The organism is Pseudarthrobacter sp. NPDC058196, assembly GCF_042882685.1.
Taxonomy (GTDB): Bacteria; Actinomycetota; Actinomycetes; order Actinomycetales; family Micrococcaceae; genus Arthrobacter.
In genome coordinates this window covers 230,629-288,299 of sequence record NZ_JBHVVN010000008.1, presented here as the reverse complement: position 1 = coordinate 288,299, position 57,671 = coordinate 230,629, and the positions used below count along the sequence as shown (strand labels likewise).

At 67.8% G+C, this 57,671-nt stretch carries 46 protein-coding genes and 1 tRNA gene (2 of these 47 only partly in view); 22 read left to right on the top strand and 25 right to left on the bottom strand.

What is annotated here, in order from left to right; translation table 11 throughout:
• The 3 genes in view from rsmA to ACFVVC_RS13805 are tightly spaced (at most 33 nt apart) and all read left to right on the top strand, a layout consistent with a single transcriptional unit that may run on beyond the window.
• Positions 1–264, top strand: the final stretch of a protein-coding gene (rsmA, locus tag ACFVVC_RS13815; protein WP_387454111.1) for a 16S rRNA (adenine(1518)-N(6)/adenine(1519)-N(6))-dimethyltransferase RsmA. Its footprint begins 609 nt before the window's first position; only the last 264 of its 873 coding nucleotides appear in the window; its start codon lies beyond the left edge, outside the window; it ends in the stop codon at positions 262–264.
• A complete protein-coding gene (locus ACFVVC_RS13810) occupies positions 261–1,223 on the top strand; it encodes a 4-(cytidine 5'-diphospho)-2-C-methyl-D-erythritol kinase (RefSeq protein ID WP_387454108.1) in 963 nt (320 codons plus the stop codon). The genes rsmA and ACFVVC_RS13810 overlap by 4 nt, the downstream gene beginning before the upstream one ends.
• Positions 1,224–1,256: 33 nt before the next feature.
• Positions 1,257–3,089 (top strand): ATP-binding cassette domain-containing protein, encoded by a 1,833-nt coding sequence (locus ACFVVC_RS13805; RefSeq protein ID WP_387454105.1) that lies wholly within the window; start codon positions 1,257–1,259, stop codon positions 3,087–3,089.
• Positions 3,090–3,117: 28 nt separating this feature from the next.
• Here ACFVVC_RS13805 and ACFVVC_RS13800 read toward each other — a convergent pair whose 3' ends face one another.
• On the bottom strand, positions 3,118–3,744 hold the full coding sequence (locus ACFVVC_RS13800) for a TetR/AcrR family transcriptional regulator (RefSeq protein ID WP_387454102.1): 627 nt from the start codon (positions 3,742–3,744) through the stop codon (positions 3,118–3,120).
• A 134-nt stretch (positions 3,745–3,878) separates the two neighbouring features.
• Between ACFVVC_RS13800 and ACFVVC_RS13795 the strand changes: the two genes are divergently transcribed.
• From ACFVVC_RS13795 to sufU, 9 genes are all read left to right on the top strand, one after another.
• Positions 3,879–3,950, top strand: a tRNA-Gln gene (locus ACFVVC_RS13795).
• A 103-nt stretch (positions 3,951–4,053) separates the two neighbouring features.
• Entirely contained in the window at positions 4,054–5,532 is a 1,479-nt protein-coding gene (glmU, locus tag ACFVVC_RS13790; protein ID WP_387454099.1) for a bifunctional UDP-N-acetylglucosamine diphosphorylase/glucosamine-1-phosphate N-acetyltransferase GlmU, read from the top strand.
• Positions 5,533–5,534: 2 nt separating this feature from the next.
• A complete protein-coding gene (locus ACFVVC_RS13785; protein ID WP_018762958.1) occupies positions 5,535–6,515 on the top strand; it encodes a ribose-phosphate diphosphokinase in 981 nt (326 codons plus the stop codon).
• 276 nt (positions 6,516–6,791) lie between these two features.
• Positions 6,792–7,415, top strand: coding sequence for a 50S ribosomal protein L25/general stress protein Ctc (locus tag ACFVVC_RS13780; RefSeq protein ID WP_387454096.1), 624 nt, complete (start codon positions 6,792–6,794; stop codon positions 7,413–7,415).
• A 103-nt stretch (positions 7,416–7,518) separates the two neighbouring features.
• The gene (gene pth, locus ACFVVC_RS13775) at positions 7,519–8,124 is read left to right on the top strand and encodes an aminoacyl-tRNA hydrolase (protein ID WP_387454093.1); all 606 of its coding nucleotides are present in this window, start codon (positions 7,519–7,521) and stop codon (positions 8,122–8,124) included.
• Positions 8,125–8,233: 109 nt separating this feature from the next.
• Positions 8,234–10,969 (top strand): LuxR C-terminal-related transcriptional regulator, encoded by a 2,736-nt coding sequence (locus ACFVVC_RS13770; protein WP_387454091.1) that lies wholly within the window; start codon positions 8,234–8,236, stop codon positions 10,967–10,969.
• Between the two features lie 52 nt (positions 10,970–11,021).
• Positions 11,022–13,613: a LuxR C-terminal-related transcriptional regulator gene (locus ACFVVC_RS13765; protein ID WP_387454088.1), complete on the top strand. Its 2,592-nt coding sequence runs from the start codon at positions 11,022–11,024 to the stop codon at positions 13,611–13,613.
• Between the two features lie 483 nt (positions 13,614–14,096).
• Entirely contained in the window at positions 14,097–15,422 is a 1,326-nt protein-coding gene (locus ACFVVC_RS13760; RefSeq protein ID WP_387454086.1) for a SufS family cysteine desulfurase, read from the top strand.
• Between the two features lie 23 nt (positions 15,423–15,445).
• Positions 15,446–15,895 (top strand): Fe-S cluster assembly sulfur transfer protein SufU, encoded by a 450-nt coding sequence (gene sufU, locus ACFVVC_RS13755; RefSeq protein WP_387454083.1) that lies wholly within the window; start codon positions 15,446–15,448, stop codon positions 15,893–15,895.
• Between the two features lie 88 nt (positions 15,896–15,983).
• Here the strand turns inward: sufU and ACFVVC_RS13750 are convergent, their stop codons facing one another.
• Genes ACFVVC_RS13750 through ACFVVC_RS13740 form a run of 3 tightly spaced genes read right to left on the bottom strand, consistent with a single transcriptional unit; the run spans position 15,984 to position 18,256 of the window.
• Complete coding sequence (locus ACFVVC_RS13750) at positions 15,984–16,205, bottom strand: SCO4848 family membrane protein (protein ID WP_387454080.1); 222 nt, start codon at positions 16,203–16,205, stop codon at positions 15,984–15,986.
• A gap of 3 nt (positions 16,206–16,208) precedes the next feature.
• Entirely contained in the window at positions 16,209–16,706 is a 498-nt protein-coding gene (locus ACFVVC_RS13745) for a DUF2505 domain-containing protein (protein ID WP_387454077.1), read from the bottom strand.
• A gap of 44 nt (positions 16,707–16,750) precedes the next feature.
• Positions 16,751–18,256, bottom strand: a complete 1,506-nt coding sequence (locus ACFVVC_RS13740) for an SDR family oxidoreductase (protein ID WP_387454074.1) — start codon at positions 18,254–18,256, stop codon at positions 16,751–16,753.
• 215 nt (positions 18,257–18,471) lie between these two features.
• Between ACFVVC_RS13740 and mfd the strand changes: the two genes are divergently transcribed.
• Entirely contained in the window at positions 18,472–22,167 is a 3,696-nt protein-coding gene (mfd, locus tag ACFVVC_RS13735; RefSeq protein WP_387454071.1) for a transcription-repair coupling factor, read from the top strand.
• A gap of 3 nt (positions 22,168–22,170) precedes the next feature.
• Positions 22,171–22,986, top strand: a complete 816-nt coding sequence (locus tag ACFVVC_RS13730; protein WP_387454068.1) for a metal-dependent hydrolase — start codon at positions 22,171–22,173, stop codon at positions 22,984–22,986.
• An 80-nt stretch (positions 22,987–23,066) separates the two neighbouring features.
• Here ACFVVC_RS13730 and ACFVVC_RS13725 read toward each other — a convergent pair whose 3' ends face one another.
• The 6 genes from ACFVVC_RS13725 to nirB form a co-directional block, all read right to left on the bottom strand.
• Positions 23,067–23,330 carry a hypothetical protein gene (locus tag ACFVVC_RS13725; RefSeq protein WP_387454066.1) on the bottom strand — a complete coding sequence of 88 codons (264 nt, stop codon included), beginning with the start codon at positions 23,328–23,330 and terminating at the stop codon, positions 23,067–23,069.
• Between the two features lie 53 nt (positions 23,331–23,383).
• A complete protein-coding gene (gene deoC, locus ACFVVC_RS13720; RefSeq protein ID WP_387454064.1) occupies positions 23,384–24,103 on the bottom strand; it encodes a deoxyribose-phosphate aldolase in 720 nt (239 codons plus the stop codon).
• Between the two features lie 140 nt (positions 24,104–24,243).
• Positions 24,244–25,137, bottom strand: coding sequence for an FAD-dependent oxidoreductase (locus ACFVVC_RS13715; protein WP_387454061.1), 894 nt, complete (start codon positions 25,135–25,137; stop codon positions 24,244–24,246).
• A gap of 201 nt (positions 25,138–25,338) precedes the next feature.
• Positions 25,339–26,487 carry a uroporphyrinogen-III synthase gene (locus ACFVVC_RS13710; protein ID WP_387454059.1) on the bottom strand — a complete coding sequence of 383 codons (1,149 nt, stop codon included), beginning with the start codon at positions 26,485–26,487 and terminating at the stop codon, positions 25,339–25,341.
• 14 nt (positions 26,488–26,501) lie between these two features.
• On the bottom strand, positions 26,502–27,533 hold the full coding sequence (gene cobA, locus ACFVVC_RS13705; RefSeq protein ID WP_387454056.1) for a uroporphyrinogen-III C-methyltransferase: 1,032 nt from the start codon (positions 27,531–27,533) through the stop codon (positions 26,502–26,504).
• Between the two features lie 2 nt (positions 27,534–27,535).
• Positions 27,536–30,178 (bottom strand): nitrite reductase large subunit NirB, encoded by a 2,643-nt coding sequence (gene nirB / locus ACFVVC_RS13700; RefSeq protein WP_387454053.1) that lies wholly within the window; start codon positions 30,176–30,178, stop codon positions 27,536–27,538.
• Between the two features lie 259 nt (positions 30,179–30,437).
• Here nirB and nirD point away from each other — a divergent pair, with 259 nt between their 5' ends.
• Entirely contained in the window at positions 30,438–30,818 is a 381-nt protein-coding gene (gene nirD / locus ACFVVC_RS13695) for a nitrite reductase small subunit NirD (protein WP_387454051.1), read from the top strand.
• Positions 30,819–30,867: 49 nt separating this feature from the next.
• Here the strand turns inward: nirD and ACFVVC_RS13690 are convergent, their stop codons facing one another.
• Entirely contained in the window at positions 30,868–32,616 is a 1,749-nt protein-coding gene (locus ACFVVC_RS13690; protein ID WP_387454049.1) for a phospho-sugar mutase, read from the bottom strand.
• Positions 32,617–32,674: 58 nt separating this feature from the next.
• Positions 32,675–33,493: a purine-nucleoside phosphorylase gene (locus ACFVVC_RS13685; RefSeq protein ID WP_387454047.1), complete on the bottom strand. Its 819-nt coding sequence runs from the start codon at positions 33,491–33,493 to the stop codon at positions 32,675–32,677.
• A 104-nt stretch (positions 33,494–33,597) separates the two neighbouring features.
• Here ACFVVC_RS13685 and ACFVVC_RS13680 point away from each other — a divergent pair, with 104 nt between their 5' ends.
• From ACFVVC_RS13680 to ACFVVC_RS13660, 5 genes are all read left to right on the top strand, one after another.
• Positions 33,598–35,013: an NAD(P)H-quinone dehydrogenase gene (locus ACFVVC_RS13680; RefSeq protein ID WP_387454044.1), complete on the top strand. Its 1,416-nt coding sequence runs from the start codon at positions 33,598–33,600 to the stop codon at positions 35,011–35,013.
• 49 nt (positions 35,014–35,062) lie between these two features.
• Entirely contained in the window at positions 35,063–35,821 is a 759-nt protein-coding gene (locus ACFVVC_RS13675) for a prolipoprotein diacylglyceryl transferase (RefSeq protein ID WP_387454041.1), read from the top strand.
• Positions 35,818–36,174 carry a hypothetical protein gene (locus tag ACFVVC_RS13670; protein WP_387454038.1) on the top strand — a complete coding sequence of 119 codons (357 nt, stop codon included), beginning with the start codon at positions 35,818–35,820 and terminating at the stop codon, positions 36,172–36,174. The genes ACFVVC_RS13675 and ACFVVC_RS13670 overlap by 4 nt, the downstream gene beginning before the upstream one ends.
• A 169-nt stretch (positions 36,175–36,343) precedes the next feature.
• Complete coding sequence (locus ACFVVC_RS13665) at positions 36,344–37,930, top strand: radical SAM protein (RefSeq protein WP_387454036.1); 1,587 nt, start codon at positions 36,344–36,346, stop codon at positions 37,928–37,930.
• A gap of 9 nt (positions 37,931–37,939) precedes the next feature.
• Positions 37,940–38,314: a hypothetical protein gene (locus tag ACFVVC_RS13660; protein WP_387454033.1), complete on the top strand. Its 375-nt coding sequence runs from the start codon at positions 37,940–37,942 to the stop codon at positions 38,312–38,314.
• A 26-nt stretch (positions 38,315–38,340) separates the two neighbouring features.
• On the opposite strand, the gene ACFVVC_RS13655 is transcribed toward ACFVVC_RS13660, so the two are convergent.
• The 3 genes from ACFVVC_RS13655 to ACFVVC_RS13645 are packed head-to-tail and all read right to left on the bottom strand — an operon-like array spanning position 38,341 to position 43,581.
• Positions 38,341–39,900 carry an FAD-dependent oxidoreductase gene (locus ACFVVC_RS13655; protein WP_387454030.1) on the bottom strand — a complete coding sequence of 520 codons (1,560 nt, stop codon included), beginning with the start codon at positions 39,898–39,900 and terminating at the stop codon, positions 38,341–38,343.
• On the bottom strand, positions 39,897–42,104 hold the full coding sequence (locus ACFVVC_RS13650) for a molybdopterin oxidoreductase family protein (RefSeq protein ID WP_387454027.1): 2,208 nt from the start codon (positions 42,102–42,104) through the stop codon (positions 39,897–39,899). Before ACFVVC_RS13650 ends, ACFVVC_RS13655 begins: the two co-directional genes overlap by 4 nt.
• A 1-nt stretch (position 42,105) precedes the next feature.
• Positions 42,106–43,581, bottom strand: coding sequence for an MFS transporter (locus tag ACFVVC_RS13645; protein WP_387454024.1), 1,476 nt, complete (start codon positions 43,579–43,581; stop codon positions 42,106–42,108).
• A gap of 278 nt (positions 43,582–43,859) precedes the next feature.
• Between ACFVVC_RS13645 and ACFVVC_RS13640 the strand changes: the two genes are divergently transcribed.
• A complete protein-coding gene (locus ACFVVC_RS13640) occupies positions 43,860–45,269 on the top strand; it encodes an MFS transporter (protein ID WP_387454021.1) in 1,410 nt (469 codons plus the stop codon).
• 57 nt (positions 45,270–45,326) lie between these two features.
• Here ACFVVC_RS13640 and ACFVVC_RS13635 read toward each other — a convergent pair whose 3' ends face one another.
• From ACFVVC_RS13635 to ACFVVC_RS13610, 6 genes are all read right to left on the bottom strand, one after another.
• On the bottom strand, positions 45,327–46,058 hold the full coding sequence (locus tag ACFVVC_RS13635) for a glutamine amidotransferase (RefSeq protein ID WP_387454018.1): 732 nt from the start codon (positions 46,056–46,058) through the stop codon (positions 45,327–45,329).
• 77 nt (positions 46,059–46,135) lie between these two features.
• On the bottom strand, positions 46,136–46,573 hold the full coding sequence (locus ACFVVC_RS13630) for a nuclear transport factor 2 family protein (RefSeq protein ID WP_109863418.1): 438 nt from the start codon (positions 46,571–46,573) through the stop codon (positions 46,136–46,138).
• 17 nt (positions 46,574–46,590) lie between these two features.
• Positions 46,591–48,402, bottom strand: coding sequence for an acetyl/propionyl/methylcrotonyl-CoA carboxylase subunit alpha (locus ACFVVC_RS13625; RefSeq protein WP_387454015.1), 1,812 nt, complete (start codon positions 48,400–48,402; stop codon positions 46,591–46,593).
• A gap of 128 nt (positions 48,403–48,530) precedes the next feature.
• Complete coding sequence (locus ACFVVC_RS13620) at positions 48,531–49,175, bottom strand: Maf family protein (protein WP_387454012.1); 645 nt, start codon at positions 49,173–49,175, stop codon at positions 48,531–48,533.
• A gap of 9 nt (positions 49,176–49,184) precedes the next feature.
• Complete coding sequence (locus ACFVVC_RS13615) at positions 49,185–51,707, bottom strand: MMPL family transporter (protein ID WP_387454010.1); 2,523 nt, start codon at positions 51,705–51,707, stop codon at positions 49,185–49,187.
• Between the two features lie 17 nt (positions 51,708–51,724).
• Positions 51,725–52,396: a TetR/AcrR family transcriptional regulator gene (locus ACFVVC_RS13610; RefSeq protein ID WP_387454006.1), complete on the bottom strand. Its 672-nt coding sequence runs from the start codon at positions 52,394–52,396 to the stop codon at positions 51,725–51,727.
• A gap of 175 nt (positions 52,397–52,571) precedes the next feature.
• Between ACFVVC_RS13610 and ACFVVC_RS13605 the strand changes: the two genes are divergently transcribed.
• On the top strand, positions 52,572–53,132 hold the full coding sequence (locus ACFVVC_RS13605; protein WP_387454003.1) for a hypothetical protein: 561 nt from the start codon (positions 52,572–52,574) through the stop codon (positions 53,130–53,132).
• 111 nt (positions 53,133–53,243) lie between these two features.
• Here the strand turns inward: ACFVVC_RS13605 and ACFVVC_RS13600 are convergent, their stop codons facing one another.
• From ACFVVC_RS13600 to ACFVVC_RS13585, 4 genes are all read right to left on the bottom strand, one after another.
• Positions 53,244–54,683: a dicarboxylate/amino acid:cation symporter gene (locus ACFVVC_RS13600; RefSeq protein ID WP_387454000.1), complete on the bottom strand. Its 1,440-nt coding sequence runs from the start codon at positions 54,681–54,683 to the stop codon at positions 53,244–53,246.
• Positions 54,684–54,934: 251 nt separating this feature from the next.
• Positions 54,935–56,620, bottom strand: coding sequence for a DUF885 domain-containing protein (locus ACFVVC_RS13595; protein ID WP_387453998.1), 1,686 nt, complete (start codon positions 56,618–56,620; stop codon positions 54,935–54,937).
• 35 nt (positions 56,621–56,655) lie between these two features.
• Positions 56,656–56,898, bottom strand: a complete 243-nt coding sequence (locus tag ACFVVC_RS13590) for an acyl-CoA carboxylase epsilon subunit (RefSeq protein ID WP_387453995.1) — start codon at positions 56,896–56,898, stop codon at positions 56,656–56,658.
• Positions 56,895–57,671 carry the 3' portion of an acyl-CoA carboxylase subunit beta gene (locus tag ACFVVC_RS13585; protein WP_387453992.1) on the bottom strand. It continues 807 nt past the right edge of the window, so 777 of the gene's 1,584 nt are visible here — the last part of the coding sequence; the start codon falls outside the window, past its right edge — the gene reads right to left on this strand; it ends in the stop codon at positions 56,895–56,897. Before ACFVVC_RS13585 ends, ACFVVC_RS13590 begins: the two co-directional genes overlap by 4 nt.

Here is a 57,671-nt window from a genome sequence, read left to right as displayed (position 1 = left end):
AAAATCCATTCCGGCCTGGTGGCCTTCACCCGGCGCGAGCCGCCGGCCACCACTGCCACCCGTGAGCAAGTGTTTGCCGTGGTGGACGCCGCGTTCGCGCAGCGCCGCAAGACGCTGCGGGCCGCCCTCGCCGGATGGGCAGGCGGGGCGCCGGAGGCGGAGCGCTGCCTGGTTGCTGCCGGCGTGGACCCCACTGCCCGCGGCGAGGTCATCGATATCCACGCTTTCGCCAGGATCGCCGAAGCCAGGGAATCGCGGCCGTGAACGCCCCGGCAGGCCGCTTCGCGGCCAGGACGGTCCGGGTCAAAGCGCCCGGCAAGGTCAACGTATCCCTGGCGGTAGGCCCGCTCCGTCCGGACGGCTACCACTCCGTCGCCAGTGTCTACCTCGCCGTATCCCTCTACGAGGAAGTTGCCGCCACCAGCACCGCGACTCCGGGAATCACGCTCAGCCTGAGCGCGGAAAGCACCCTGGACCTCGACGCCGTCGACATTCCACTGGACAGCAACAACCTGGCCTACAAGGCAGCCGCCATCATGGCTGACGTCTCCGAACACGCGACCGGCGTGCACCTGGAGATCACCAAACGCGTCCCGGTCGCCGGCGGCATGGGCGGCGGGTCGGCCGACGCCGCTGCCACGCTCCTGGCCTGCGACGCCCTTTGGAACAGCGGACTGTCCCGCGAAGAACTCGCCCACCTTGCCGCGGAACTTGGTGCGGACGTTCCTTTCTCGCTGCTCGGCGGCACCGCTGTGGGCTTGGGCTTGGGCGACAAACTCTCCCCGGCCCTGGCCAAGGCGCAAACCCACTGGGTGCTGGTGGCGGCCGACTACGGCCTGTCCACCCCGGAGGTGTACCGCACCCTCGACAGGCTGCGGGACGCCGAAGGCGTCCTCGCGGACGAGCCCACCGGCGTCGACCCGCACATCCTGGCGGCCCTGCGCAGCGGGGACGCCGAATCCTTGAGCCGTGTCCTGGTCAACGACCTGCAGCGTGCCTCCATCTCCTTGGCCCCTGCGCTGCGCGATACGCTGGGCATCGGCGAATCCCACGGTGCGATCGCCGGAATCGTGTCCGGTTCCGGCCCCACCGTGGCCTTGCTCGCCGACGATCCCGTGGCGGCCGAAGCACTCGCCGAGGACCTTCGGCACCAGGGCCTGGCAGCCCTCCACGTGCACGGCCCGGTCCCCGGGGCGCGCATCATCTCCGACACGCATCTCTAGACCCCTTCAGTTCGGCAGCAGAAAGCAGTTCCTTTGGCACACCTTCTTGGCGGCGAGAACCTCACAGTCTCCTACGCGACCCGCACCGTCCTGGACGGCATTACCCTGGGCCTTGAGGAAGGCGACCGGATCGGCATGGTGGGCCGGAACGGCGACGGCAAGTCCACCCTCATGCGCCTGCTGGCCCTGCGCTCCACGCCCGACTCAGGCCGCGTCACCAAGCGCGGCGACATCAACGTGGGGTACCTGGACCAAAGCGACGTGCTCGACGGCGACCTGACCGTTGGCGCCGCGATCGTAGGGGAACAGGCGGATTATGAGTGGGCACGCAACCCGCAAATCCGCGAGATCATGGGCGGCCTGGTGTCCGACGTCGACTGGCATGCCAACGTACATGCCCTCTCCGGCGGCCAGAAGCGGCGGGTGGCCCTGGCAAAGCTCCTCATCGAGGACCATGACGTCATCATGCTCGACGAACCCACCAACCACCTCGACGTCGAAGGAGTTGCCTGGCTTGCCCGGCACCTGAAGACCCGCTGGCGGACCAACCAGGGCGCCTTCCTGGTGGTGACCCACGACCGCTGGTTCCTCGACGAAGTCTGCAACAAGACCTGGGAAGTGCACGACGGCATCGTGGACCCCTTCGAAGGTGGATACGCGGCGTACGTCCTGGCCCGTGCCGAGCGTGACCGGATGGCCTCCGTGGTCGAAGGCAAGCGCCAGCAGCTGGTCAAGAAGGAACTGGCCTGGCTTCGCCGCGGCGCCCCGGCCCGGACCTCGAAGCCCAAGTTCAGGATCGAGGCCGCCAACGCCCTGATCGCCGATGTCCCCGAGCCCCGCGACTCCATGGCGTTGAACAAAATGGCCACCGCCCGCCAGGGCAAGGACGTCCTGGACCTGGAAAACATCTCCTTGAACTTCCGGGGCGCCGACGACGGCCGCAAGCTTTTTGACAACATCACCCTCCGCCTGGCCCCGGGCGAGCGGCTGGGCCTGGTGGGCGTCAACGGCGCCGGCAAGACCACCCTGCTGAAGCTGCTCAACGGCGAGATCACACCCGACGCCGGGAAGCTCAAGCGGGGGAAGACCGTGGTCACCGCGGTTCTCACCCAGGAGGTCAAGGAGCTCGACGACGTCGCGGACCTGCGCGTCATTGAGGTCATCGAACGCGAAAAGCGTTCCTTCAACGTGGGCGGCAAGGAATTCACCGCAGGCCAGCTGGTGGAGCAGCTCGGGTTCACCAACCAGAAGCAGTGGACCCCGGTCAAGGACCTCTCCGGCGGCGAGCGGCGCCGGCTGCAGTTGCTGAGGCTGCTGGTGGGGGAGCCCAACGTCCTGATGCTTGACGAGCCCACCAACGACCTTGATACCGACACCCTGGCCGCCGTGGAGGACGTCCTGGACGGCTGGCCCGGCACGCTGGTGGTGGTCAGCCACGACCGCTACCTGCTGGAGCGTGTCACCGACCACCAGATGGCCCTCCTGGGCGACGGCAAGCTCCGCGGCCTGCCCGGCGGCGTGGACCAGTACCTTGAGCTGCGCGAGGCCGCCCTGGCCGGCTCCACTGTGGCCGGCGGCGGCAACCCCGTCACCAGTGCGGGCCAGGGCCCCGCGGCCGCTGCCACCGGCACTGGCCCCTCCGAGGGGGAGAAGCGGGAGGCCCGCAAGGCACTCAACCGGATCGAACGGCAAATCAAGAAGCTGGATCAAGAGGAAAAGAAGCTTCACGACCTGATGCTGAAGACCACCGAGGCCGGCGATTTCGTCAAGCTCGCCGAGCAGAACAAACAGCTCAAGAACCTCACGGACGAAAAGGACGCCCTGGAAATGGAGTGGCTGGAGTCCTCAGAACTCCTCGGCGACTGACAAAGGCGACGCGGGCAGAACCAGGCAGTTACCCCTCCGACTGCAGCTCAGGGTCCTTCTTGAGGCCGGTGAGGCCGTTCCAGGCGAGGTTGACCAGGTGCGCGGCCACCGTTTGCTTGTCGGGCTGGCGGCTGTCCTGCCACCACTGCCCGGTCATGGCCACCATGCCGACCAGCATCTGGGCATACATGGCGCCGTCCTCGCCGCTGAAGCCGCGGCGCGAGAATTCGTCGGAAAGGATGTGTTCCACGCGGGCCGTGACGTGGGAGAGCAGCGTGGAGAAGGCGCCCTCGGGCTGGGACGGGGGAGCATCGCGCATCAGGATCCGGAAGCCCTCGGTGCGCTCCTCGATGTAGGTCAGCAGTGCCAAGGCGGCGCGTTCGACGAGGACGCGGGGTTTGGCTTCCTCGGTGAGGGCGGAATTGATGGCGTCCAGCAGGATGTGGAACTCGCACTCCACCACCTGCGTGTACAACCCTTCCTTGGATCCGAAGTGCTCGTAGATGACCGGCTTGGACACGCCCGCGCTGGCAGCGATCTCCTCAATGGTGGTCCCGTCGAGCCCGCGGACGGCGAAAAGGCCCCGGCCGACGTCGATCAACTGGCTTCGCCGCTGCAGGCCGGTCATCCGCATCCGCGGCAGGTTGTTGCTCACAATCCCATCATGCCCCACGGGCCACGGGCCCGATTCCGCCCGGCCGGCAGGGTAGATCCGGCCGGTGTCGCGCGGTGCCCTGAACCCATGGCAAAATAGGGACTTGTGCCCGGGCCTTGAGTCCTCCGGCACGGTCCGCTCTGGTGTAACGGCAGCACCCCGGCCTTTGGAGCCGTGGAGTATAGGTTCGAATCCTATGGGCGGAACTGCTGTGCGAGGAGCGTTCAGTAGGATGGCACCCGGTGCCGGGCGGACATGGCCGCCGGACACCGCAAAGCGCCAGCACAACCTAGCAAGGAGAGCCCGTACGTGATCCCCGAGAATGCCGGCCCGGCCGCTGTCATCGTTCTGGCAGCAGGCGCCGGTACCCGGATGAAATCGCGTACACCCAAGATTCTCCACGAAATCGGCGGCCTCTCCCTGGTGGGCCACGCCCTCCGTGCGGCCCGCAGCATCAACCCGCAGCGGCTCGCCATCGTGGTGCGCCACGAGCGTGACCTCGTTGCCGGCCATGTGTCGGCACTGGACCCCGACGCCGTGATTGTGGACCAGGACGACGTTCCGGGCACCGGGCGCGCCGTGGAAGCCGCACTCGAGGCGCTCCACGCGGAACAGGACCTGGCCGGCACGGTTGTGGTCACCTACGGCGATGTGCCACTGCTCTCAGGGGAGCTCCTGGACGAACTCGTGGCTACCCACGAGCGTGACGCCAACGCGGTCACTGTCCTCACCGCAGTCCTGGACGACGCCACCGGCTACGGCCGCATCCTTCGGGGCGAGGACGGCTCCGTCACGGGCATTCGCGAGCACAAGGATTCTTCCGAGGCCGAGCGGCTGATCCGCGAGGTCAACTCCGGTATCTACGCCTTCGACGCCGCCGTGCTCCGGGATGCGCTCGGCAAGGTCACCACGGACAACGCCCAGGGCGAGAAATACCTCACCGACGTCCTGTCCCTGGCCCGTGCAGCCGGAGGTCGGGTTGCCGCCGTCGTCACCGCCGACCGCTGGCAGGTGGAAGGCGCGAACGACCGCGTCCAGCTTGCCGCCCTCGGCGCCGAACTGAACCGCCGCACCGTCGAGGCCTGGATGCGCGCAGGCGTCACGGTGGTGGACCCCGCCACGACGTGGATCGACGCGTCCGTCACCCTTGACGAGGACGTCCGGCTGCTGCCCAACACCCAGTTGCACGGCGCCACCACCGTGGCGAGGGACGCCGTCGTCGGCCCCGACACCACCCTGACCGATGTCACGGTCGGCGAGGGCGCAACGGTGGTCCGCACCCACGGCTCCGGATCCGTGATCGGCCCACACGCCGGCGTCGGCCCCTTCACCTACCTGCGGCCGGGCACCGTCCTGGGCGAGCAGGGCAAGATCGGTGCCTTCTACGAAACCAAGAACGTCACGATCGGCCGGGGCTCCAAGCTGTCCCACCTGGGCTACGCGGGCGACGCCGAAATCGGCGAAGACACCAACATCGGCTGTGGAAACATCACGGCAAACTACGACGGCGAGAAGAAGCACCGCACGGTGATCGGCTCGGGCGTGCGTACCGGCTCCAACACCGTCTTTGTTGCCCCGGTCACCGTGGGGGACGGTGCCTACAGTGGCGCCGGCGCGGTGATCCGCAAGGACGTGCCGGCAGGAGCGCTCGCACTGAGCGTCGCCGCGCAGCGCAACGCCGAAGGCTGGGTCCCCGCGAACCGTCCGGGAACCCGCTCCGCCGAACTGGCCCAGGCAGCCACCCAGAACTCCTCCAGTACCCCGGCATCTACAGAAGAGGGCATGTAACAATGAGCGAAATTACGGCGCACGGCGAAAAGAAGCTGGTGCTCGCCACCGGGCGGGCCCATCCGGAGCTGGCCCGGGAAATCGCCAAGGAACTCGGCACTGACCTGCTGCCCGTTGATGCCTACGACTTCGCGAACGGCGAAATCTACGTCCGCGCGGGTGAAAGCGTCCGCGGCACCGATGCCTTCGTGATCCAGGCCCACCCGGCACCGCTGAACAACCACCTGATGGAACAGCTGATCATGATCGATTCGCTGAAGCGGGCCTCCGCCAAGCGCATCACCGTGGTTTCCCCGTTCTACCCCTACGCCCGGCAGGACAAGAAGGGCCGCGGCCGCGAGCCCATCTCCGCCCGCCTGGTGGCAGACCTCTACAAGACTGCCGGCGCGGACCGCATCATGAGCGTTGACCTGCACACCTCCCAGATCCAGGGCTTCTTCGATGGTCCGGTGGACCACTTGATGGCCATTCCGCTGCTTGCCGACTACATCCGCACCCGGGTGGACGCCGAAAACATCACGGTCGTCTCCCCGGACACCGGCCGCGTCCGCGTTGCCGAACAGTGGGCCGAACGCCTCGGCGGCGCGCCGCTGGCCTTCGTGCACAAGAGCCGCGATCTCACTGTTCCCAACCAGGCTGTCTCCAAGACGGTGGTGGGCCAGATCGAGGGCCGCACCTGCGTGCTGATCGATGACATGATCGACACCGGCGGAACCATCTCCGGCGCCGTTACCGTGCTGAAGAACGCCGGGGCCAAGGACGTGATCATCGCGGCCACGCACGCCGTTTTCTCCGAGCCTGCCGCCCGCCGCCTCTCTGAGTCCGGTGCCCGCGAAGTGGTGGTCACCAACACTCTGCCGCTCACCGCGTCCCAGCGCTTCCCGCAGCTGACGGTGCTGTCCATCGCGCCGCTGATCGCCCGCGCCATCCGCGAAGTGTTCGACGACGGTTCGGTCACCAGCCTCTTCGACGGCAAGGCGTAGTACCCGCTGGTTGAGCCTGCCGAAACCCGGGATTGCGGTTTCGGAAGGCTCAACCACGGACGCTTGCTTCGTTTTCAGTAATCGGGCCCGGCGCTGGTAGGCTTGACCCCGATACCTTGGCGAGGGAGAGCAATGTCTCCGTTATCGACTGGGTCTGCTTGTCCCTTGATAAGAGGGACTGCCTTCTTGAAGGGCCGCCTCCCGGCCGCCCGGCGTTGAAGGTCACACCAGACCTCCGCCCTTGCTGAACACCGTTTCGTCTTCAAGGAGATTTCCATGTCTGAGCAGAAGCTCGCAGCAGAACTGCGTACCGAATTCGGCAAGGGCTACGCCCGCCGCGCACGGATGGCCAACCTGATCCCTGCCGTCATCTACGGCCACGGCGCAGAGCCCATCCACGTCACCCTTCCGGCCAAGGCCACCACCCTGGCTGTCCGCACCGCCAACGCCCTGCTGTCCCTGGACATCAACGGTGAAGGCCACCTTGCCCTGGTCAAGGACATCCAGCGCGACCCCGTAAAGCAGATCATCGAGCACATCGACCTCCTGACCGTCCGCAAGGGCGAGAAGGTCACCGTCGACGTTCCCGTGCACGTTGAGGGCGAATCCGCTCCCGGCACCGTCCACAACCTGGAACTGACGGTTGTGTCCCTCGAAGCCGAGGCCACCCACCTGCCCGAGTCCGTCGTCGTCAGCATCGAAGGCCGCGGCGCCGGCGAGCACATCCACGGCTCCGACCTGGTCCTGCCCAAGGGCACCGTCCTGCTGACCGACGCCGAGGCACTCGTCGTCAACATCTCCGAGGCCGTCGAAATCGCCGAGGAAGAGGAAACCGAAGGCGCGTCCGAGGGCGCAGCCGAAGGGGCTTCCGAGGCAGCAGAAGAAGCAGCCGCAGAGTAAGCACTCCGCACTCCCTGACAGTGGCCGGACCCCGCACGGGGCCGGCCACTGTCGTGTCCGCACAGAGCCCTTCCCGCCCCAACCGCCCCCATAGGATTGATCCATGACTGATACCTGGCTGATCGTCGGCCTCGGCAACCCCGGGGCGCAGTACCAAGGCAACAGGCACAACGTTGGCCAGATGGTCCTTGATGAACTCGCCTCGCGGATCGGCGCAGGCTTCAAGGCCCACAAAGCCCGCGCCCAGGTCCTTGAGGGACGCCTGGGAATCGGCGGCCCGCGGGTAGTCCTGGCCAAGCCGATGACGTACATGAACGTCTCCGGCGGCCCCGTGTCTGCCCTCGCCAACTTCTACGGGATCGGCCCCGAGTACGTCGTGGCCGTCCATGACGAGATCGACATCCCCTTCAACACGGTGAAACTCAAGCTCGGCGGCGGCGAAGGCGGCCACAACGGCCTGCGCGATATTTCCAAAGCACTCGCCACCAAGGACTACCTCCGGGTCCGGGTGGGAGTGGGCCGGCCGCCCGGCCGGATGGACACGGCAGACTATGTCCTGCGCGATTTCGGCACCGCGGAACGGAAGGAGCTGCCCTTCCTGATCGATGACGCAGCGGATGCCGTTGAGTCCTTGGTCCGGGAAGGACTTACTGCCGCGCAGCAGAAATTCCACCCCGCCAAGTCCGGATCACGCCAACCCGAATCGTAAAAGTTCCCTTATGCCCTGTTTCCTTGTCAGTGGCAAGGGGTACTCTTCTTCCTATGCGGGGGAGCAATGGGGCTACATCCCGCTATTGCAGGATGTAGGGGACAAGTTCATGTCAATCGAGCCACTCAGCTGGGGACGTGGGTCAACACCTCAGGGTGATGGGCTGGCCACGGGATCCTCCGCTGTGCCGGAGGGCCAGCAATGGTCCGTGCCGGCACGAAGTGCCAACCTTGACGCCGTCCGCACAGCGTTGACCAGCGAACAGTCCTTCGGAGCGGTCATCACCGGCGCCCGCGGAGTGGGGAAATCCTCCCTGGCCAGGGCGGTGGTGGCAGACCTGGGCCCGGACATCTGGTCGCTGCAGTTGCGGAGCGCACCCTCCGGCGCCAACACCCCGTATGGCTGCCTTTCCTTCCTCCTTGCCCGGTTGCCGCAGGCCTACATGGGTTCACCTACGGCCATCCTGCGCGGGATCACCTCCCTGATCCGGAGCGACGCCGCGGGCAGGCCATGCATCATCACGCTGGACACCTCCGGCACCATCGACGACATGAGCGCCGGCGTACTGCTGAACGTCCTGTTGACGGGCACGGCAAGGATCATCGCCGTCGCTCCCAAAGCCAGCGATCTCCCGGCGGATTTCCACTGGCTCCTCACGGACCGCAAGCTCACCGAAGTCCGGCTCAGCAACCTCAACGAACTGCAGACCCGGCAGGTCCTGCTGTCCCTCCTGGGCCACCGCGTCTCATCGTCCCTGGTCACCACCTATCACCAGATGGTGGGCGGCAACCCCCTGCTGCTCAAAGCCCTGGTCACCGAGCAGCAGCTTTCCGGAAACCTGGTGCTGTCCGAATCCGTCTGGACGCTCCGGGACAAAGTGGTGCTCGACGGCGCCGCGAGCCTGGATGACATCGTCAGGTCCCGCTGGACACGGGAAACACCGGAAACCCGCGAAGTCATTGAAATGTTGTCCTGCGCCCGCCGGGTGGAACTGTCCAGGCTTACCGCCATCTACGGCGCCGACGTCGTGGCGGACATGGAGGATGCCGGACTGCTTGAGATCGACGACTCCGAGTACCGCTGGGTGTCACTTCGGGAGAAGTACATCGGCGACGTCGTCAGGACCTGGCTGAGCATTTCCCGGCGCCGGGAGCTCCGCAGCGTGCTGCTGGGCGGCACGGAGCCTGACCCCGCGGCCATGACCGTCGACGAACTGATGTCGTTTGCCGCCTGGACCCATGAATGCGAGGCGGAACTCAGCCCGGCACTGGCGCTTGCGGCCGCCCAGGCTGCCGTCCAGCTCTTCGACCCCCGGTTTGCGTTGACCTATGCGGAGATGCTCCAGCGGACGGATGCCCAATGGGCGTCCGCGCAGCGGCAAAAGGCTGCCGCATACCTGCAGTTGGACATGGCGGTCCAGGCCCTGTCCGCCCTTGAGGACATCACCCAGCCTGAACTGGAGGCCCTCGACCTCGAAGAGTACGCCCAGGTGGTGGCCGCCAAGGCACAGGTCATGCTCTGCCTTCCGGAACGGTCCGGCACGGTGGAGGAGCTCTTCGCCTCCGCCCGCGAACGCCTGGACGCCGTGGGAGACCACTCAGCCTGGCCTGCGCCGGCCGCAGTGGCCGCCAACCGCATCTCACTGAGCGAGTTCGAGTACCAGGCGTACGCGGGCAGGTATACGGCCATGATTCCGGCACTTGAGCGGGCGGTCGATCCCGCCGCCAACCCTGACACCGGGTACCGGCTCCACTGCGCGATCATCCTGATGAGCTCACTGGCCATGACGGGCCGGGAAATGGACGCCCTGGGCCTCGTGCGCCTGATCGGCGGCCAGCTCAGCGATGCCTCGCACATTGTGGGCCTTCGGGAGCGGTATACGCGGGAGGCATACTTCGTCCTGTTGATGGCCGGCCAGTGGCGGCGCTGCATCGACCTCATGGCCCCGTTCAGCGCCGGCCAGCCGTTCCGGCTCCCTTACCGCAGCGCTGCCACGGAAATCGCGGCCGGGATAGCCTTCGCATTTTCCGGTCGCGGCGAGGCCGCCTTGGAGCCCCTGATTTCGGCCGCAGCGCAGCTGGAGCTGCAGCCGGTCCAAGGTGCGCTTCGCACCGCCTACGCGGCAACGGCCTTGGCCTACGCCCAGACCGGAAACGCCGCGCTGTCACGCAAGTACCTGACGAAAGTCCAGCGAATGCCCGGCAGGTCAGGGTTTGCCGTGGAGAGCATCATCGAGTTCTGCACACTGGTGGCCGGACGGTGGCTGGGCGACTCGGACGCCGTGACAAGCCTCAAGCAGGGGGCCCGTGCGAACGTCGAAGCAGGCAGGTACGCCATGGCCGGGATCTACCTGCTCGCGGCAACGGTGAATGGCGGCGATGCCGACTTCCGCTTCCTGGAGGAGATCGCGGGCCACCGGCAAGGCCCCCTGGCCGAGGTTTCCCGGCTGATAGCAGTGGGAAGCCGGACAAAGGATGCGAAGTCGCTCCTCGCCGGCGGCGAACTTGCAGCCACCCTGGAACTCGACGCCGTCGAAGCCAGGTGCATGGCACTGGCGGTGGACTTCGCCCGCCAGGACGGGGATGCCCTTTCGGCCCGGACCGCGCAGGCAAGGCTGGACATCCTGGCCGCTACCGTCGCCAACCTCCCCATCGTTCCCAGCAGCGGGAGCCCGCTGCTGACCAGCCGCGAGCGGCAGATTGCGCGAATGGCCGGCAGGGGTGCCTCGAACCGTGACATCGCCCTGGAAATGGGTGTCTCAGTCCGCACCGTCGAAGGCCACCTTTACCAGGTGTTCACCAAGCTGGGCGTAACTTCAAGGGGTGATCTGACTGGACTCGTCTAATGGCCACAAACCCACATCCGGCCACCGGCTCCTGACCGGACGGCGGGAACCCGTGGACCGGATCTGCGACCTGGTCCGCAATGGCACCAACCATGCGGTCTTCATCATGGCCGGCCCGGGAATTGGAAAATCGGCGGTGACCGACGCCGTTACCGAACGGCTCGCCGGGCACCTGAACGTGGTGCGGGTCCACGCCAGTTCCGCCCTTGCCGGGGTGCCATTCGGGGTCCTGACCCCCTATACCGGGGAACTCACGGCGGAGGAGTCGGTCTCGCCGGTCGCCGTGTTGCGGTCGATGTGGTCCTACTTTGAAAAGCTGAAGACCGGCAACGGCTCGGCAGTCCTGCTGGCGGTGGACGACGCACATCACCTGGATGAGGCCTCGGCGGGGGTTCTGGCGGAGCTGATTTCGGCGGGCTGGGCAACCGTGATGGCGGCCGCCCGCCCCCGGCCAGGCCTTCCGCAGCCGCTGGAGCAGCTCTGGTACGACGGCCTTGCCGAGCGCGTGGACCTTCGGCCCTTGAACCGGGAACAGATAGAGGAGGTCCTGGCCCACGTTCTGGACGGAACCGTTCCAGCTGCCACGGTGGACGCCATCTGGAGTGCTTCGAGCGGAAACCCCCGAATCCTTGATGCCTTGCTGCATGATTCCGCCGAGGCCGGCGTCCTGGCCAAACGTAACGGAATCTGGATGCTGCTCGGTGATCTTCCTGCCGACGGGCCCCGGCTGGCGGCGGTGGTTGCCAAGGACCACCTGCGCCGCGGACCGGAGGAACAGGAAGCCCTGAAGCTTATCGCCCTGGCCGGTCCGGTGGGCCGTAAAGTCATCGAAGACATCAGCGGAGCAGCCGTGGTCCGGTCCCTGCTGGACCAGCAGATGATCGTCGAGACTCCTGGAGTTCCCTCGGAACTGTACCTCTGGAACGCCCTTTTCGCCGGTGCCATCAGGAACACGGTTTCGGTCTCCCGGAGCCTCCAGCTGTTGGAGAAGGTCAAGGCACACCAGGACCCCGGACTGCTGCAGGGGGAAGGCCGGCTCCGTTCGGTGGAGTGGGCGCTGGAGTGTGGCCTCCGTGTCGGCGACGACGAGCTGCTGGCCGCCGCCAAAGTGGCGTTGCTCAAGTACCGCAACCACAGTGCGAGGTCCATCGCGGCCAGGATCCGCAATCCCGCCATGATTCCCTTGGCCCAGGCCGTCCAGGCCCGGGCCCTGTATAACGACGGTTCCTACCAGGAGGCCGCAGCCCTCCTGGACGAATGCTGGCTCCCGCTGGCCGGGGACCCGCAGGGGCCGGCAGCCCTGGTGCTCCGGGTATCGGCACACCAGGCCAATGGCCGGCTGCTGGCGGATGTAGCGGAGGACGTGGAACGGGCCTGCCCGCAATTCGGCCAGGACGGAAGCTGGCAGGCGGAGTTGCTGCGGGTGCTGCGGCTCGGGACCGAGGTCAACTTCCAAGCACTTGGCGACGAAGTCGACAGGATCCGGAAACGTGGCGGAGCGGGCTCCGGGGGAGAGCCGCTCCGTGCACTGGCGGAGGCGCTCCTGGCCCATGCCCTGGCTGCTGCAGGGTGTCCCGTCCAAGGTTTGGATGCTGCCATGATGGCGGCGTCGGAGCTTCCTCCGCTGGAAGGCAGCCTGTTTTTCTTCCCTGAGTTCGTGCTGGGCCGGTTGGTGTCGGACTACCTGGCCATGGGCGAATGGGAATCGGCCGAGCGGGAACTCAACGGCTACGCGGCCGGCCACGGCGCCGGCGCGGCCACCTTTGACGGGAGCCTGAACGTACTCCGCGGCTATTCCCTGCTTCGGCAGGGCCGGATGGAACGGGCCTACCAAGTCCTGCTGCCCGCCGTGGAAGCCTTGAGGCTCAATGATCCGTTACAGCTGTACCGCTTTGGCACGGCGCTGGGCTATTACGTGGCGGCCCGGCTCGGCGATACCGAACAAGCGAAACGGCTGGAACAGGATCACAAGGACGCCTTCGCCGGCGGCCCCGCACACGATCTCCTGGCCGAGGCGTACGTGGCAGCGGCGGCGGAATACACCGCCCGCGACGGCAAGGGGCTGGCTGCGCTGCAAACGCTGATGACGACGACGGAGGCAGCCGCCAGGGCAGGAAACCTCCTCGAAGTCCTGGCCATGTGCTGGGACCTGGGGGACCCCTCGGTGATCCCCATGGTCCAGACGGTTGCCCGTGGCGTGGAAGGCCGCTGGGCGGAGGCGCTGCTGACCCTGGCCACGGCGTGGGAAGACGCCGACGGCGACGCCCTGATGGCAACGGCTGCCTCGCTGGAGGAAGCAGCCTTTGTCAACCTGGCCCGGGAGGCATATGCCCGTGCCAGCACGGTGCTGGAACAGGCCGGCGAACGCCGCCGGTCCCGGCAGGCGGTGGCCCAGCGGGAAAAGTGCGACCACGAACTCGGTGAACGCTTCCGCGAGGGACGCTTCATCGCCGCCGCACCCGCGGTCCACCTCACCCGCCGCGAGCAGGACATCGTCGAACTGGCCGTCCAGGGGCTGACCGACCGGGAGATCGCCCAGCGCCTGATGGTCTCGGTGCGCACCGTGGAAGGCCACCTGTATCGCACCTACGTCAAGCTTGGTGTCCGCAGCCGTGATGAGCTGGAGACGGCACTGCCCAAATAACCCCGGCTGTCCTTCGCCGGCACCTGTCCGCCCACAGCCGCCGGGCCGACGTCGGACGGTCTGTGCCGTGCGTTCCGCGCGCCGCGGAACCAGGCCCCGGGCCCAGCGTTCGCGTCCCTGGAATGCGTCCCTGGCCTCGGCCCGGTAGTGCACCCCCAAGGATTCGAGTACACCCTACTCGTGTACGGGAGGGCGCTACCGGATTTACTTAAGGAGGCAAAGCAAAGCGGCAGGCTGGACACCGCGGAGCAGCCGATCAGGACATTAAAGCCCCTCACACTTCCGGTCCCCACGGACCGGGCACAGACGGGGCCGGCGACGTCAGAGTCTTCTGAGACCGAGACTCTCCCCCCAGCCGTCGCCGGCCCTCTGCTCCCTCGGCTGAAGCCCGGGGCAGCGGTGGCGGCTGCCCCTCCGGGCGGCCGCCACAGCCGTGTTGTGGGACAATTGGGTGTCAGACATTGGCAGCCCAAGGAGTTCGTTTTGGCCGTAGTATCAACGCCAGCCACGCTGGAACGCGCCCTGCCGGCCATGGATAACGCTGAAGTGCTGCGCATCCGCAACGACTTTCCCGTGCTGGACCAGCTGGTCAACGGGCAGCCGCTGGTGTACCTGGACTCCGGCGCCACCTCGCAGAACCCGGTCAGCGTCATCGAAGCCGAGCAGGAGTTCTACGAGCAGCGCAACGCTGCCGTGCACCGCGGCGCACACCACCTTGCGGTGGAGGCCACGGAAGCCTTCGAGGATGCCCGGCAAACCATCGCCGACTTCATCGGTGCCGGCTATGAAGAGACTATCTGGACCTCGAACGCCACCGAGGGGCTGAACCTCATCTCCTACGCCCTGTCCAACGCCGGCATGTGGGCTGCCCAGGGCCGCGGCGACCAGGGCCTGCGGGAACTGGCGCCGGGGCCCGGGGACGAGATTGTGGTGACCGAGATGGAGCACCACGCCAACCTGATTCCGTGGCAGGAACTGGCTTTCCGTACCGGGGCGACGCTCCGCCATATTCCCGTCGATGACCACGGCAGCCTGCGCATGGACGCTGCGGCAAAGGTCATCGGACCCCGGACCAAGCTCCTGGCCTTCACGCATGCCTCCAACGTCCTGGGCATCATCAACCCGGTGCAGGAACTGACGGCCCTGGGCCGTGCCGCCGGCGCCCTGGTGGTCCTGGACGCCTGCCAGTCCGCCCCGCACCTGCCCTTGCACGTCAAGGAACTGGACGTGGACTTCGCGGTGCTCTCCGGCCACAAAATGCTCGCCCCCACGGGCATCGGCGTGCTGTACGGACGCCAGGAACTCCTGGACATCCTGCCGCCGTTCCTGACCGGCGGATCCATGATCACCACCGTCACCATGGAACGGGCAGAGTACCTGCCGGCACCACAACGCTTCGAAGCCGGTACCCAGCGCATCTCCCAGGCCGTGGCGTTGGCCGCCGCAGCCAACTACCTCACCGAAACCGGGCTGGACCGGATCCACGCCTGGGAATCCGAACTCGGCCAGCGCATGGTGGCGGGCCTGGAAGCCATTCCCGGCGTCAGGGTCCTGGGCCCGGCCGCAGGAAAGGAACGGATTGGCCTGGCCGCGTTCGACGTCGAAGGCGTCCACGCCCACGACGTCGGGCAGTTCCTGGACTTCCGCGGGATCGCCGTGCGCGTCGGGCATCACTGCGCCCAGCCGCTGCACCGGCGGCTTGGGCTGACCGCCACCACCCGCGCCAGCGCCTACCTGTACAACACCACCGACGACGTGGACCGCTTCCTTGAAGCCGTGGCCGGCGTCCGGGCCTACTTCCGCGCCTAGCGGAGAACACGAAGGGTTGCACCATGAGCCTCGACCAGCTGTACCAGCAGATCATCCTGGACCATTCCAAGGCCCGCCACGGCAGCGGGCTGGCAGCCACCGACGCCCCGGCGGGCGCGGCAACGGGCCAGTCCCACCAGCTCAACCCGGTATGCGGAGACGAAGTCACCCTCCGGCTGGCGGTGCGGGACGGCAAAGTGGCCCAGGTGGCGTGGGACGGTGCCGGCTGCTCCATTTCCATGGCCTCGGCCTCGGTCCTCTCCGAACTCGCCGAAGGCATGACCGTTGCCGAACTCCACCAAGTGATCGAGAGTTTCCGCGAGGTGCTCCGCTCACGCGGCAAGGTCCAGGCCGACCCCGAAGTGCTGGGGGACGCCGCCGCCTTCGAAGGGGTTGCCCGCTACGCGGCCCGGGTCAAGTGCGCCATGATTTCCTGGGTGGCCGCGGAGGACGCCCTCAACCAAGCGGCATAAGCAGGGAACAGAACAGCCCGGGCCTTCCTCCTGCAGGAGGATGGCCCGGGCTGTGCTCTGCGGGATCTGTGGCTGCCGCGCGGAAGGGTCAGCCCAGCAGCCCCAGGACGCCGATGACTGCGGTGGCGAGTCCCAGCACCATGGAGATGCTGACCAGCACCACATGCACGGTGAGGAACCTGGTGGCCTTTCCGGCACTGTCGCGGGCCCGGGGATCGTTCATGACCCGGCGCAGGAACTGCGGCCAGACCACCAGCGACCAAACGCCGGCGACAATGAGGACCAGCGCAGCGAAGACGGGCAGTGCCATGTGCTAGTGGCTTTCCAGCCAGGCCTGCGCCTGCGTGGCCTGCAGGTTCAGCGCCTTGGCCACCATGGGCTCGGCGGCGTCGGCGATCTTGCCGCCCAGGAACGGAACGGAGGACTTCACCGCGCCCTCAAGCTCCACCCGGGTTCCGCCGGCGTCGGCCACCAGCCGCTGCACGGCCGTGACGTCCACCGGGGCGCCGGCGATCTTCAGCGAGATGTTGCTCTGGCGGGAGCCGTCAGCGGCGGGGGCATCCCAGTTTTCAACCTGGGTCACCTTGAGGTGCTCGCCGACGAACTTGCGGGCAATCTCGGGCAGCCGGGTGGTGGGGAGGGTCCGCACCGACGTGGCGCTGAACGCACCGGCGGTGTCGCCGTCGACGGTGAAGGACTCCAGTTCGCCGCCCACCAGTTGGCTGACGTGGCGCTGGAAATCCTCGTTCACCAGCACAGCGGCGACGCTGTCAACGGAGTGCGGAAGGGTGGTGGTTGCGCTCAGCGCCATGGGTCCTCCTGGGACGTCGGGAAAGGATTTACGCCTCCAACATCCTACGGGGTCGCCTGTGCGCGGTCCGCATCGGCCAGTTTTTGGGCCGCCGCGGTGATGTTCCGCGCCATGGCCGGGAAGATCAGGCTGTGGAACGGGAGGACGGCCAGCCAGTAGAGCCGTCCGCTCAGGCCTTTCGGGAAGAAGATGGCCCGCTGCCGGTACCGGCTGCCTCCGCCGTCGGGCTCCACGGAGAGCTCCAGCCAGGCACGGCCGGGCGCGCGCATTTCTGCCCGCAGCCGGAGCAGCCGGCCGCGGTCGATCTGCTCCACCCGCCACCAGTCCACTACTTCGCCGGCTGCCAGGGTATGCGGGTGGCGGCGGCCACGCAGCAGCCCGGCGCCGCCGGTCAGCTTGTCCAGCCAGCCCCGCACCTGCCAGGCCAAGGGCAGCGAGTACCAGCCGTTGCGGCCGCCGATACCCTCGATAATGGTCCAGACGTGCGCCGGGTCCACGTCTGCGTGGAACGTCCGTTCGTCGATGTACACCTTGTGCCCGGCCCACTCCGGGTCGCTGGGCAGGGGGTCGGAATCCGCGCCGGCATTCGCCCAGGTGGTCTCCACCTGGCCGTCCCGTTCCTTGCCCAGCGCCAGGGCCACCGCGGTGCGGTAGGGGGTGAGGCCGCCGTCGGGCTGTGGAATGAACTGGTCGATGTCGTGCTCGTTGGCCACCGCGTCATGCTGGAGCGACTGGACCAGGGGGACCGCCATGGACCATGGAATGGGGGTTGTCAGGGCCACCCACATGCCAGCCAGCTTGGGCGCCGGAACGGGCAGCGCCAACACCACACGGTAAGGCAGGCCGGCCTCGGCTGAGTACTCCTGCATCATCCTGGCGTAGGTCAGCACCTGCCGGCAGCCGATGTCGAAGGTCCGGTTGATGGGGCCCTCAAGGGACGCCGCGGCCACCAGGTAGTAGAGCACATCACGGACGGCGATGGCCTCGATCCGGTTGCGCACCCAGCTTGGCGCCGGCATGAGCGGCAGGGTCTCGGACAGGTGCCGGATCATCTCGAAGGAGGCGGAGCCGGAACCGATCACCACGCCCGCCTGGTACACGACCGAATCCACCGGACTGTCCAGGAAAACCTTGCCCACGGCCTCGCGTGAGCGCATGTGGGTGGAAAGCTCCACGCCCTTCGGATGCAGGCCGCCCAGGTACACGATCCTGCCGACACCGGCCGCCGCGGCAGCATCCGCCGCCGTACGGGCCATCGCCTTTTCCTTCGCCTCGAAACCGGCGCCTGCGGCCATCGAGTGCACCAGGTAGTAGAAAATGTCGACGCCGGCAAGGGCTTCGCGGAGGGCGGCGCCGTCGTCGAGGCTGCTTTCCACCACGTCCACCTTGGTGCGCCAGGGCACGCCGGCGATCTTGTCGGGGGAGCGGACCAGGACCTTGACCGTGTGGCCCGCTTCCAGCAGCTTTGGCACGAGCCGGCCGCCGATGTAGCCGGTGGCACCTGTGACAAGGACCGTCTTTGGTGTTGGCCGGGCAGTCATTTCGCTCATACTGGCTCCTGTTCGTCCAATGGGGTTCGGAGCGGCGGCCTGTCCGGACGGCTGCTCCGACGCCGAATGCGATGGCAGTGCCAGCCTAGGCCCGCTGTCGCCGCTCTGCCATGTCGGTCCCGCGCGGTAGGCTGGAAGCTCCCCGGGATTCGCAGCGAATTTCGGGTTTTCGCGTTGCCTGCGATTTTTTGAAGAACACCACAGGAGCTTCTGCCATGAGTCTTTCCGGCCAGTCCGCCGCCGGCACGTCCAGCACCGGCAAAACCCGCGCCGGCACCTCCGGCGCGGTCCCCACGCTGGATGGCCTGCGCCGTGCCCTGGAACCGGACCGGACCTTCGGCCGGGTCCGGGCCGAGGCCGCACGGGGCTTCGAGGTCCGCGGGCAGGACTACCAGATCAGCGCTCCTGCCGGCCTCCGGCCCCTGCTGCTCGCGGAGATGGCAGACGGCCTGGCTGCGTCCGCGGACGGCGGCAAACCGGGCGTGGTGCTGGCCGTAACCGCCACCGGCAGGGAAGCCGAGGACCTTTCCGCGGCCCTGCGCGCGTACCTGCCGGCGGACACCGTGGCCGAGTTCCCCAGCTGGGAAACCCTTCCGCACGAGCGGCTCTCGCCGCGCTCCGACACCGTGGGCCGCAGGCTCTCCGTCCTTCGCCGCCTGGCCCACCCGGAAAGTTCGACGACGGCACGGCTGCGCGTCGTCGTCGCGCCCGTCCGCGCCGTGGTCCAGCCGGTGGTGGCCGGCCTGGGCGACCTGGTTCCGGTCACGTTGAGGGTTGGCCAGGAGATCCCGTTTTCCGATGTGGTGAGGAGCCTCGCGGACGCTGCCTACGCCCGCGTGGACATGGTGACGCACCGCGGCGAATTCGCCGTCCGCGGTGGCATCATCGACGTCTTCCCGCCCACCGAGGACCACCCCATCCGGGTTGAGTTCTTCGGGGACGAAGTGGACCAGATGCGTTGGTTCGCCGTTGCCGACCAGCGCTCGCTGTCCGCCCCGGGCATCCACCACCCCACCGAACTGCATGCGCCGCCGTGCCGCGAAATCCTCATCACGCCGTCCGTGATGTCCCGCGCCGCCACGCTGAAGGCCCAGCTGCCGGCCGCGGCGGACATGCTCGAAAAGATCGCCGGCGGCATCGCCGTGGAGGGCATGGAATCCCTGGCCCCGGTGCTGGTGGACGCGATGGTGCCGTTCGTGGACCAGCTGCCCGCGGATTCCATCGCGGTGGTCATCGAACCCGAGAAGGTGCGCACCCGCGCCCACGACCTCGCCGCCACCAACGAGGAGTTCCTTGAGGCGGCCTGGTCCACGGCATCCGACGGCGGGACGGCGCCCCTGGACCTCAGCTCCCAGGCCAGTGCTGCGCTCCATTCGGCGAGCTTCCGGTCCCTGGCCGAAACACGCGGGTCCGCGTTGGCACACGGCGTCTCCTGGTGGTCCATTACCTCCCTGGCGCAGGATGCGGAACTGCTCCCCGAGATCGACGTGCTGAACCTGCATGCCCGCGAACCCCGCGGCTACCAGGGCGACGTGGCGGAAATGATGGAGTTCATCGGCTCGCACGTCCGCGACCAGTGGCGCATCGTGGTGGCCACCGAAGGTCCCGGCCCGGCCCAGCGCCTGGCCGAGCTCTTCCACGACGCGGACATCCCGTGCGCCCGCGTGGACAGCCTGGACCACGAACCCCAGGCGGGCATCATCGAAGTGACCACCGCCGCCGTCGGCCGCGGCTTTGTCCTTGACGGGCTCAAGCTGGGCCTGCTGACGGAGGCCGACCTCCTGGGCCGGACCTCTGCCGGGTCCACCAAGGACATGCGGCGGATGCCCTCCAAGCGGCGCAATGCCGTTGACCCGCTGCAGCTGGTGGCCGGGGACTCCGTGGTCCACGAACAGCACGGAATCGGCCGGTTCGTGGAGCTCATCCAGCGGAAGGTGGCCGGCGGCGGGGACGGCGTGCGCGAGTACCTGGTCCTGGAATACGCGCCGGCCAAGCGCGGGGCGCCCGGCGACCGTTTGTTCGTCCCCACGGACCAGCTGGACCAGGTGACCCGCTACGTGGGCGGGGACACCCCGGTGCTGAGCAAGATGGGCGGCGCCGACTGGGCCAGCACCAAGTCCAAGGCCCGCAAGGCCGTCAAGGAGATCGCCGGTGAACTGATCCGGCTCTATTCGGCCCGGATGGCGTCCCGCGGGCACGCGTTCGCCCCGGACACGCCCTGGCAACGGGAGCTGGAGGAGGCCTTCCCGTACGTGGAGACCCCGGACCAGCTCACCACCATCAACGAGGTCAAGGCTGACATGGAACGGGAGATCCCCATGGACCGCCTGGTCTCCGGCGACGTCGGCTACGGCAAGACCGAGATCGCGGTGCGGGCGGCGTTCAAGGCCGTCCAGGACGGCAAGCAGGTGGCCGTGCTGGTGCCCACCACCCTGCTCGCGCAGCAGCACTATGAGACGTTCACCGAACGGTTCTCCGGCTTCCCGCTGCGGGTCAAGCCGCTGTCCCGCTTCCAGGCCGCCAAGGAGGCCAAGGAGACGGCCGAGGGCGTGAAGAACGGGTCGGTGGACGTGGTGATCGGCACGCACCGGCTGCTCTCCAAGGATTTCGAGTTCAAGGACCTTGGCCTGGTGATCGTGGACGAGGAGCAGCGGTTCGGCGTCGAGCACAAGGAAGCGCTGAAGAAGATGCGCACCAATGTGGACGTCCTGGCCATGAGCGCCACCCCGATTCCGCGCACCCTGGAGATGTCCCTGACAGGCATCCGGGAAACCTCCACCCTGGCCACCCCGCCGGAGGAACGGCACCCGGTGCTGACCTATGTGGGCCCGTACACGGACAAGCAGACCTCCGCCGCGATCCGCCGCGAACTGATGCGCGAAGGACAGGTGTTCTTCGTCCACAACCGGGTCTCCACGATCGAGCGCACCGCCGCCAAGATCCGCGAACTGGTGCCGGAAGCGCGCGTGGAGGTGGCGCACGGCAAAATGTCCGAAAGCCGGCTGGAGCAGATCATCGTGGACTTCTGGGAGAAGCGGTTCGACGTCCTGGTCTGCACCACCATCATCGAAACCGGGCTGGACATCTCCAACGCCAACACCCTGATCGTCGATGGCGCGGACAAGTACGGCCTGTCCCAGCTGCATCAGCTCCGCGGCCGGGTGGGCCGTGGCCGGGAGCGCGCCTACGCCTACTTCCTCTACCCCTCGGAGAAGCCGCTGGGCGAGGTGGCCCTGGAACGGCTCAAGGCCGTGGCAGCGCACAACGAACTCGGGGCCGGCATGCAGCTGGCCATGAAGGACCTGGAAATCCGCGGCGCCGGCAACCTGCTCGGCGGTGAACAGTCAGGACACATCCAGGGCGTGGGCTTCGACCTCTACATCCGCCTGGTGGGCGAGGCCGTGGCGGACTTCCGCGGCGAAGCCGAAGAGAAGGCCGCGGAGATGAAGATCGAACTGCCGGTCAACGCGCACCTGCCGCACGACTACGTCCCCGGCGAACGGCTGCGCCTTGAGGCCTACCGGAAGCTCGCCGCCGCGGTCACCAACGAGGCCATCGACGAGGTCATGGCGGAGCTCGTGGACCGTTACGGCGAACTGCCGCTGCCCGCGCAGAACCTCGTGGCCGTGGCCCGGTTCCGGGTGGGCGCACGGGAGGCCGGCCTGACCGACGTCGCGCTGCAGGGCAACTTCATCAAGTTCTCCCCGGCCACCCTGCCTGAATCCAAGGTGATGCGCCTGAACCGCATGTACCCGGGCGCCCAATCCAAGCCCGCCCTGGACGCCGTCCTCATCCCCAAGCCGAAAACGGCACGGATCGGCGGCCGGGACCTGCAGGACGCCGAGATCCTCGAATGGGCCAACGGCGTGATCCGGAACATCTTCTCCGATGCTCCCCTGACTGTCGGTTAGGGGATGATGGGAGGACACCACGCCGCGTCGGGAGCCGCGGCGTGGGTTGCTGTTGCGTCCACGGGACCGTACACGCTGGGCTGGTATCCACTGGATCCCACCGGCATCCTCATCGGTGGGATGGCGACTGCCGGCACGGCCCTGGTGTGCGACTGGGACCACCGTTCCAGCACGGTGGCCCACTCGCTTCCGCCGCTGTCCAATGCGATCGCGCGCGGCATCGAGAGTGCCAGCGGCGGCCACCGGCAGGGCACGCATTCCATCCTGGGTGCCGCCGTCTTCGTTTTCCTGGCCGGCCTGGCGTCGCAGGTCCATATGGACACCCCATGGGGGCACCTCTCGGTCGGCGCCGGCCTGTTGTGCATGTTCCTGATCAACATCGCGGCCAAGGCGTTGAAGCTCTTTCCCAAGAGCGGCTTCATCTCGAACTGGATCTTTGCCCTGGCGATGGCCGGCTTGGTCACGTTTTTCGCGCCGCAGCAATGGACCTGGCTGCCCACCTCGATGCTGATCGGTGTGGTGGTCCATATTGTCGGCGACCTGGTCACCACCGGGGGAGTGCCGCTGCTGTGGCCGCTGGTCATCAGGCCACCCAGGCTGCTGCGCCGGCTGCCCCTGCTGCGGAACGTCTGGCGGGCCAACGGCGCCCTCTCGCTACCCCTGCTGGGACGGGCAGGGTCCAAGCGGGAGTGGCTGGTGCTGATCCCAGTCGGTGCCTATGCCATGGTGGGCATGTCCATGGCCGGCTGGGCCATCGCCCGGGACCACTGGAGCCCTGTGGCCGCCGCCGCGGGAGCCTGGATCAGGCTCTGGTTCTAGCAGCAGAGGCAGGCACGGGGCTCCCGACAGCAAAGGACCCCGGACACTGTGTCCGGGGTCCTTTGCTGTCTGTCTGAAGGTCAGTGCTCTCCGGCGGAGTCGGAGCGTCCAAGGATGGTCTGCGGGATCCAGAACGCCAGGGCGAACAGGACCAGGCACACCGCCATCGGCCAGGGGTTGTCCAGGGTGAGGAAGGACAGGGAGTAGATGGCGCCCAGGAACAGGGCGAAGCTGACCACGAAAAGGACGGCGCTGGTGGCTGTATTGTTCTCGTTCTGCGGGGTCCGGACCATGTCCTGGTTCGACGTCGTGTCCCGGCTGGACGCGTTGATCTTGCTGGACATGTGTTCCTCCTCGGCCCCGCGGGGCGTGGTCTGTGGCGGCCGTCCGGTCCCGGTCAGTAAGCGGCTGAACCCTGTTCACCCTTGACGATGGCAATCCCGGAGCTGGCGCCGATTCGTGTTGCACCTGCAGCAATCATAGCCTGAGCGTCGGCCAGGGACCGTACGCCGCCGGAGGCCTTGACCCCCACATTCGGGCCCACGGTCTTGCGCATCAGGGCCACATCGTCAACGGTGGCGCCGCCACCGTTGAAGCCGGTGGAGGTCTTGACGAAGTCGGCGCCGGCCTCCACTGCCGCCTGGCACGCCAGGACCTTCTGTTCGTCGGTCAGGAGGGCCGTTTCGATGATGACCTTCAGGATGGCGCCGCCGGCGTGCACGGTCTCGGCAACGGCCGCGATGTCATCGGCCAGGGCGCCCTTGTCGCCTGCCCGGGCGGCGGCGATGTTGATCACCATGTCCACCTCGTCCGCGCCGTCCAGAACCGCGCCGCGGGCCTCAAACGACTTCACGTCCGTGGGGGTCGCCCCCAGGGGAAAGCCGACCACGGAACAGGTGAGGACCCCGGAGCCCTTCAGCGCCGTGGTGACGGTCTTGACCCACACAGGGTTGACGCAGACCGACTTGAACCCGTACTCGGCGGCCTCCGCGCAGACTTTCAGCACCTCGGCTTCCGAGGCTTCGGGCTTGAGCAGCGTGTGGTCGATATAGGAGGCGATGTTCCCGTCACCGGCCGGTTTGGCGGTGCCTGGGTGAACGGTGGCTTCATTGCTCATGATGGTCCTCTCGAGGGGCTTCGTGGGCCCGGCGCGTCAGTGACTCGTTTCGGAAACCATCTTGTCACAGCGCGCCGGGACCGCACCGGGTGCCCGGAGGCGGACGCCACTCATGGCAGCCGCCGGTGCCGCCGGCCTGATCAGGCGGCCACCGGCAACGCCGGCACGGGAGTGGCGGCCGGCGTTGCAGCGGCAACAGCGGTCAGCAACTGGGTGGCGCACGCCCCCGCGGCGGACGCCGCCGCGACCAGCAGGCCCAGCCGCACGCCGTCGAACGCCGCAGCGTCACCGATGGCCCAAATGCCGGGGACCGACGTGCGGAAGTCCCGGCTGATCACGATGCCGCCGCCGGCGGCCGTCCGCACACCGGCCGTGGCGGCGAGGCCGTCACGGGAGACCCGCTCCTCGGCCAGGACCACCAGGTCTCCGGTCATGCTGCTGCCGTCCTCGAAGACGACGGCCGAAGAGGCCAGGCCGGAAGCGGATCCGCCCGGAACAACGGACGGAACGACGGCGGCGGGCCGGGCCGTGGTGCGGATGGGCCGCACTCCCTTGGCCCGGAGGACGGCTTCGGCCTGTCCGGCGGCCGCGCCCGTGCCGACGAGGATACCGACGGGCCTGCGTCCCAGCTCACGGGTAATTTCCTGCACGCCCTCGGCGATACGGGGGGCGTCGTCGATGGTGCAGTAGCTCAGGCACTGGGCGGCGCCGTCCACGGGGCTGGCTACGGGGGCAGAACCGGTGGCGATGACCAGCTGGTCGTAGGCGAACTCCATGCCGTCGGCGGTGGCCACGGTGCGGTTGACGGCGTCGATGTGGCTTGCGGGCTGGCCGAAACGAACGGAAACCTGGGGCAGCATGGCCAGCTCCAGCAGTTCGGCAGGGGTGTCGTCCCGGTTGCTCAGCACGGTAATGCTGCCGGTGAAGCGGGCGCGGTCCAGCTGCGCGACCAAGGCTTGGGCGGCCGGTCCGGCCCCGGCGATGACGATGCGGGTTGCCTCGGAGGTGGACGGGGAGGGTGCCGGAGCGGACATGTGCTGGCCCTTTCGCTGGTGGCCGGTAACCGGCCGGAACTTCGTGATGCAACCCAGCGTAGGGGCCTGCTTTTTCGGTTGTGTTACCCGTCCATTGCTGTTTCGGAGGGTGCTGTTCGCCAGTATTTACCAGCCGGTAACAGAACCCGTGACGCACCTCTCATCCGGGAGCGGGCGGACACATTCGGCCGCTCCCGGACCTTAAACGCGGATCCGGTAGCCCCGCTTGACCACGGTTTCAATGAGCTTGCCGTCCGGCAGCGATGACCGCAGCCGGCTCACGGTCATGTCCAGCGCGTGGACGGAACCACGGAGCTCTAGCAGGTCCGAGAGGGACTCGCGGGAGAGGACCGCGCCCCCGGCACCGAGGAGCGCCCGCAGGAGCAGCAGCGGCGCGGGGGCGAGTTCCACCTGCCGGCCGTCGATGCGAAGGCTGCGGCCCCGGAGCTCAATGTTTCCGGAGCGCGTGTCCAGCCTCCGGACATGGTTCAATGCCAGGTGTTCGCACACCAGGCGGATGAGGGCTCCCATCCGGAACCGTTCCGGGATCAGCGGGGTTACCCCGGCGTCCAGCAGGGGCTGCGCCGTGACGGGCCCCACCACAGCGGTGGTGACATTCAGTTTCAGGCTCTCCACCAGCTGCTTGTACAGGCCCATCTCGTGGGCCGTGCTCCACATCGCGTCAACCGCGGGGGCGCTGGTGAACGTGAGGACATCCAGGTTTCCGTTGCAGGCGGCCTCGATCAGCCGCGGCAGCTTGTCCTCGCCGTCGGGCTTGACCCAGCGGTAGGGCGTCACGGTCAGGACGGTGGCGCCGGACATCCGCAGCCGTTCGATCTGGCGGACGTCGGTGTAGCCGTGCAGCTGCATGGCGACGGTCTTGCCCCGGACGCCTTCGGTGAGCAGCATGTCCACCAGCGTGGCGGTGGTTTCGTCGCTGCTGATCCCGACGTCGGCAAGGCCGGCCGCACGCACGGCACCGCGGGCCTTGGGTCCCCGGACGAACATCCGGCAGCTTCCCAGCGTCTCCAGGAGCTCATCGCCGAGGCCGAAGGAGTCTGCCGCTTCGCACCAGCGGCGCATGCCGTAGGCGGTGGTGGCGATGCAAAGGTCCGGCTTCGCGGCGATGATGGCCCGGGTGTCCTCGATCAGGCGCATGTCCTCCTGGACGGGGGCGATCTTCAGGGCAGGAGCATGCAGCACCTCGGCGCCGCGCCGTTCCAGCGCCTCAATCAGGTCCCGGGATCGCCGGTCCGAGGTGACGCCGATGCGGAACCCCTCCAGCGGCGATTCCGCGGCATCTGTCGGCTCTTCAGCCTGCGTGGGTTCGGCGGGTGCAAGTGCAGTCATGGGGGTCAATCCTTTCATGATCCCAGCAGCGAGGCCGCCAGCCTGTCCAGGTCGGCGGCCGCTCCGGCGTGCTGCCGGTTGGCCTCAGCCACCCTGACCACCTCGCCGATAACCAATACTGCGGGATTGCTGCAGCCGGCAGCGGCGGAGGTGATGGTGCCCAGGTCCGCGATGGTGGTGCGCTGGCCCGGCCGGTAGCCCCGTTCCACCACGGCCATGGGCATGTCCGGGCGCATCCCTGCCCGGCGCAGGCCGGCGGCGAGATGGTGGAGGGTTCCGATGCCCATGAGCACCACGATGGTCCCGCCCAGGCCGGCAAGGTGGTGGTGCTCCTTGTCGGTCAGCGGGGCGTGCCCGGAAACTACGGTGAACATGTGGCTGACGTCGCGGTGGGTGACCGGGATGCCGGCGGCCGCCGGCACCGAGATGGCACTGGTCACGCCCGACACCACGTGGACCTTGACGCCGGCGGCCACGCACGCGGCAACTTCCTCCCCGCCCCGGCCGAAGACGTAAGGGTCCCCGCCCTTGAGGCGCACCACGTTGTTGCCGGCCACGGCGCTTTCGACCATCAGTTTTTCGATGTCCGACTGGCTGACCTTGTGGTGGCCCGGCTTCTTTCCGACGTCCACCAGCTGCGCGGAGGTCAGCAGCGGAAGCTCCTGGTACGGGGCCAGCCGGTCATAAAAGACGACGTCCGCATCCCGAAGCGCGTTGACCGCAGCCACGGTGAGCAGGTCACCGGTGCCCGGTCCGCCGCCCACCAGGGTGACGTGGCCGGCGGGGCCGGCGGCGGGCTCGGCAGCGACCGGGATGCCTGCGTCCCGGCAGCGGTCCAGGAGGGCGCCCCAGCCGGGCTGTCCGTCCTCGACGGCTGCGACCAGGAACAGCCGCTCCGGCACGTGGACGAGCCGCGCCTCGGCGGGGCTTCCAATGCGGTGGACGACGGCGCCCGCGGCTTCGTACCGCCGCACCGCCTGCCGCGCGGCATCGGGGGCGCCGGCCACCAGGACGTTCCGGCCGGTGAGGTCGATACTGAGCTGCATGGCTATGCCTCGTTTCCAGGGGTTTCCGTGGTGGCGGAGCGTACCGGGATGGAAGCGCCGATCAGGACCTTGCCTTTTTCCTCCGCAGTGGCGGGGCGCATCTGGCCGCGCTCGTCCGGGACGAAGGTGATGGAGTCGTCCTTCTGGTCGGGGGCGTTGACGAAGGAGCGGAACCGGCGCAGGCGTTCGGGGTCCTTGAGGGTGTCTGCCCATTCATCCACGTACGTGTCCACGTGCTTGGCCATGGCGGCTTCAAGTTCCTCGGCGATGCCCAGGGTGTCCTTCACCACCACGTCCTCGACGTGCTTGATGCCGCCGTCGAGCTCTTCCTGCCAGCGTGCGGTGCGCTGCAGGCGGTCCGCCGTGCGGATGTAGTACATGAAGTAGCGGTCGATGTACTTGATCAGGGTTTCGTCGTCCAGGTCCTTGGCCAGCAGCTGGGCGTGGGCGGGGGTGGCCCCGCCGTTGCCGCCGACGTACAGGTTCCAGCCGTCGGCGGTGGCGATGACGCCCACGTCCTTGCCACGTGCCTCGGCACACTCACGGGCGCAGCCGGAGACGCCCATTTTCAGTTTGTGCGGGCTGCGCAGGCCGCGGTAGCGAAGCTCCAGCTGGATGGCCATGGCCACCGAGTCCTGGACACCGAACCGGCACCAGGTGGATCCGACGCACGACTTCACCGTGCGCAGGCTCTTGCCGTACGCCTGGCCGGACTCGAAGCCGGCGTCCACCAGTTCCTTCCAGATCTCCGGCAGCTGCTCCAGCCGGGCACCGAACATGTCGATCCGCTGGCCGCCGGTGATCTTGGTGTACAGGCCGTACTTTTCGGCGACGGCGGCGATCACGCCGAGCTTCTTGGGCGTGATCTCCCCGCCGGCGATGCGGGGGACCACCGAGTAGGTGCCATCCTTTTGCATGTTGGCCAGGGCACGGTCGTTGGTGTCCTGCAGCGTGCCGCGGCCGGCGTCCAGCACGTAGGCGCTGTTCTGGCTGGCCAGGATGTTGGCGATTGTGGGCTTGCAGATGTCGCAGCCGGCCCCGGTGCCGTACTTGGCCATGATCTCCTCGAAGGAGGTCAGGCCCAGGACGCGGATGGCGTCGAAGAGTTCCTGGCGGGACAGTTCAATATGTTCGCACAGTGCCTTGGAGACCTCGACGCCGGACTTGGTCAGCTCGGTTTCCAGCAGCTTCTTCAGCATGGGCACGCAGGACCCGCACTGGGTTCCGGCCCGGGTGCAGCCCTTCAGTTCTCCCAGTTCCTGGACGGGAGCATTGCCGTCGCAGGCGCCGCAACCGTTGATGGCGTCCCGGATGGAGCCGGCGGTGACGTTGTTGCAGGAGCACAGGGTGGCGTCGTCGGGGAGCTCGGTTTCGGGAGCTTCGCCGCCGCCTGCCGCGGACAGGAACGCACCGGGCTCTGCCGGAAGTTCGCGGCCCAGGAGCGGGCGCAGGCTCATGTAGGGGGAGGCGTCGCCAACGAAGATGCCGCCCAGGAGGGTTTTGGCGTCGTCGGTGGTGACGATCTTCTGGTAGACGCCGCGGGCGGGGTCCGCATAGACGATTTCTAGGGCGTGTTCGGTGCGGGCGAAGGCGTCACCGAAGCTGGCGACGTCCACGCCGGAGAGCTTCAGCTTGGTGGCGGTGTCGAAGCCGGGGAACGTGGCGTCGCCGCCGTGCAGCCGGTCGGCGACGATCTCGGCCATGGTGTTGGCGGGCGCCACCAGGCCAAGGCACATGCCGCCGAAGTTGGCCACCTCGCCAATGGCCCAGATGCCGGGGACTTCGGTGGCGCAGTAGTCGTTGATGACCACGCCGCCGCGCTGGCCCAGGCTGAAAAGCTGATCTTCGCCGTCGGCGGCGCGGAAGAGCTCGTCACGGGGCCTGACGCCGACCGCGACGATCACCAGGTCGGCGGGGATGATGCGGTCGTCGGCCATCAGCACCCCGGTGACCTGGCCGTCGTCGTCCGTCAAAATCTCCGACGGGAAGACACCGCCGTGGACCTCGAAGCCCTTGGCTTCGATCAGGCGGCCCAAGGCCTGGCCCGCGCCCTCGTCCAGCTGGGTGTTCATGAGCCACGGGGCCCCGTTGATGACCACGGGGGTGGCGCCGAGCTGCTCGGTGCCGGCGGCGGATTCCAGTCCAAGCAGCCCGCCGCCGATGGTGACCGCGTTGATCTTGCGGCCGAGTTTCGCGGTGAGGTCGGCGACTGCCTTGTTGATGGCCCACACGTCCTCCAGCGTCCGGTAGACGTGGGCGTGCCCGGCGCCGGGGATGGGCAGGCGGACGGCGTCCGAGCCTGTGGCCACCACCAGTTCGTCGTATTCGTACGTGTGGCCGGCGGCCGTTTCCACCGTCTTGGCGCCCGCGTTGACCTTCACGACGCGCTCGCCGGTCTTCAAGGTCAAGGAGCCGTGCTCCCACATCGTGGCCGTTCCCAGCGTCAGGTCCACGCCGGTGTCCGTGAGCGCCTTGGAGAGTGCCACCCGGTCGTAGGGGAGGTGGGCTTCCTCGGTGAGGACCGTGACATCCCAGCCGTCGAGGCCGCGGGCATGCATGGCGTCCGCGAAACGGTGGGCCGCAGGGCCGCCGCCGGCGACGACGATGCGGCGCGGAGTCTCGGTGCTTGAAGTCAGTTCGGTCACGGTGGGCCTTTCGCATGGGCCGCAGACGGTGCTCTGCAGCTTGTGCCTCCAGCCTAGGGAGGGGCAGTTTCGCCTCAGTTTCCCTTTTGTTTCGTCAACTTAACTTCTGCATCACGAACGCATTTCCGGCCGCGTGAGGTCTCTTTTACCCGCCGGACACATTCACCGCACCCCATTGAAACACCCGGAACCTAGCGTGGAACACGGCAGCACAAGCGGCCGCTTGCAGGGACAACACGCACAGGGAGAGGAGCCGGACATGACGGCAACACTGGAACTTGGGGCGCTCGCCGCCGAATCAGACACCGCCGGATTCGGGACCGGCTGGCACCGCGTCTGCGCCGTGGACGACCTCGAACCCGCCTGGGGCGAGGCGGCATTGCTGGCCGGACGCCAGGTGGCCCTGTTCCGCACCGGTCCACGTGAAGTCTTCGCCGTGGGGCACCAGGATCCGGCCACCGGCGCCCATGTCATGGCCCGCGGGATCCTGGGTTCCAAGGGCACGCGCCCCACGATCGCCTCGCCGCTGCACAAGGAGGTCTACGACCTCGAGACCGGTGAATGCTTCACCACCCCGGGCCTGCGCCTGGCCGCCTTCAGCACCAGGATCACCGACGGGTTCGTCGAGGTGGAACTCTAAGACTTCCCGCACACAGGAAAGGGGCGCCAAACGGCGCCCCTTTCCGTGGCTAAAGTCCCAGTGCCTCGCTGACATCGTGGAGGACCTCGTCCAGTGAGGCACGCGCCGCCTGGCGCGCCTCGGGAAGTTCGGCAGCGGATCCCACCTGGTGGATCACTTCGAGGTAGCACTTGAGTTTGGGCTCCGTGCCGCTGGGCCGGATGATCACGCGGGTCAAGTCCCTGGTGATGTACAGGAGGCCCTCCGTGGGCGGCAGCTGGCCGCTTCCCTCCGCCAGGTCGGTGAAGACTTCCACCGCGGACTGCCCGAACGATTCCGGCGGTGAAACCCGCAATCGGTTCATCATGGCGTCGAGGAGGCCCAGGTCCGCGACCCGGATGCTCAGCTGGTCGCTGGCGTGCAGGCCGTGCTGGAGGTACAGCTCGTCGAGGGTGTCGAAGACCGTCTTGCCGGCGGCCTTGGCGGTGGCGGCGAGTTCGGCGATCAGGACGGCGGCGGAAATACCGTCCTTGTCCTTTACCAGGTCCGGCGCGACGCAGTAGCCCAGTGCTTCCTCGTAGCCGTAGGTGAGGCCGGGAACCCGGGAGATCCATTTGAACCCGGTCAGGGTTACTTCATGCGCGAAGCCCGCGGCGGCGGCCACGCGCGCCAGCAGGCGGGAGGACACGATCGAGTTGGCAAAGACGCCCCGGTGGTCCGTTTCGGTGCCGGTGCCGGCGTCCGCGAGCCTGGCGGCGATGTGGGCCCCCAGCAGGGCGCCCACTTCGTCTCCGCGGAGCATCCGCCAGGCACCCGTGTCCGGGTCCTTGGCGGCGACGGCAGCCCGGTCGGCGTCGGGATCGTTCGCGATGACGAGGTCGGCGTCGATCCGTTCGGCCGCTTCGACGGCGAGGTCGAGTGCCCCGGGTTCTTCCGGATTGGGGAAGCTGACGGTGGGAAATTCGGGGTCCGGTTCGGCCTGTTCGGCCACCATGGTGACATCCGTGAAACCTGCCGCTCTGAGGACCTCCAGTGCTGTTCCGCCGCCCACGCCGTGCAGCGGGGTCAGGACGATCCGCAGGTCCCGGGCCGGGAAGTGGTCCGGCATGGCCAGGGCCGCGATCGCCTGCTGGTAGTCCGCGGCCAGCGAGCCGTCCAGCACGGTCCACCCGCCGTCCGCAAGTTCGATCGAGTCAACGGTGCCCACGGCGCTGATCCGCGCGGCGATCCGGGCGTCGTAGGGAGCCACGATCTGGGCGCCGTCGCCGTCAGCGGACACGGCGTGCCGGCCCAGGTAGACCTTGTACCCGTTGTCCTGCGGGGGGTTGTGGCTGGCGGTGACCATGACGCCGCCGTCGCATTCCAGCGCGCGGACGGCGTAGGCCAGCAGGGGAGTGGGGAGGGCTGCCGGCAGCAGGAAGGTCTCGATGCCCGCCGCGGTGAAGATGGCGGCGGTTTCAGTTGCGAAGACATCCGAGTTGTGCCGGGCGTCATAGCCGACGACGGCGCGCGGCCGGGTGCCGGAAGAGGCGTCGGCCACGGCGTCCACGAGGAAGGCGGCCAGTCCGGCTGCGGCGCGGCGGACCACCACCCGGTTCATCCGGTTCGGCCCGGGTCCGAGGGCGGCGCGCAGGCCCGCCGTGCCGAACTGCAGCGTGCCCCGGAAGCTGTCTTCCAGTTCCTGCCGGGCCGCGGGGTCGCCTTCTTCAACCAGGCTCACAAGCTCAAGCAACGATGCCTGTGTTGCGGGATCCGGATCCAGGGCAGCCCATTCCCGGGCCTCGGCAAGCAGGCGAAGTTCGGCATCGGAAGACGTCATGGGCCTAACGCTATCGTCATTGCAGGTCCCTTGCCTGCACCCCGCCAGTCCTGGACGTTCAGAGCCGGGCGATGATGTCGGCCAGCAACCCGGAGATGCGCGGGCCTGCGGCTTGGCCGGATTCGATGACTTCCTGGTGGCTGAGCGGCTGGGGGCTGATGCCCGCTGCCAGGTTGGTGACCAGGGAAATACCGAACACTTCCATTCCGGCGTGGCGGCCGGCGATGGCCTCCAGGGCCGTCGACATGCCGATCAGGTCCGCCCCGATCCGCTTGGCGTACTGCACTTCAGCCGGAGTCTCGTAGTGCGGGCCGGGGAACTGGGCGTAGATGCCCTCGTCCAGGGTGGGGTCCACCTCGCGGGCCAGTCCGCGGATGCGCGGTGAATACAGGTCCGTCAGGTCCACGAACGTGGCGCCTTCCAGCGGGGAGGCAGCGGTGAGGTTGATGTGGTCGCTGATCAACACGGGGGTGCCGGGTGTCCAGGCCTCGTTCAGTCCGCCGCAGCCGTTGGTGAGGACCAGGGTCTTGCACCCGGCCGCCGCGGCGGTCCGGATGCCGTGAACCACTGCCCGGACGCCCTTGCCTTCGTAGTAGTGGGTCCGCGCACCCAGGACCAGGGCGCGTTTTCCGTCCTTGGTCAGTACGGACCGGATGGTTCCCACGTGGCCTTCCACGGCGGGAGCATGGAAGCCTGGGACCTCCTCCGCGGAGAGGGTGGCGGTGGTCTCGCCGATCAGGTCGGCGGCTTCGCCCCAACCGGAGCCTAGGACCAGGGCGACGTCGTGGCGGTCCACTCCGGTCTCCTCGGCAATGTAGTCAGCGGCGGCTCGGGCGGCGGCAAACGGGTCCGTGTTCAGGAAGTCTGTTGTACTCACGAGTACAAGTTATCCTGCCGCCACTGTTGCCCTCATCACGGCTGGCCCGGAAAGCGCCCTGTTTTCTTGGTGGTCCGGCCGGAGATGGGCGAGAATGGATGACTGTGACTACGCATCCAGATTTCAGTTCCCCCCGAATCGCGATCCTGGGAGGCGGTCCCGGCGGATACGAAGCGGCCATGGTCGCCGCCTCGCTCGGGGCGACGGTCACCATCATCGAACGTGCCGGGCTTGGCGGCTCCGCCGTGCTGACCGACGTCGTTCCCTCCAAGACCCTCATCGCCACGGCCGACCTCATGGCCCGGGTGGCCGAGGCAGGCGAGCTGGGCGTGAAGTTCGACGTCGACGGCGGCGACTTCGTACCGGTGATGCACGCAGACCTCAAGCACATCAACGACCGTCTCCTCAACCTGGCCCGCACCCAGTCCCACGACATCCGCGACGGCCTGGAGAAGGTGGGCGTACGGATCATTGCCGGGTCCGGCCGCCTTTTGGATAACCACACCATCGAGGTCCTTACCGCTGACGGCACCGAGAAGGTGGAAGCGGACACCATCCTCCTGGCCGTCGGCGCGCACCCCCGCGAACTGGAAACCGCCCGCCCAGACGGTGAGCGGATCCTGAACTGGACCCAGATCTACGACCTTGACGAACTTCCCGAAGAACTGATCGTCGTCGGCTCCGGCGTGACGGGTGCCGAATTCGCCTCCGCCTACAACGGCCTGGGATCCAAAGTCACCCTGGTCTCCAGCCGCGACCGTGTGCTGCCGGGATCCGACGTCGACGCCGCGGTGGTTCTGGAGGAAGTCTTCGAGCGCCGCGGGGTCCGGGTCCTCTCCCGCTCCCGCGCCCAGTCTGTGGAACGCACGGACGACGGCGTGGTGGTGACTCTCGCCGACGGCTCCACCGTGACCGGCAGCCACTGCCTGCTGTGCCTGGGCTCCATCCCCAACACCGCCGGACTGGGCCTTGAAGAAGCCGGCGTGGCCGTCAGCGACAGCGGCCACATCAAGGTTGACGGAGTATCCCGCACCACGGCCCCGAACATCTACGCCGCCGGCGACTGCACCGGCGTCCTGCCGCTGGCCTCGGTGGCCGCCATGCAGGGCCGCATCGCGGTGGCGCACTTCATGGGCGACGGCGTGACTCCGCTCAAGCTCCACCAGGTGGCGTCGAACATCTTCACGTCCCCGGAAATCGCCAACGTGGGGGTGTCCGAAGCGGAGATCGAGTCCGGCAAGTACCAAGCGGACATCATCAAGCTTTCGCTGCGCAGCAACGCCCGCGCCAAGATGCGCAACGCCAAGGACGGCTTCGTGAAGATCTTTGCCCGGAAGGGCTCCGGAACCGTGATTGGCGGCGTGGTGGTCGGTCCCAATGCCTCGGAGCTGATCTTCCCGATCTCCATCGCCGTCAAGCAGAAGCTGCACGTGGACGACCTCGCCAGCACGTTCACCGTGTACCCGTCGCTCACCGGTTCCATCTCCGAGGCCGCCCGCCGCCTGCACGTCCACATGTAAGGGCCTAAGGGCCCGCATTCCGCGGGCAACCCGTTGTTACACTCTGCTCATGATTGGGCTCCCCTTCGCGGGAAACGGGCTGGTACATGCCGGCTTTGTCGGGCTGGGGATCCTCGCAGCCCTGCTGTTCTACGCGCATGAGAAGCGCCGGCGCGGGCTTTCGGATCCGCGGTTATGGCCGATTGCCGGTTTCGCCGTTGCCTTCGGCGCGATCGGTTCCAGGCTGCTGACGTGGGACATCTCGCGTCAGGTTTCGCTGGCCGACTGGTGGGGTAATGGCGACCGCAGTATTTTGGCCGGCCTGGTCGGAGCCTGGTTCGGCGTGCACTTGGGCAAACGCTTGACCGGATACCGGCAGCGGACGGGCGACCTGCTGGCCCCGGCAGTGGCCCTTGCCCTGATCATCGGGCGGATAGGCTGCCTGCTTACCGAACTGCCCGGTACACCGACCGGGGGCGACTGGGGAATCATCCTCACCCCTGGGCAGGCCGCCCTGACAGGTTCGCTTCCCGGGGTAGGCCTTCACCCATCTTTTGCCTACGAGATCGTCTTCCACATGGTTGCCTTCGGCCTCATGTGGCGCTTCCGGGACAGCCTGCCGCATTCCGGAGATCTCTTCATTTGTTTTGTGGGCGCCTACGCAGTCTTCAGATTCCTGGTTGAGTTTGTCCGGGGCAATGAAGTGCTTTGGCTGGGGATGAGCCGTCCCCAATGGTTCCTGCTTGCCGTTCTGCCTCTGCTGGCCTGGCGCGTACAGCGGGTGTTCGGACATCCCGTCAGCCCTGAGCTGGAAGGAACCGTGGCGTGAGCGAAGACAGCCCGGATGGCCCCCAAAAGCCTCCCGATCCGCCGCAGCAGAACGCACGGCGCAGCGGACCCCGGGGTGGTTCCCTGGGTCTAGGGGCCCTCGTTGGCGCCCTGGCACTGTACGCGGTCTACGTGGTGGGAACAATGGCCCGGGGGCCTTACGCGTGGTCTGTTAGCTTCTTCGCCGTGCCCGCCGCCTTCATTCCCATCGTCCTGTACCTCGCCGTGGCGATCGTGCTGGCAGTACGGCGCCGGACGTCGCTCTGGGGGGCAGGGCTGCTGATCGGCTTGGGGGCTTTTGTCTTGCTCGGCGGTGGCCTCTGCATCAGCCTCCTTGTCCAGGCCCGGGCTTGAAATGGAAGATGCAAGGAAAGTTCCGTCCCTCCGAAGGAGCCCCACCGCGGGGGCGGCAGCGGGAACCGGAGCGCGGCTACCCGGGCCTGGGCATCTTCCCGCTGCTTGGCGGGGGACTTTGCCTGGGCGTCCTCGCACCGTCCAGAATCTGAGAAGGGAGCACTGATCAATGAGGTCTCAGGAGTTGCCAGGAGCCGGCCAGCCGCTGCGAGGTGACCGGATCCATCGCTATGTCACCGCCTTTTGTCCCCACTGCCACGAGTCGAATCAGCCGCTGGCCCAAGTCCGGCGCCTGTCCGGAGCGCTGCTGGTACGCGACGGGCGCGTATGGCTGGAGCGCGGGTGCCCCGACCACGGTTTGATCCGCACGCTCTACGACGAGTCACCGGAGATCCTGCGCTACCTGGAGCAATGGCAGGCGCCGACCAAGCAGCACATTCCGGACCGGGCAGGAAATTTCCGTCCCGTCCCCGAGGCGTATGCGTATGGACTTCCGGCCATGCAGACCCAGCACACGTGCATCCTGCTCCAGGACATCATCGAGCACTGCAACCTGAAGTGTCCCACCTGTTTCACCGCCTCTGGTCCGCAACTTCAAGGCGTAGCTCCGCTTCAAGAGGTTCTGGCCAATATTGATGCCCGCCTGGCTCGCGAGAACAATCGCCTCGATGTGCTGATGTTGTCCGGCGGGGAACCAACGCTGTACCCGTACCTGGCGGAACTGCTGGACGAACTCGTGGGCCGGCCGATCGTCCGGATCATGGTGAACAGCAACGGCTTGCTGATAGCGTCCGACGACGACCTGCTTGAACTGCTGGCCCGGCACCGGGACAGGGTAGAGGTGTACCTCCAGTACGACGGCTCTTCCAGGGAGGCATCGATCCACCACCGCGGTGGCGACCTGACCCGCTACAAGGATGCGGCGATCTCCCGCCTGTCCGCGGCAGGCGTATTCACTACCCTGACCATGACGGCATCCCTGGGCATTAATGACGGCGAGATCGGTGACGTGGTGATGCGTGCGCTGGAGACCCCGTTCGTGGGCGGCGTGGCGCTGCAGCCCGTGTTCGGGTCCGGGCGCGGGCACGGCATCGATCCCCTCGACCGGCTCACGCATACGGGCGTCCTGGACAGGCTCGAATCCCAAACCGGCGGCGTGGTCTCCTGGCACGACCTCACGGCATTGCCGTGCTCACATCCGCACTGCGCGTCGGTGGGGTACATGCTCAAGGACGACGCCGGCACCTGGCGTTCCTTGGCAGCGCTCATCGGCCACGACCAATTGCTGGCCTGGCTCGAGCTCAATCCTGACAGCATTGCCAACAGGATTGCTGACAGCGCCATCCCGCTCGAGCTGCGTAACCTGATGAAAACCTCGCTGCTTGACCTGCTCAGTGAGCAGTCGTCCCTGTCACACCCACGGACCATGGATCTTTGGAAGAACATCTGCACGCAGTGCGACCTCGGCATCGGAACGCTGACCACCCTGGCCGCCGGCAAGCTGCCCGGCCAGCAGCAGCGGCTGCGCCGGCTCTTGGCCGAGCGGGTCACCCGGATCATGGTGAAGCCCTTCATGGACATGTCCACCATGATCGAGGAACGGCTCACGCAATGCTGCGTCCACGTTGGAACCAAGGGTGACGACGGGGAGCACCAATGCGCGCCATTCTGCGCTGTCCAGGCATGGCCTGCCCTGGCCCGGCAGCGGATGAGCACGGCAACCGGTGCACGGCTGCTTCCGGTGCGCCAGGCCTAGGGCAGAGCCATGGACCCAGCTTCCAATGCCCGGCGGATCGCTGGGGGGCCCACGCCCTCCGAGCTGATGCGCAGGCACGCCGTAGCCCACTCCATCCCGCCGGGTCCGGGCACTGCGCCGGTCACCCATGCGGCACCATTTGATCCGCTCCGGCTGTGCATCTTTGCCACGGTTGCCTTGCTCGGCTGGCTGGCAGGTCCTGCCGCCCTGGCCGTCTTTGCCGGGCTTGGATTCGCGGGTTACTGGAAGGCAAGGAGAAGGGGCCTGGCACGGTCCAAGTGCTTTCTGCGCGACACGAGGCTTGTTCTGGCCTATCTCGCCGTCCTCCTGGCGGCGGGCCTCTATGGAACCTATCTGGTGGCCGGGAGGGTCTTGGGCGTCTGAACGTTTGCGCCGGTGTGGCCTTGAGGTCAGGGGAAGGCTGGGGAGAAGTGCTTTTCGATAAGCCCCTTGATGTCCTCGTGGCATCCGCCGCAGCCGGTGCCGGCCCGGGTGGCCTTGGATACTTCCGCCACGGTTGCGCAGCCTACCTCCACAGCGCCCTGGATCGCCGCTCCGCTGACACCGGCGCACCGGCAGACGGTGCCGGCGGGGTCGGCGGCTCCGGCGCCGGGGACCTGGTCCGGCCCGTCCAGGCGCAAGAGCAGGGAACGGTCGGCAGGAAGTTCCGCGCCCCGTTCAAAAAGCCCCACCAGTTCGGCCGCGGTGCGCGGCATCCCCACCGACACCAGGGCTTCAAGGACCCCGCCGCGGGTGGTCATCTTGACATAGCGGCCGTGCTCCGGATCGGCCCACTGTGCGATCTGCAGGCGTGGCCGGCCGTTGACGGCCCCCGCCGTGAGCGCTTCCTCGTCCCAGGGGTCGGCGCCGTTGTCCCCGGCCACCGCCATGTTCAGGCCGCGGGCCTTCAACACCACGACGGCGGGTTGTTCCGGCGGCAGGGCCGGCAGCAGGTCCGCCTCCGCGGCTGCCCCTTCGGCCAGCAGTGTGAGGTAGCCGGCCAGCCATTCGGCCTGGCGCCAGCCGGGACCCACAAGCCCGGAAGGGCCCGCGGCGTTCCTGCATGCCGCGCAGCCCGGATCCGGACAGCGAACCTCCGCGCAGTCGCCGATGGCAAAGATGTGCGGTTCGTGGTGCGCCCGCAGCCGGTGGTCCACCAGGATCCCGGTGCCGGTGGACAGTCCGCAGCCTTCGGCCAGCTCGGTCCGGGGACGGACCCCGCACGAGATGACCAGGAGGTCGCCGTCGATCGCTGATCCGTCGTCGAGCAGCAAAGCCGAGAATCCGCCGTCGGGCGCGTTGTGCTCAACGCCGGTGGAACGGGCGTTGCCTGCCACCCTCACGCCGCACCGGCGCAGCCCGGCGGCCAGGAGGGCTCCGCCGCCGCGGTCGATGTTCCGGCCCAGGGGGTGCGGCCCGTTGTGGACCACGGTGACCGTGGCCCCTTCTTCCGCGGCCGCCAGCGCCGTCTCCAGGCCGAGGACGCCGCCGCCCAGGACCACCACCCGTTTGCCACCGTCCACCGCCTGGCGGAGCACGTCCGCGTCGCGGAGGTCGCGCAGTGCCGTGACCCCGGCGGGAAGCACGGGGGAGGCCGGGTCGGGGTTGATGCCGGTGAGGTTGGGGATGACGGGCCGGGATCCGGTGGCAAACACCAGCCTGTCGTAGTGCACGGCGGTTCCGTCGGAAACCAGGACCTGCTGCCGCGCCCGGTCCACCCGCTTGGCCCGCACGCCCAGGCGGACATCCACTCCCTCGGCTGCCAGGTCGGCGGTGTCGGCGAGGGCCAGGGCGCCGGCGGTGGTGCGGCCGACGCCGAGGTCCGCCACCAGGACGCGGTTGTAGGCGGCCTCGGACTCCTCACCCACCACAGTGAGCCGGGCGTGCCCGCCGCGGACGGCGGGCAGGAGCTCGTCCACCAGCCTGGCGGCCACGGGGCCGAATCCCACGATCACAATCTGCTCGCTCATGAGGCCTCCGTCTTTTGCAGGATGCGGGCGGAATCGGGGGCGGCCACGGGCCGGACCCACACGGTGTTGAACTTGAATTCAGGCATCCCGGAGATGGGATCGGTGGCGGCTTCGGTCAGCCGGTTGGCGCTTTCGGATCCCGGGAAGTGGAAGGGCAGGAAAACCGTTTCGGGCCGGATGGCGGTGCTGAGTTCCGCCCGGCACACCACCTCGCCGCGGCCGTTGGACACGGAGAGCAGCGAGCCGGCGGTGATACCGAGGGCCTCGGCGGCCGCGGGATGGATCTGGGCGGTCGCCTCCGGCTGGGCGGCGAGCAGTTCGGCGACCCGCCGGGTCTGCGCCCCGGACTGGTAGTGCTCCAGGAGGCGCCCGGTGATGAGGGTCATTTCCTTGGCGTCGGCCGCCGCGTTTGCGCCGGCGTCCGCAGCGGAAGGACGGCGGCGGCGGGGAACCACCGGGACCATGACCGCCTTGCCGTCGGGGTGCGCGAAGCCGTCCCGGAAGAGCCGGGGGGTGCCGGTGCTGCCGGCAGGGTAGGGCCAGTAGGCGGCCTCGCCCCGGTCCAGCATGGCGTAGTCGATGCCGGAGTAGTCGGCAAGGCCGCCCGCGGAGGCAAGCCGCAGTTCCTCGAAGACGGTCTCGGGGTCCTCGCTGTAGGTGGAGGGGGCGTCCAGCCGCTCAGCCAACCGGGCCATGATCCACAGCTCGCTGCGGGCACCGGCGGGCGGGGAAATGGCGCGGCGCCGGCGCAGGACGCGTCCTTCCAGGTTGGTCAGGGTGCCTTCCTCCTCGGCCCACTGGAGGACCGGAAGGATGAGGTCGGCCTCCGCAGCGGTCTCCGACATGAAGAAGTCGCACACCACCAGGAAGTCCAGGCTGCGCAGGCCCTTGATGACGGCGTTGGCGTCGGGGGCGGCCACGGCGATGTTGGAAGCGTGCACGAAAAGGCACCGTACGCCGTCGGGCTGTCCCAGCGATTTAAGCAACTGGACGGCGGGCAGGCCGGGCCCGGGGATCAAAGCTTCTGGTACGCCCCAGACAGCGGCGACGTGGGCCCGGGCAGCAGGGTCGGTGATCTTCCGGTAGCCGGGAAGTTGGTCCGCCTTCTGGCCGTGCTCGCGGCCGCCCTGGCCGTTGCCCTGCCCGGTGAGGGTGCCGTAGCCGCTGCGGGCGGAGCCCGGCAGGCCCAGCAGGAGGCTGAGGTTGATGGCAGCGGTGGCGGTGTCGGTGCCGTCCACGTGCTGTTCCACGCCGCGGCCGGTCAGGATGTAGCTGCCGCCTGCCTGCGCCCCGGCGGCCAGCCTGCGGGCGGTTTCGCGGATCAGGTCCGCGGGGACGCCGGTGAGGGACTGCACGCGCTCGGGCCAGAAGGCGTTGACGCTGCGGGCTACGGCGTTGTAGCCCGTGGTGCGCTCCTGCAGGTAGCCGGTGTCCGCCAGGCCTTCGTGGATGACCACGTGCGAGAGTCCCAGCAGCAGGGCCAGGTCGGTGCCCGGCAGCGGCTGGAGGTGGATGCCGCCGCCGTCGGCCGTGAAGGCTGCGGTGGCGGAGCGGCGCGGATCCACCACGATCAGTCCGCCGGCGTTGCGGGCACCCTGCAGGTGCTGGACGAACGGCGGCATGGTCTCGGCGACGTTCGAACCCAGCATCAGGATGGTGCTGGCGGCAGCCAGGGCCTCGACCGGGAAGGGCAGGCCGCGGTCCACGCCGAAGGCGCGCATGCCGGCGGCCGCTGCCGAGGACATGCAAAACCTGCCGTTGTAGTCGATGCGGGAGGTTCCCAGTGCCAGCCGGGCGAACTTGCCCAGCTGGTAGGCCTTCTCGTTGGTGAGTCCGCCGCCGCCGAAAACACCCACGGAGTCCGCCCCGTGGCGGGCGCGGGCCTCCCGTACGGCCGAGGCGGCCAGGTCCAGGGCGTGGTCCCAGCCAATGGGCCGGTGGACGCCGTCGGGGCCCTTAAGCAGCGGTTCGGTGATCCGGCCGGCGTGGTTCAGGAGCGTGGGGGAGGTCCACCCTTTGCGGCAGAGGCCGCCGCGGTTGGTTGGGAAGTCCCGGCCGGCAACTTCCAGTGCGGGCGCGGGTTCCAGGGCAGGCACGGGGCCTGGCCCCGGCTGTGGAGCCGGGGCCAGGTCCGCGGGGGACGTGAGCGTCATGGCGCACTGCAGGGCGCAGTAGGGGCAGTGCGTGTCGGCGCTTTTGGTCATGTTAGACGTGCCCCATCGCGTTCCGGCCGGCGTTGCGGATGTAGCAGGTCCAGCAGACCACCAGCATGAGGACATAGGCGCCGACGAATCCGTAGAAGGCCGGGGTGTAGGAGCCGCTGGCGGTGCTGGAGGCATTGAGCACCTGGGGGATCACGAAGCCGCCGTAGGCGCCGATCGCGGAAATCAGGCCCAGTGCCGAGGACGCCAGGCGCTGGGTGGCAACCGGGTTGGCGCCGTTGCGGGCAGCCCGGCTGGAGGTGGCGAAGATGACCGGGATCATCCGGTAGGTGGCTCCGTTGCCGAAGCCGCTGGCGGTGAACAGCATGAGGAACAGGACAAGGAAGAGCAGGAAGTTCTTCAACGGGAGGGTCCAGATCATGGTCAGCGTGATCACGGCCATGGAGGCGAAAGCGGCAACGGTCATCCGGGCGCCGCCCATCCGGTCCGCCATGCGTCCGCCGTACGGGCGGGCCAGCGAACCCACCAGGGGGCCGAGGAAGGCCAGGGACAGTGCCACGGTCCCCACCCCGATGGAGGAGAACGCGGGGAAGTAGTCCTTGATGAGCTTGGGGAACACACCGGCGAAGCCGATGAAGGAGCCGAAGGTGCCGATGTACAGCAGCGCCATGACCCACAGGTGCGGTTCCTTCAGCGCTGCGACCGACCCGGCCACGTCGCCCTTGGCGCTGGTGAGGTTGTTCATGTACTTGAAGGCGCCGAACGCGGCCAGCAGGATGAACGGAACCCACATCCACCCGGCCATTGGCAGGTTGACGGTGCCGGCAGCCAGCAGCGTGATGACGATGGGAACGGCAAGCTGTGCGACGGCGGCGCCCAGGTTTCCGCCGGCGGCGTTCAGGCCCAAGGCCCAGCCCTTTTCCCTCGCCGGGTAGAAGAACGTGATGTTGGCCATGGAGCTGGCGAAGTTGCCGCCGCCGAAGCCGGCGAGGGCGGCCACCAGGAGCATGACCCCGAACGGCGTGGCCGGGTTGGAGACACACAGCGCCAGTCCGGTGGAGGGGATCAGGAGCAGCAGTGCGGAGACGATGGTCCAGTTCCGTCCGCCGAAGCGGGGGACCATGAAGGTGTAGGGGATGCGGAGGGTGGCGCCCACGAGGCTGGGCATCGAGATGAGCCAGAAGATCTCCGAGGTGGAGAAGGTGAAGCCGGCGGCGGGAAGCTGGACCACCACGATGGACCACAGCTGCCACACGACGAAGCCGAGGAACTCGGCGAAGATGGACCAGTTCAGGTTGCGGCGGGCGATGGCGCGGCCGGCGGTTTCCCACTGCTCCTTGTTCTCGGCATCCCAGTTGGCGATCCAGCGGCCGGGGCGGAATTCAAGGGCAGGGGCGTCTGTGGTGCGGGTACGGCCGGGCTGTGCGCTGGCGGATGCGGCAACGGCTGCCGGTCCAGTGGCCTCGTCGAGGTCAAGGGTATTTCCGGCGCCGGCATCAACGGTGCGGTCAACAGTCACGGGTTACCTCCTTCAGGGGATGTTGTTCCTCCAAGGTAGGGACGGCTCGTTTCGCGGACGGACGATGTTTGTTAACGCGCTGTGACTTTTGCCTATCCGGGCCTTCAAACCGGCGTGAGGCCCGGAGCTGGGCCCGCATTGTGAGACGCACAACACAGGTCCATATGGTGGACGATTCGTCCATTGACTGGACGCGGCGAAGTAAGATCGAACTCTAACTATTCGAGCCGGGAGGCGGCCCTGCCTGTGTCCGGCCGGTCTCACGAAAGCGTTTACCTATGTCATCCCCCGATACCACCACGGTGCCTGGTTCGCACCAGCCGGTGAACTCCCGCGGCCGCGTCATCGTGGCGAGCCTGATCGGCACCACCGTGGAGTTCTACGACTTCTACGTCTACGCCACCGCCGCCGTGCTCGTCTTCCCGAAGCTCTTCTTCCCGGGCCAGAACGAGACCACCCAGCTGCTGAGCTCCTTCGCCGTCTTTGGCGTTGCGTTCGTTGCCCGCCCGCTTGGCTCCATCGTCTTCGGCCACTTCGGTGACAAGTTCGGCCGCAAGGGAACCCTTGTGGCGTCGCTGCTCACCATGGGCATCGCGACCTTCCTGATCGGCTGCCTCCCCACCGCCCTGGTACCGGGCTGGGAATTCTGGGCACCGGCCCTGCTGGTGATCATGCGCTTTGCCCAAGGCCTGGCCCTGGGTGGCGAATGGAGCGGCGCGGCCCTGCTGGCCACGGAAAACGCCCCAGCCAACAAGCGCGCCATCTACGGCACCTTCCCGCAACTGGGCGCCCCGATCGGCTTCATCATCGCCAATGTCATCTTCCTCGTTGCCAGCTACACCCTCTCGCCGGAAGCCTTCCAGGCCTGGGGCTGGCGCGTGCCGTTCCTGCTCAGCGCCGTCATGGTCATCCTGGGCCTGTACGTCCGGCTCAAGCTGATCGAAACCCCCGCCTTCACCAAGGTGGTGGAATCCAATGAGGTTGCGAAGCTTCCGCTGGGCCGTGTCTTCAAGACCAGCTGGCGCCAGCTGATCCTGGGCACCTTCATCATGCTGGCCACCTACGTGCTCTTCTACCTGATGACCACGTTCACCCTCACCTACGGCACCAAGCCCACGCTGGCCGGTGCCCAAGCGGCCGCCGAAAAGGCCGGAAAGCCCATGACGGAGGCTGCCGCTGCCGCGTTCGTCCCCGGCCTCGGCTTCACCCGCAACGACTTCCTCTGGATGCTGATCGCCGGCGTCGTCTTCTTCGGCATCTTCACCCTGGTTTCCGGCCCGCTCGCCGAGAAATACGGCCGCCGCAAGATGCTGATGGCCGTCACCGCCGGCATCTTCGTGTTCGGCCTGCTGTTCGTCCCGCTCTTCAGTGGCGGCTTCGTGGGCACCATGGGCCTGCTGATCCTCGGTTTCTCCCTGATGGGCCTCACCTTCGGGCCCATGGGGGCGCTGCTGCCGGAACTGTTCCCCACGAACGTCCGCTACACGGGCTCTGCCATCAGCTACAACTTCTCCAGCATCCTGGGTGCAGCGGTGGCGCCGTTCATCGCCGTCGCCCTGTGGGAAGCGGCCAAGGGCAGCCCCGTCCTGGTCGGTGTATACCTGACGTCCATGGCCGTGCTGACCCTGATCGCGCTGTTCCTCACCCGCGAAACCCGCGACCTTGACTATGAGAACAACGTGGCCTGATTTCTCCAACGCCACAATGCCCGGCGCGGCCATCCGGCCCGCCGGGCATTTTCGTGCTCAGCGGGCGTAGCGTGCCACGAAGTTCTTCAGGACGGTCATGGGCTCGGTCACGGTGGACCGGCGCGCCGCTGCCATCAGTTCTTCGGCGGATTCCGGCGGGAAGTATCCGGCGTGGCGGTAGATATCGATCCGGGTCACCAGCCCCTCCGCGTCCAGTTCGGGGTGGAACTGGGTGGCGTAGAGGTTCGCCTTGATGCGGAACATGTGGACCGGGCAGGTGGCGGAGCGCGCCAGCAGGACGGCGTGCGCCGGCAGCGAACTGACAGCCTCCTTGTGGCCGGTGAAGCCCGTAAACGACCGGGGCAGCCCCTGCAGGAGGGGATCCTGCAGCCCCGCCTCCGTCAGTTCAATCTCCACCGCTCCCAGCGGTTCCCCGTAGGTCCGGTCGATCACCGCGCCCTGGTGCGTGCCCAGGGTTCCGACCCCGTAGCAGGCACCCAGGAACGGAAAATCGAGCGACACGAGCTGGTCCAGCAGGCCCGAAAGTTCCCGCTCCACCCGGTGCTGGACCGCGCTCTTTTCACGGGGAGGATCGCTGGAGGTGAACGGACTGCCGCCGACGATCACCCCGGAGTACCGCGAAAGGTCCAGTTCCGGCAGCGGAGCCGCCTCCAGCCGGACCCGGTGAAGTTCCCGCTCCTCGAGTCCGCCATACCTCAGGTAGGCCGCGTATTCGTCCTCGGCGGCGGCGTCTTCGGCCCGGGACGCGAGAAGCAGGAAAGGCAGCATCTGCTAAGTCTGCCTGTTGGCGGCGAACCCTGCCAGCACCCGGACCGTCCCGCCGGCGCACCAGGTGCGGCGGCAGGTCAGGCGGCGGGCTGGGTCAGGGAGCGTCGGGACTGGGGCCGGGCGGCGGGGTCCGCGTGCCGGTGTACCAGCTTCCAGTAGCCTTCCTCGCGGCGGAAGATGCTGGTGACGCGCAGGGCGAACTCCTCCGTGGCGGCGGCGGCGTCCAGCCTTGCCCGGAAATGCTCGGTTTCCACCAGGTAGGCGGTGTCGCGGGCGGTATAGGAGGTGACGGTGTCGAAGCCGAGCATCTCGCCGTCGCGGAACTGCCGGGCCGCCTGGTCAAGGCGGGCCTCCACCTGCGCCCAGCCGCGGGCGATGCCGCCGAACGGGTTGGCCAGGGTGACGTCGTCCTGCCGGGAGTACAGGTCCTTGATCGGAGCCGGGTTGCCCCGGGTGATTTCGGGAACCGCTTGGTGGTAGCGGTCCACTTCTTCCTGGAAGCTTGGTGCGAGCATGTCCGGCGCAGCGCTTTCTAGTCTTCGATCGTGGCGATGATGGCGCCGGCGGACACCGTTTCGCCCGCCGTTGCCGTCAGTCCCGTGATGGTGCCGGAACGGTGCGCCGTCAGCGGCTGTTCCATCTTCATGGCTTCCAGGACCACCACCAAGTCGCCCTCGGACACCACGTCACCGTGCGAAACGGCGACCTTCACGATGGTTCCCTGCATGGGGGAGGTAAGGGCGTTGCCAGTGGCGGCAGCGGGACCTGCGGAACGTGACCGCTTCTTCGACTTGCCGGGTTTGCCGGCGGCTGCGGCGGTTCCGGGGGTGCCCAGGGATGCGGGCAGCACCACTTCCAGGCGCTTGCCGCCGACCTCGACGACGACGCGCTGGCGTTCGCCGGCGTCGGTCTCTTCATCCGTGGTGCCGCTGGGCGTCCAAGCGGGGATGTCGTTGACGAAGGCGGTCTCGATCCAGCGGGTGTGGACCTTGAACGGGCCTTCGGCGGGGGCGAAGTCGGGGTTGGTGACCACTGCGAGGTCGAACGGAATGACGGTGGGGATGCCCTCCACCACCATTTCCTCGAGCGCGCGGCGGGAGCGCTGCAGTGCCTGGGTGCGGGTGGCGCCGGTGACGACCAGCTTGGAGAGCATCGAGTCGAAGTTGCCGCTGATGACGTCGCCCTGCTCCACGCCGGAGTCGATCCGCACGCCGGGGCCGGTGGGGTTCTTGAGTCCGGTGATGGTGCCGGGGGAGGGCAGGAAGTTCCGGCCCGGGTCCTCGCCGGTGATGCGGAACTCGATTGAGTGGCCGCGGACCTCGGGGTCGCCGTAGCCGAGTTCCTCGCCGCGGGCCAGCCGGAACTGTTCGCGGACCAGGTCGATTCCGGTGACTTCCTCGGAGACGCAGTGCTCCACCTGGAGGCGGGTGTTGACCTCGAGGAAGGAGATGGTGCCGTCCTGGCCCACCAGGAACTCGCAGGTCCCGGCGCCCAGGTAGCCCGCTTCCTTCAGGATGGCCTTGGAGGATTCGTAGAGCCGCAGGTTCTGTTCCGCGGTGAGGAACGGGGCCGGGGCTTCCTCCACGAGCTTCTGGTTGCGGCGCTGCAGGGAGCAGTCGCGGGTGGAGACCACCACGACGTTGCCGTGCGCGTCGGCAAGGCACTGGGTCTCGACGTGCCGCGGAGCGTCCAGGAAGCGCTCGATGAAGCACTCGCCGCGGCCGAAGGCGGCAGTGGCTTCGCGGACGGCGGACTCGAAGAGCTCGGGGATTTCCTCGCGGGTGCGGGCCACCTTGATGCCGCGTCCGCCGCCGCCGAAGGCCGCCTTGATGGCCACGGGCAGGCCGAACTTGTCCACGAATTCGAGGATTTCCTCGGCGGATTCCACGGGGTCGGCGGTGCCGGGGACCTGCGGGGCACCGACCTTCTCGGCGATGTGGCGGGCCTGGACCTTGTCGCCCAGGGCGGAGATGGCCTCGGGGGAGGGGCCGATCCAGGTGATGCCGGCGGCAATGACCTTGGCGGCGAATTCTGCGTTCTCGGCGAGGAAGCCGTAGCCGGGGTGGATGGCGTCGGCGCCGGACTGGCGGGCGGCGTCAATGATCTTGTCCATCACCAGGTAGGACTCGGCGGCCGTGGTGCCACCCAGGGCATAGGCCTCGTCGGCGAGTTTGACGTGCAGGGCGTCACGGTCGGGGTCGGCGTAGACGGCCACCGAGGCGATGCCTTCGTCCCGGGCCGCACGGATGATGCGGACGGCGATTTCCCCACGGTTGGCGATCAGCACCTTGGTGAGGGTCGTCGACTGCGTGGGACCTGCGGACTGCTCCAAATTTGCTGACAAGGCGTCTCCTTCTTTCTTCAGGGAGCCTAGCGCGGTTTTGAGGGTTCCGCCGATATTACTTGCGGAATCCGCGTGTAAACCAGCCTTCCTTTGTAGGGAAGCTACAAGGCATCCCGAAAATGAAGGTCTTACCGCGCGGGCCAGAGATCCGTGATGCGCACATTGGCGGCGGCAAGGAGGCCCCGGAGGGTGGAAACGGACAGGCCGACGACGGCGTGCGGGTCGCCGTCGACCTTCCGGATGAAGGCCCCGCCCAGGCCGTCGATGGTGAACGAACCGGCGCATTGCAGCGGCTCGCCGGTGGCGATGTAGGCGTCGATTTCCGCCGGCTCCATGTCCATGAAGGTGACCTCGGCGGAGGCGACCGCCCCGAGCGTGGCACCCGAACCGGGGCCGCCGGGGCCGTCGTCGTCCGTGTCCCTGCAGTCCACCAGCCAATGGCCCGTGTGCAGCACCCCCGCGCTGCCGCTCATCCGGAGCATCCGGTTCCGGGCGACGTCGGCCGTGTAGGGCTTGCCGTGCGCCTCGCCGTCGAACTCGAAGACGGAATCGCAGCCCAGCACCAAGGAGCCCTCCGCTTCCGGCAGGGACGCCACGGCCTCGGCCTTGGCCCTGGCGAGCAGCAGCGCGGTGTCATGCGGGTCGGTGACGCCGTAGCGTTGCTGGACGGCCTCTTCGTCGACGTCGGACACCAGGACCGTGTGCCGGATGCCGGCCTCGGCCAGGAGCTTGGTGCGGGCGGGGGACTGGGACGCGAGAATCAGGTGGTGCACGGTTTCAGCCTAGTGGACCAGCTCGCCCGGGGTGGAAGCGGCCTGGCCGCGGTTGAGCTTGGCCCCTTCGACGTCCACGTCCGGCAGGATCCGGTCCAGCCACCGCGGCAGCCACCAGGACTTGGCGCCCAGCAGGTACATGACGGCCGGAACAATGGTCATCCGGACCACGAAGGCGTCGAACAGGACACCGAAGGCCATGGCAAAGCCCAGCGGCCGGACCATGGTGAGGTGGCTGAAGATGAAGCCGGAGAACACGCTGACCATGATGATCGCGGCGGCCGTCACCACGGCGGCCGCGTGCCGGAAGCCCACCCGGACAGCTTCCTTGGCCTCGGAGCCGTGCATGTATGCCTCGCGCATGCCCGAGGCGATGAACACCTGGTAGTCCATGGCAAGGCCGAACAGCACGCCGATCAGGATGATGGGCAGGAAGCTGAGCACGGCTCCCGGGTTGGCGACGTCGAACACGCCGCCCAGCCAGCCCCACTGGTATACCGCCACCACGGCGCCGAAGGCCGCGGACAGGGACAGCAGGAAGCCGCCGGTGGCCAGCAGCGGGACCACGATGGAGCGGAAGACCAGCAGCAGCAGGACCAGGGAGAGCCCGACGACGATCGCCAGGTAGGGCGGCAGGGCGGCACCGAGCTTGGTGGAGACATCCACGTTGCCGGCGGTCTGCCCGGTTAGGCCCATGGCCACGCCGTAGTCCGACTGGATTTCACCGTTGAGTCCGCGCAGTTCGGCGACCACCTTGACGGTGCTCGCGCTGGCGGGGCCTTCCTTGGGAATGACCTGGAACACGGCGGTCCGGCGGTCATCGCTGAGGGCCACCGGCACGGCGGCCACCACGTTGTCCACGGCCCGGAGCTTGTCCGCGATGTCGTACTGCAGCTTCTGCGCCTGGGCCGCGTCGAGGTTCGTGGGGAACTCGCCCACCGCCACGATCGGACCTGTCACGCCCTCGCCGAAGCTGCGCGCTGTCAGGTCATAGGCCTGGTAGGCCTCCGAGTCCACGGGCTCGGAGCCGCCGTCCGGCAGGGCCAGCTGCAGCTGCGTGGCCGGCAGCGCCAGGGTGCCGAGCACCAGGACGCCGGCCACCAGTGCCACCCACGGGTGCCGGGTGACCAGGCCGCCCCAGCCGCGGGTACTGCGCTGGCGGTCGGTGGCGAGGTCCGCGGCTTCGTGGCCCGGCTCGGCGTTGTGCGCGTCGGCCTTCGCCCAGGCCCGCCGGGAGATGATGCGGCGGCCGATCAGGGACAGCATGGCGGGGGTCAGCGTGATGGCCACGAGCACGGCCACGGCCACGGTCCCGGCCGCGGCAAGGCCCATGACGGTGAGGAACGGCAGCCCGGGGACCACCAGGGCGGCGAGGGCGATGATCACCGTGAGGCCGGCGAAGACCACCGCGTTGCCCGAGGTGCCGTTGGCCCGGGCCACCGACTCCTCCGCGTCCATGCCGGCCAGGAGCTGGGTCCGGTGACGGTTGACGATGAACAGCGAGTAGTCGATGCCGACGGCGAGGCCGAGCATGAGGGCCAGCATGGGGGAGATGGAGCTCATGTCGAACAGGCCGGAGAGTGCGAAGGTGATGCCGACGCCCACGCCGACGCCGATGATGGCCATCAGCAGCGGCAGCCCGGCGGCGATCAGGGTACCCAGCATGAGGATCAGGACCAGCGCGGCGACGGCGATGCCCACGATCTCCGCCGTGCCGAACAGGGCCGAGATGTCCTCCGTGATCTCCTTGCTGGCCAGTGCCGTGACGCCGGCTGAGGACGTTTCATGGGCGATGTCCTGGACCTGTTTCCGGACCGCCGGGGAGAGTCCGTTGATGGAGGTGTTGAACTGGACTTGGGCGACGGCGGCCTGGTTGTCCGCCGAGACAAATCGGATGGCGGAGGCCGCCTGGGCCTGGCGTTTGCCGAGCTCCAGCTTGGCCTTGCTGGCCTCCAGTTCCCGGGTTCCGGCGTCGAGTTTGGCCTGGCCTGCCGCCAGTGCCGCCTTCTGCTGGCCCAGCTGGGCGTCGATTACCGTTGCCGGTGCTCCGGCGGCCGTGAGCTGCTGCTCGGCCGCGGCCAGCTGGGCCTTGCCGGCGTCCAGCTGGGCCCGTGAGGAGTCCAGCTGCGCCTGGCCGGCGGCCAGCTGCTGTTCGCCGTCCGTGATCGCCGTGGCTGCCTGGTCCACCTGGGCCTGGGTGGCGAACGGGTCAACCGTGCCGCGGACCTCGGGCAGCGTCTTGAGCTTCTTCAACGCGTCCTCGACGGCTGCGCGGCCCTGGTCGGTGAAGCCGCCGCCTGGGGCTTCGAATACGATCGTGGCGCTGCCGCCGGAAGCTGACGGCAGGTCCTGCTTGAGCTTGTCAGCGATCCGCTGGGTCTCTGTTCCGGGGATCTGGAAGTTGTTGGAGAGGGTGCCGTGGAATGCTGCGGCCGAGCCGCCAACGGCCACCAGCACGGCAAGCCACAAGGAGATGACAAGCCAGCGCCGGCGGTAGGAGAACTTGCCAAGGCGGTAGAGGAGGAGTGCCATGCGGAAAACCGATCTGATCAGGAGGAGCGGATAGCGGAGGGTGAAGCAGCGGGGGCGAAGCCAGTGCCCAACAGGGCAATCGAATCAATCAGCAGCTGGCGCAGCTCGGTCAGGGAACCTGCAGTGAGGTCCGGGCCGCGCCGGCTGAACCAGACCTCCATGGCAGCCTTGCCGCAGGAGATGATGGAGCCGGCCAAGGCGTGGACATAGAGTTCGTCCTGCCCGCCCGGGGTGCCGGCGAGGCGCTCGCGGGCGACGGCGAAGACCTGCGCCCGGCAGTGGTCCCACGCCTCCAGTTCGGAGTGGGCCATCAGGGGGCTTTGCTGGGTCAGCGTAAACAACTCCGCCAATGGAGCGACGGCCTTCGGGTCGGCCAGGGCCGCCAGGGCTGCCTGGGCCGATTCCAGCATCGGTTCATTTGCCGGGCGGAGCCGCAACTGTTGGATGGCGGTGTCCAGGAAGCCGTGCACGATGGACGCCAGGGCGGCGTCGGTGCTGCTGAAGTAGTTGAAGAAAGTGCGGCGCGAGATTCCGGCGGCGTCGGCGATATCCTCCACCGTGAAGTTTCCCGGCCCTTTGGCACGCAACAGTTCCAGGGCGGCGTCCGTGATGGCCTGCCTGGTGGCTGCCTTGTTCAGCTCCCGCCGTGATGGGGGTGCCTGCTGGTCGTCGGGGGAGGTGTTTGGCACAGGATTACACTACGTGCAACTTTGCACTACATGCAAGTATTTTGCGCATGAATTCACAGGAGAACGAAAGGTTCCCAACAGCCTTTCCAGAAGCTCGCGGTGGATGCTTGGTATGTCTCAGTGAGAGAGGCATAAACCTACAGCCGTCGCAGGACGGCGAATCAGGAGACGAAAGATGTCACGTACCAAGAAGATGACCCTGGGCCTGTCAGCGGCTGCGCTGGTCCTCGGCGCCGGTATCGGAGTGGCCGGAATGGCCTCCGCGACCACCACGACGCCCACGCCTACGCCCAGCGCCAGCTCAAGCGCTCCGACTGACGGAGGCAACGGCGCCGCCCCCGATGGCATGGGCCGGCACGGCGGCCGCGGCGGACACGGCGAGGACCAGGCTGCTGCGCTGGCCACGAAGCTCGGCGTGGACCAAACCAAGGTCCAGGACGCGCTGAAGGCCTTCCGCGATGCCAACAAGCCCACCGCCCCGGCCGACGGGCAGAAGCCGGACCCGGCCGCCAGGGAAGCAGCGCTGGCGAAGTCGCTGGCCGCCGCGCTGGGCATCGACGAGTCGAAGGTGACGGCGGCCCTCCAGGAGATCCGCAGCGATGAGCAGTCTGAGCATGCTGCAGAGCTCAAGACCCGCCTGGACAAAGCTGTCACGGACGGCAAGCTGACGCAGGCTGAAGCCGATGCCGTGACCAAGGCGGTCCAGAACGGCGTGATCGGTGGCGGCGGGCGCTGACTGTTGCCTCCGGTCCGGCGGGGCTGCGGTTCCGCTGATCGGCGGGAGTCCTTAACGCCATGAAGTCCCCCGGGAAAACTTCCCGGGGGACTTCGTGCTGTGCGGCTGCCGTTACGCCTTTGCGTCCTGCAGTTCGCGCGGTGCGGTGTGGGCGCTGGTGCCGTCGGTGGGCTCACCGGCTGCGGTCACGTTGTCGTCCACGAACGGGGTGCCGTTGCGCGGTGCGTTGTACAGCGACTCGTCGAGGATGCCCTGGCGCTTGGCCACGATGGTGGGAACCAGCGCCTGGCCTGCCACGTTCACGGCGGTGCGGCCCATGTCCAGGATGGGGTCGATGGCGAGCAGGAGTCCGACGCCGGCCAGCGGGAGTCCCAGTGTGGAGAGGGTCAGCGTCAGCATCACCACGGCGCCGGTGGTGCCGGCGGTCGCAGCGGAACCCAGCACGGAGACCAGGGCGATCAGCACGTACTGGCTGAAGTCCAGGTGGATGCCGAAGAACTGGGCGACGAAGATGGCGGACACGGCCGGGTAGATGGCCGCGCAGCCGTCCATCTTGGTGGTGGCGCCCAGCGGCACTGCAAAGGAAGCGTAGGCCCGGGGGACGCCCAGGCTGCGTTCGGTGACGCGCTGGGTCAGCGGGAGGGTGCCCACCGAGGAGCGGGACACGAAGGCCAGCTGCACGGCCGGCCATACACCGGAAAAGTACTGCTTGATGGATAGGCCGTGGCTGCGCACCAGGATGGGGTACACCACGAACAGGACCAGGGCCAGGCCCACGTAGATCGCGAACGCGAACTTGCCGAGGGAGCCGATGGTGTCCCAGCCGTAGACGGCGACGGCGTTGCCGATCAGGCCGATGGTGCCGAGCGGGGCGATGCGGATGATCCACCACAGCACCTTCTGGATGACGGCAAGGGCCGAGGCATTCAGGTTCAGGAAGGGTTCAGCGGCCTTGCCCACCTTGAGGGCGGCAACGCCCACGGCGATGGCGATTACCAGGATTTGGAGGACGTTGAAGCTGACCGAAGTGGTCACTGCGCCGGAGTCGCCGACGGTGGAGCTGGCGCCGAGTCCCAGGAAGTTCTTCGGGAAGAGGCCCACGAGGAACGCCCACCAGTCACCGGATTTGCCGGTGTACTTGGCTTCCTCGGTGATGCCGGTGTTGGCGCCGGGCTGCAGCAGCACGCCCAGGCCGATGCCGATCAGCACGGCGATCAGGGACGTGATGGCGAACCACAGGAGCGTGTTCCATGCCAGCCTTGCCGCGTTGGATACCTGGCGCAGGTTGGAGATGGAGCTGACGACGGCAGTGAAGATCAGCGGGACAACGGCGGTCTGCAGCAGCGAGACGTAGCTCGAGCCGATGGTCTGCAAGGTGGCGCCGAGGGCGTTCGGGTTGGTCTTGGTGCTGCCGGTGTACTTGGCGAGCAGGCCGAGGCCAAGGCCCACGATGAGGGCGGCAATGATCTGGAAGCCGAAGGAGGAAGCCCACTTGGGCAACTGGAATCCGGTCTTCCCCGCGGAGGATGGGGTGCTTGTCTGAGTGGTCACCAGAACAAGCTAGACCTGCACCGCATACCACGTCGAAAGAATATTGAGAAATATTACGCGGAGGCAATTGTGCTATGTGCTGGAAATGCTTGGAAATACAAGGCGGGCGGCGGCATTTGTTACTTATTCCCGCGGTGGGTGTGCTTAATGTCTCGCGCGGAGGCAGCAAGCGGCCCATCCGGCAGCGCGCGTCAAAGCGAGGAACGAGCAGCGCGCAGAGGATGGGCCCCTTGGGGCCGCGCAGTTCAGGGTCAAGACAAGAGCGCCCGGCGGAGGGTGTCCAGTCCTACGGAGCCGATGTTGAGGGCCTTGGTGTGGAACTCCTTGAGGTCGAACCCGGGGCGGGCTTCGAGCTCGGCGCGGATTTGTTCCCAAAGCCGCTGGCCCACCTTGTAGGAGGGTGCTTGGCCGGGCCAGCCGAGGTAGCGGGTGAACTCGAAGTTGAGCTGGCCTTCGCTGATGGGGAGGTTTTCCTTGAGGAAACCGTAGCCCTTCTCTGCTGTCCAGGTGCCGGACCCCCAGCGCCCGGGCATGTCCAGTTCGAGGTGGACGCCGATGTCGAAGACCACGCGGGCGGCCCGCATGCGCTGCATGTCCAGCATTCCCAGGTGGTCGCCGGGATCGGTGAGGTAGCCCAGCTCCTGCATCAGTTGTTCGGCATAGAGGGCCCAGCCTTCGCCGTGCCCGGAGGTCCAGCAGACGTTCCGCCGCCAGTTGTTGAGCAGTTCGCGGCGGTAGGTGGCAGTGGCCACCTGGAGGTGGTGTCCGGGGACGCCCTCGTGGTAGACGGTGGTGGTCTCGGCCCAGGTGGTGAAGGTGTCCTCGCCGGCCGGGACGGACCACCACATGCGGCCGGGACGGCTGAAGTCATCCGACGGGCCGGTGTAGTAGATGCCGCCCTCGTCCGTAGGGGCGATCCGGCATTCGAGGGTCTTCATGGCGTCGGGGATGTCGAAATGGACGCCGGCGAGCCCGGCCATGGCTTTGTCCGAGAGCTCCTGCATCCACGCCTGCAGGGCATCGGTGCCTTTCAGCTGCCGGGCGGGATCGTTGTTGAGGATTTCCTTGGCCTCCGCGATGGTGGCGCCAGGCTTTATGGTGGCGGCCACGCGTACCTGTTCCGCGATGAGGCGCTCCAGCTCCTGGACGCCCCAGGCGTACGTTTCTTCCAGGTCCACTTCGGCGCCTAGGAAGGAACGGGAAGCGAGTGCGTACCGTGCCCTGCCCACTGCGTCCTTTTCGGGTGCGGCCGGGAGCAGCTCGGTGCGCAGGAACTCTGCGAGTCCTCTGTAGGCGCTCCGGGCCGCGCCGGTTCCGGCGTCGAGCTTCTCCTGAAGCGGCGCGGGCAGCGGGCCGCCGGCGGTGGCTGCACCGGCCGCCAGCTTGGCGAAGAATCCGTCGTCGGCGGCGTACTTGGTTACCTGGTCCATGACGATCCGGACCTGCCTCGCCGCGGCGACTTTGCCAGCATCTTTGGCGACGCGGAGGGACTCTATGTAGCCGCTGATAGCGGCAGGCACATTGCCGGCGCGGCCGGCGATGTGCTCCCAGTCCTGCGTGGTGCCGGTGGGCATGAGGTCGAAGATGGCCCGGATATCCTGGGCGGGGGAGGCGATGTTGTTGAGCTCCGCATACTCCCAACCGGAGGCGTGGATCAGCAGTTGCAGGCCGAGACGCTCCCGCATGGCGTCCAGGGTGACGGCGTCGACGTCGTCTTCCGGCTCCAGGCCCTCCAGTGCGGCCAGCGCGTCGCGCGCGGCCTCGGCGAATCCGGCGATGCCGGCGGGAGAGAAGTCCTGGTATTCCGTCTCATGGCCCGGCAGGCCAAGCGTCGTGGCGAATGTCGGGTTGAGCCTGATGAGGGTGTCCGTGTAGTCGTTGGCGACGGCGTCGATGCGGGTATGCGGGCGCGCAGCGGGTGCAGTGTCTGTAGTCACATTCCGAGACTACCCGGCTGCGCCGACAGGGCAGGTCAGCCGTGGCTGCGCTTCCAGGCGCCGGGGCCGGGCGACGGGGCAAGCCGCAACTGCTGCCGGCGCACCCAGTGCCGCACGCTTGGTGCCGCAGGCTGGGCCGGCGCCGGGCCCCCGAGGGACAGGACGACGGCGGCCAGCGCGGCGAGTTCCTCGGCGTTCGGTTGTCCTTTGACAACGGAGAACAGTGGGGCGGGCGGGGTTTCGACTGGCTCGACCGCCGGCTTCTGATCGGGCGTCACAGCGGGATGTTCCCGTGCTTCTTGGCGGGAAGGCTGGCGCGTTTGTCGCGCAGTGCCCGCAGGCCCTTGATGATCTGGACCCGGGTATCGGAGGGGGCGATCACGGCGTCCACGTAGCCCAACTCTGCCGCCTGGTAGGGGTTGAGGAGTTCTTCCTCGTACTGGCGGATGACCTCGGCGCGGCGTGCTTCGACGTCGCCGCCACTTTCCGCGACGGCGGCGAGGTCGCGGCGGTAAAGGATGTTGACGGCACCCTGGGCGCCCATGACGCCAATCTGCGCGGTGGGCCATGCCAGGTTCAGGTCGGCGCCGAGCTTCTTGGAGCCCATCACGATGTAGGCGCCGCCGTAGGCCTTGCGCGTAATCACTGTGAGCTTGGGGACGGTGGCCTCGGCGTAGGCGTAGAGGAGCTTGGCGCCGCGCCGGATGATCCCCTGGAACTCCTGGTCCTTGCCGGGAAGGAATCCGGGAACGTCCACCAGAGTGATGATGGGGATGTTGAAGGCGTCGCAGTGGCGGACGAACCGGGCCGCCTTCTCGGAGGCGGCAATGTCCAGGGTGCCGGCGAACTGCATCGGCTGGTTGGCCACGATGCCCACCGTGTGTCCCTCGACGCGGCCGTAGCCGATCATCACGTTGGGTGCGTAGAGTGCCTGCATCTCCAGGAAGTGCCCGTCGTCCACGATCTGTCCTACGACGGCCCGCATGTCGTAGGGCTGGTTGGCGGAGTCCGGAACCAGCGCATCCAGGGCGAGGTCGTCGTCGTCGACCTC

What these genes read in the sequence shown, in the direction of transcription:
- ACFVVC_RS13710 (WP_387454059.1), bottom strand. Translation starts at nt 26,487, where the DNA reads ATGACTGCACTTGCACCCGCCGAACCCACGCAGGCTGAAGAGCCGACA.
- ACFVVC_RS13715 (WP_387454061.1), bottom strand. Translation starts at nt 25,137, where the DNA reads ATGTCCGCTCCGGCACCCTCCCCGTCCACCTCCGAGGCAACCCGCATC.
- ACFVVC_RS13770 (WP_387454091.1), top strand. Translation starts at nt 8,234, where the DNA reads ATGTCAATCGAGCCACTCAGCTGGGGACGTGGGTCAACACCTCAGGGT.
- ACFVVC_RS13785 (WP_018762958.1), top strand. Translation starts at nt 5,535, where the DNA reads ATGAGCGAAATTACGGCGCACGGCGAAAAGAAGCTGGTGCTCGCCACC.
- ACFVVC_RS13745 (WP_387454077.1), bottom strand. Translation starts at nt 16,706, where the DNA reads ATGGCGCTGAGCGCAACCACCACCCTTCCGCACTCCGTTGACAGCGTC.
- ACFVVC_RS13725 (WP_387454066.1), bottom strand. Translation starts at nt 23,330, where the DNA reads ATGTCCAGCAAGATCAACGCGTCCAGCCGGGACACGACGTCGAACCAG.
- mfd (WP_387454071.1), top strand. Translation starts at nt 18,472, where the DNA reads ATGAGTCTTTCCGGCCAGTCCGCCGCCGGCACGTCCAGCACCGGCAAA.
- pth (WP_387454093.1), top strand. Translation starts at nt 7,519, where the DNA reads ATGACTGATACCTGGCTGATCGTCGGCCTCGGCAACCCCGGGGCGCAG.
- ACFVVC_RS13615 (WP_387454010.1), bottom strand. Translation starts at nt 51,707, where the DNA reads ATGGCACTCCTCCTCTACCGCCTTGGCAAGTTCTCCTACCGCCGGCGC.
- ACFVVC_RS13665 (WP_387454036.1), top strand. Translation starts at nt 36,344, where the DNA reads ATGAGGTCTCAGGAGTTGCCAGGAGCCGGCCAGCCGCTGCGAGGTGAC.
- ACFVVC_RS13605 (WP_387454003.1), top strand. Translation starts at nt 52,572, where the DNA reads ATGTCACGTACCAAGAAGATGACCCTGGGCCTGTCAGCGGCTGCGCTG.
- ACFVVC_RS13630 (WP_109863418.1), bottom strand. Translation starts at nt 46,573, where the DNA reads ATGCTCGCACCAAGCTTCCAGGAAGAAGTGGACCGCTACCACCAAGCG.
- cobA (WP_387454056.1), bottom strand. Translation starts at nt 27,533, where the DNA reads ATGCAGCTCAGTATCGACCTCACCGGCCGGAACGTCCTGGTGGCCGGC.
- ACFVVC_RS13675 (WP_387454041.1), top strand. Translation starts at nt 35,063, where the DNA reads ATGATTGGGCTCCCCTTCGCGGGAAACGGGCTGGTACATGCCGGCTTT.
- ACFVVC_RS13635 (WP_387454018.1), bottom strand. Translation starts at nt 46,058, where the DNA reads ATGCTGCCTTTCCTGCTTCTCGCGTCCCGGGCCGAAGACGCCGCCGCC.
- ACFVVC_RS13730 (WP_387454068.1), top strand. Translation starts at nt 22,171, where the DNA reads ATGATGGGAGGACACCACGCCGCGTCGGGAGCCGCGGCGTGGGTTGCT.
- ACFVVC_RS13640 (WP_387454021.1), top strand. Translation starts at nt 43,860, where the DNA reads ATGTCATCCCCCGATACCACCACGGTGCCTGGTTCGCACCAGCCGGTG.
- ACFVVC_RS13660 (WP_387454033.1), top strand. Translation starts at nt 37,940, where the DNA reads ATGGACCCAGCTTCCAATGCCCGGCGGATCGCTGGGGGGCCCACGCCC.
- ACFVVC_RS13750 (WP_387454080.1), bottom strand. Translation starts at nt 16,205, where the DNA reads ATGGCACTGCCCGTCTTCGCTGCGCTGGTCCTCATTGTCGCCGGCGTT.
- nirD (WP_387454051.1), top strand. Translation starts at nt 30,438, where the DNA reads ATGACGGCAACACTGGAACTTGGGGCGCTCGCCGCCGAATCAGACACC.
- deoC (WP_387454064.1), bottom strand. Translation starts at nt 24,103, where the DNA reads ATGAGCAATGAAGCCACCGTTCACCCAGGCACCGCCAAACCGGCCGGT.
- ACFVVC_RS13650 (WP_387454027.1), bottom strand. Translation starts at nt 42,104, where the DNA reads ATGACCAAAAGCGCCGACACGCACTGCCCCTACTGCGCCCTGCAGTGC.
- sufU (WP_387454083.1), top strand. Translation starts at nt 15,446, where the DNA reads ATGAGCCTCGACCAGCTGTACCAGCAGATCATCCTGGACCATTCCAAG.
- ACFVVC_RS13740 (WP_387454074.1), bottom strand. Translation starts at nt 18,256, where the DNA reads ATGAGCGAAATGACTGCCCGGCCAACACCAAAGACGGTCCTTGTCACA.
- ACFVVC_RS13780 (WP_387454096.1), top strand. Translation starts at nt 6,792, where the DNA reads ATGTCTGAGCAGAAGCTCGCAGCAGAACTGCGTACCGAATTCGGCAAG.
- ACFVVC_RS13690 (WP_387454049.1), bottom strand. Translation starts at nt 32,616, where the DNA reads ATGACGTCTTCCGATGCCGAACTTCGCCTGCTTGCCGAGGCCCGGGAA.
- ACFVVC_RS13655 (WP_387454030.1), bottom strand. Translation starts at nt 39,900, where the DNA reads ATGAGCGAGCAGATTGTGATCGTGGGATTCGGCCCCGTGGCCGCCAGG.